Raw genomic sequence first — 56691 nt, 5'->3', positions numbered from 1 at the left:
AACGCTGCAGATCGTGATCACAAGATACTCATGGCTTACCGGGAATCCTCTCCGCCGATGCTATGAAACCCTTCTATTTCAAGGCGCCAAAAACATTGGCGCCTTTTTTACGCATTGAAGAACAGTAATTTTGAATTTAAAACGAGAAGAGTCATTCTTGCGGAGACCCTATGGGTGCTAAAAAAATAATACTGAAATTAAGACATACGAATTATGGAAGGTCTTCTCCCGCAAGACGATACTGTTACAGAACGTAAAAGCACAGAGTAAGTTGCCATGAGAAAATACGGGTTTGTTCTTTTTGCGATAGGAATGGCTCTGCTGGCAAACGCCACCATGGCGACCGATCTCATGTCGAGTTCGGAACTCGGTCCTGAGCCGGCGGGAGTCTTGCATCGCCAAAATGCCACTGTATACCAGGCTGGCTACGGTAACGATTCCAGCATTATTCAGAGCGGTATTGATAACAACGCCCAGATCATGCAGCTGGGCTCGGCCAATGCAGCCAATGCAAGGCAAATGGGGGCGGGTCATGAGGCTCGGATAGTGCAGTCCGGCGCTCAACTGGAAGCTTCAATTCTGCAGAAGGGTTACGGACATGATGCTGAAATCGTGCAGGCCGGATACGGCAAGGAGGCCACCATCAATCAGCATGGCGTACACGGCAGCGCCGAGATCCACCAGTTGGGAAGCCAGCGCACCAGCCCCATCACCATTACACAGTTCTCACGGGGGCAGGCAGCCGTTCATATCTACCGTTATTAACGCTGCCGTTCCAGGTTCGTGGTAAAGATGCAGGAAGCATGAGCAATAAAAAGGAAAAAAGCGCTTAAACCGGAAGTGGCAAACGGGAGTGATAGCCAAGCTATCGCTGTCGAACCCCACCCTGGCAGCAGAGGCTTACCCAGGGATCTCAACGAGAGGGAATAAAGATGAAGTTCAAGATGACAATCATGGCAGCGGCTATCGCCTTCTCAGGTACGGCTCTGGCAAACCAGAATGAGTCATATATCGACCAAGAAGGCATCAACAATAATACAAGTGTGACACAACTCACCCAAGGCGCAGGAAGCAACATCTCTGACGTCACACAAACGGGCGCCTACAATGACGCAACCGTACTCCAAAAAGGGTGGGAGGGCTATAACGAATCAGCCATCGATCAGGAGGGTGTGGGAAATCGCGCCAATGCCCTGCAGCACGGGACAACGAACAGCGCTAACCTGGCTCAATCCGGAGCGTACAATTCTTCTGAAAGCCAGCAGTACGGTAGCCGGAACGCTCTTCAGGTTGACCAGGAAGGGGTTAAGAACAATGCCACCTCTTACCAAAATGGCTGGAGAAACTTTGCCGAGGTCAACCAGAGCGGCAGCTTCAACGACTCTGACGTCGTTCAGTGGGAAGACAAGAATTTCGCGCTGGTGAACCAGGAGGGCACCAAGCTTTCCTCCGACATTACTCAATCCGGCGACTACAATTACGCCGATGTTGACCAGAGCGGAAGCTTCAACGACTCTTCCATTGATCAGGACGGCACACTGAACAAGGCGATGGTGCGCCAGAGTGGGCTGAAAAACGACTCCGACATCGAACAGAATGGGAAATATAATACGGCGACGGTGGAACAAAGCCGCTATAACAACGATGCCGTCATCACCCAAAACGGCCGTTACAATACATCCGACGTGATGCAGAGCGGCTTTAACGATGTGGCATATTCCTCCCAGACGGGTCTGGGCCATGATTCGTCCATCAGTCAGTCGGCGTTGCCGGGTTTCTTCGGTGGGCTGGCTAGCTTGGCCAGCAACAGTGCCACACATGTACAGATGGGCGTCAACAACTCCGCCGTTACCACCCAAGTGGGCGGGGGCAACACGGCTTACGTTCACCAGAACTAAGCCTGCAGAAAAAGGGCCTGCCACCTTTGGCAGGCCCTTTCTTTCAGATTAGAGGAAAAGGGCAAAGAGGCGCGTTCTTACCTGATTTGCAAGCTTAGCTGGCTATTCTCGCCACGCGAACTCGAGCGACTGACGTTTCCGCCTTTGCGAACCTCTACCGTCAGGCTTCCCTCCGTCAGCTGTCGCACGCTGGCTTCCAGCGCCTCGCCTCGATACCGATGCTCGCTAGGAACAATTTCCGCCAACTCATGCTTCTCTATCACATCCTCTCGATGGATTTTCAGCGTCGCCACGAAACGTGTGCCCGGCTCACCATCAAATACAATGTCAATGACATTTGAGGCGCTGTCGTCCATAGGTTTTACGACTCCCCGCGATGTGGAGCGGTCGCCCGCTGCGAGGTCGCTCATTCCGATACAGGCAACCAGCAAGGTGATGAGCAATTGTCTCATTGCAGCCTCAGCTATAACTCAGCCTTATCCGTTTCTCTACCAGCATCGCCAAGGTATCACCGACATGCTCGGCGGTGGTATCGAGGTGCAGCAGATGCTGACGCTCCTCGTCGCTGAAATCCTCATACGAGGCCAATTGCCGGTTGAGTACCTCAAGGCTCGTTGCCGGGTCGCCCCCCTGGCGGCTGGCGCGCTTGGCGATGCGTGCCCTGAGAGTTTCGTCATCGGCTTCGAAGCTGACGAAAAGTACTGGCAAGCCGCGTGCCTCACCTTGCTGTCGCAACAATTGGCGTTGGGCACGTGTCAGGCAGGTGGCATCGATGCAGGTAGGGATGCCGCCATTCAGCAGAAGTCCGGCCAGGCTGGCCAGGCGCTGGTAGGTACGCTCGGTGGTTTCCGGGCTGAAGATATCCACAGCAGGTATCGTCTCTACTGCTTGTGGAGAAAGTCCGAAAAGTCGCCGCCGCTCGGCATCCGAACACAGCCTCACGGCACCCAGCCGCTCGACGATTTCAGCCATGAAGCGGCTCTTGCCGCTGCCCGATACACCGACACCGATGATAAGCGGAGGAAAACGGAAGTTGGAAACCCACTCGGCCAGTTCGAGGTAACGCCGACACTCCGTCATGATCTCGGCCAGGTGAAACGCCGTGCCGCGACCCGATTCCCAGCGCTGCAGTGCTCGGCGGGCCCCCGCGAGCGAGCGACAAACCGCAAACACGGAAACGAGACGTGAGAGGGAGTAGTCCCCCGATAGCCGTAAATAGCGATCGAACGCATAGTGGGCCAGCCGGGTTTCATCGCGGACATAAAGCCCCACCAGCAGCGAGACCAGATCGAAGCCCGAGTCGAGGCAGCGCTTGGCCAACGGATCCGATGCCTCCAGATCGAGGGCATTGGACATGATCAGGCGCTGCCGATCGAACAGCGACATGGCCTGGCGACCGACGACCCAGCTTGGGCGAGGTTCGCCACGCTCGTGGAACCACGGCTCGAGTCGTACCAGCTCTTGTTCCAACCACTCTTTCAGCCCGTGCAGGCGTCGCCGGTCCTCCTCGCCTGTCAGACGAGCGTCGAGCTGCTTCACCTCATCCTCAACCAATGAACGGGTTGCTGCCAGGCAACAGGACGAACCTACGTAGGGAAGGTCATCGACAATCGTACGATGGGAAGCCACCAGCGAATCGATCAATTCATCCAGACCGAGAGCAGTGGATGGAGACGTCTGGCAGTTCGCTGAGGTGGCATCCATATTCATTCCTTGTGGCAGTGGCGCCTCGTCAAGACTGGTGCACCTGAGCGAAAGCCTTCTCGGCGGCATCCAGCGTCAATTGAATGTCTTCCGGCGTATGAGCGCTGGACATGAAGCCCGCCTCATAGGCCGAGGGCGCCAGATAGACACCTTCATCCAGCATCGCCGCAAAAAAGCGACGGAATGCATCGGCATCGCAGGCAGTGGCCTGGGCAAAGTTGTCGACCCGGGACTGCCCGGTGAAGAACAATCCGAACATGCCACCAACGCGCTGGGTGATCATGTCGATGCCTGCAGCATCGGCGCGCTCCTGCAATCCGTGACATAGCGTTTCCACACGCTGAGCCAGGGCATCGTGGAAACCGGGTTCGCGCAGCTTGGTCAGCAGGGCGATGCCTGCCGCCATGGCCAGCGGGTTACCCGCGAGCGTGCCCGCCTGGTAGACCGGCCCCAGCGGCGAGATCATTTCCATGATCTCGCGCTTGCCGCCGAAGGCGCCCACCGGCATGCCACCACCGACGATCTTGCCCAGGCAGGTCAGATCGGGCTCGATGCCGAAGTGAGCCTGGGCACCGCCCAAAGCGACGCGAAAACCGGTCATCACTTCATCAAAGATCAGCACACTACCGTACTCGGTGCAAACCCGGCGCAGGGTCTCGTGGAAGCCGGGCAGCGGCGGAATGCAGTTCATGTTGCCGGCAACCGGCTCGACTATGATGCAGGCAACCTCGTTGCCTATCTCCTCGAAGCAGGCCTCCACCGCATCGATATCGTTGTAGGCCAGCGTAATGGTGTGCTCGGCCAGGGAGGCCGGAACGCCAGGTGAGCTGGGCTCGCCATGGGTCAGTGCACCGGAACCGGCCTTGACCAGCAGCGAGTCGGAGTGGCCGTGATAGTTGCCCTCGAACTTGACGATCTTGTCGCGTCCGGTGAAGCCCCGCGCCAGCCGAATCGCGGACATGGTGGCCTCGGTACCCGAGTTGACCATGCGCACCATATCGATCGACGGAATCATCTCGCAGATAAGGTCGGCCATTGTGGTTTCGATGGCGGTCGGCGTGCCGAAGGAGAGCCCATTGTCGAGTCGCTCGCGCACCGCACCGAGCACATCCGGATCGGCGTGACCGGTGATCATCGGCCCCCAGGAGCCGACATAGTCGACGTAGCGCTTACCTTCCACGTCGAACAGGTAGGCCCCTTGGGCTCGCTCGATGAACACCGGGGGCCGATGAAGCCCCTTGAAGGCACGCACGGGAGAATTGACACCGCCGGGAATGTGGCGGCAGGCCTGTTCGAAGAGCGTTGCGGAAGTAGTCATGTCAGCCTCATTGCTGTCTCGAAAATGGTTTGACCCCGTCATGGGAAAAGCCGGGGTTGCCTCACCCGGCCTGTGGATAACTTCTTGGATAACATTGGAGTCACTGTTAAGGATGCGCTGATTTTCGCTCATGCCATTGGGTTGGGTCACGTCCTGCAATGGATGGCACTGGATATCCTGAAAAACCGTACGTCGCGGTAGCGCCTGGCCATTGCCCGGCTGCCAGGCATTGGCCAAGGCCCGCCAGGTAAATTGCTGGGCCTGCTCGCAGGCAGAGCGCAGTGATTCATCAGCGGCAAGCCGCGCCGCCAGAGCGGCAGCCAGAGTGCAGCCCGAACCGTGAAAACTGCCCGCCAGCCGCGGCCAGCGCCAGGCGAAGCGTTCGCTTCCGTCGTAAAGAACCAGTTCGACCTGATCATCAGGTACGCCGGTTTCTGGATCGTCGCTACCGGTCACCAACACGGCGCGACAGCCGAGCGACAGCAACCGCTGGACTCGCGTCTGGTCATCCTGGGCCTGCGGCCCGGCAAGGCGCACCAGCTCGAGACGATTGGGAGTCAGAATATCCACAAGAGGAAGCAGGCGGGAACAAAAGGCATCGACCAAAGTCGCTGTGGATAACTCTTTTCCTCCTCCGGCCTTGAGCACCGGATCAGCCACCACCGGCACCTGCGGGTGCGCCTTGACGATATCCACCACGGCCTCGAGCGCCTCGTGACTGGCCAATAGCCCGATCTTGATCGCCGCCGGGCGAAACGTGGCAAGCTGACCCGCCATGTCGCGGATCAGATCCGCGGGTACCGGCTCCACACGCTGCACATCGTGGCTGTCCTGCACCGTCAGGGACGTCGGTACCGTCATGGCCCAGCCGCCACAGGCGGCGATCGCTTCACTGTCAGCGATGAGTCCCGCCCCGCCAGTCGGATCGTGGCCGGCCAGCACCAGCACGACCGGGGATTGTCGATTCATATGGCTCGGCATGGTCAGAACGGCTTGAGTACGACCAGGATCACGATGGCGAGCAGCGCAATAACCGGCAATTCATTGAACCAGCGGAAGAAGACATGGGTACGCCGACAGCGGCCCGCAGCGAACTGCTTGAGATAGACTAGACAGGCATGGTGGTAAATCACCAACAGCAACACCAGTGCCAACTTGGCATGCAACCAGCCCATGCCGAGCCATTGGGGCATGAGGTATAGCAGCCAACCGCCCAGAACGATCACGGCAATCATCGACGGCGTCATGATGCCGCGGTAGAGCTTGCGCTCCATCACGCGGAAATAGTCGATGGCCTGCTGCTCGCCCTTGTCGCGTGCCATGGCGTGGTAGACGTACAGGCGCGGCAGGTAGAACAGTGCCGCGAACCAGGTAACGACGGCCACGATATGCAGAGCCTTGATCCAGAGATACATTCAGTCTCCTCGGAGAACACCGCCGACATGGGGTTTTCGTCAATACATCACTTCAGCGAATAGTAACGCTCGATGGAACCGCGGGTTATGATACCGGAAATTCGCTTGTGCTTCGGGCGCCGGCCCTGTTCCACGTAAAGCGCATCGACCGCCTGGTCGTTGAGCCGCTCGAAGGCTTCCGACAGGGTCGCCTGCTGGTGGATCGGGACCATCTCCAGGCGCAGCCCAGGTACCTCGAGAAGGTCGATCAGCGCCTCCTCGGTGGTGATCTCCTCCAGCTCCTGCTCATCGATCAGCGCCCGGGCCAGGTCGGCCGCCTTCAGAGCCAGGGTCGGTTTGTCGCCGGATGAGCGAAGGATCAGGATCCAGACCGGCTTGGCAGCAAGCAACGTACGAGCCTGGTCACGGGTCACCATGCGTGGCGTCGTCACGAAGCTACGCTCCATCACCGCCGGCACCGAAATCCGCGAAAGCGCCTGCATCAGAGGCTGCTGCAGCGGGTGCAGGCCATGGCGGGTCACGCTGATGAAAAAACCGTCACAGCGGCACAGCTGGCGGGTCGTCAGCCCCGAGACCACTACTGCCAGCATGCCCGGCAGGATGATGTTGGGGTTGTGAGTCAACTCCAGCAGCGCCATCAGCGCGGCCAACGGCGCCTGCAGGACCGCTCCCATCATCGCCGCCATGCCGAGCATGGCGTAGAAGCCTGGCTCCACGCCCAGTTGGGGAAATAACCACGCCCCCACCAGGTCGGCCAACGCTCCGGCTGCGGCGCCGACCACCAGCACCGGGCCGATGATACCGATGGGAATACCGCTGGCCACGGTGATTGCCGTCAGCAGCAGCTTGGCTATCACCAGCGCCAGCAGTACGTCGACGGTCAGATTTCCCGCCAGCGAAGCATCCAGGCTGTCGTAGCCGATGCCCTGCACGTCGGGATACCACCACGCCACCGCCGCCGTGACCAGCGCCACCAACGCCAGGCGCAGCACCACCGGCAGGCCACTGATGCGTTCGCTTCTCGCTACATGAATGAACAGGCCGCCCAGCAGCCCGATGAACAGCGCCGTGATCACGAGCCAGGGCAGATTCATCAGCGAACCCAGGCTGACGCTGGGTACCTGAATGGCCGGTTCCGAACCGTATACCAGGATGGCCATCAAGGCGCCCATGGTAGAGGCCAGGATAACCGGCATGAAGCCGGCGATAGTGTATTCCATCATCACCACTTCCATGGCGAAGATGACGCCGGCTATCGGGGTATTGAACGATGCCGAAATGCCTGCTGCCGTACCACAGGCCACCAGTACTCGCAGGCTGTTGTGCGGCAGGCGCAGCTGCTGGCCCAGGCCGCTGGCGGCGGCCGCACCGAGATGGATTGCCGGCCCCTCGCGTCCGGCGGACAGACCACCCACTACCGTTACCACACCGACCCACCACTGGTTGATCCAGTTGCGCAAGGGGAAGCGGCCCTGGTGGTAGGTAAGACGCTCTATCACATGAGCGACGCCCAGCTTGCGTGCCGCCGACGGCTGGCGCCACAGGAAGATGCCGATCAATACCACGGCGATCAGCGGCAGGCTCGAGCGCACCATCGGCGACAGCCCTTCGAAGGCTTCGTGGTTGCCTTCCGGCATGAACAGCAAGCCCCCCAGCCCGAGCAATAGCCGGAAGCCGACCATCACGGCCCCCGTCACGAGCCCCGAGACGACCCCCAGTACACACAGCTGGGGCAGCGCATCGACACTGGCCAGCTTGCGGCGAAAGCCTTCCAGGCTGAAGTTGGGAAGCGAGAGGCGCGGCACGGCAAGTTTCCTGTGCAAACGGTTCCTGGGAAGCATCGTCAAGGCGGTTGAGTCGCCGCCCCCTCTCTTGTGTATCATATCCGGACAGGACGGTCCTGCTGCGACCGCTCCCAGCCAGGCTAACTTCGAAGGAGTCGCGTTGTGATCAAGGTCGGAATCGTCGGCGGTACCGGTTATACCGGCGTCGAGTTGCTCAGGCTATTGGCCCAGCATCCGGAGGTCGAGGTCGAAGCCATCACTTCGCGCTCCGAGGCTGGCATGCGAGTCTGCGACATGTACCCCAACCTGCGCGGTCATTACGACGATCTGGCTTTCAGCGAGCCCGACCCGCAGCGTCTGGGCGCCTGCGATGCGGTGTTCTTCGCCACACCACACGGCGTTGCACACGCCCTGGCCGGCGAACTGCTCGCCCAGGGTACCCGGGTGATCGACCTCTCGGCCGACTTCCGCCTGCGCGACGCCGAGGTGTGGTCGGAGTGGTACGGGCAGCCACACGGTGCACCGGAGCTGCTCGACGAAGCCGTCTATGGCCTGCCCGAGATGCATCGCGAGCGCATTCGTCAGGCGCGTCTGATCGCCGTGCCCGGCTGCTATCCCACGGCGGTACAGCTAGGGCTGCTGCCGCTGCTCGAGGCCGGGCTGATCGACGCCGACCATATCATCGCCGACTGCAAGTCTGGCGTGACCGGCGCCGGACGCGGTGCCAAGGTACCTTCGCTGCTGGCCGAAGCCAGCGAATCGATGAAGGCCTACGGTGCCTCTGGCCATCGCCATCTGCCGGAGATCCGTCAAGGCCTCGGCGATGCCGCCGACAGGCCGGTGGGTCTGACCTTCGTGCCCCACCTGACGCCGATGATTCGCGGTATCCATGCCACTCTCTACGGGCGCCTCACCACCGAGCCGGGCGATCTGCAGGCACTGTTCGAACAGCGCTTCGCCGATGAATCCTTCGTCGACGTGATGCCCAGCGGCAGCCACCCCGAAACGCGCAGCGTCAAGGGCGCCAATGTCTGCCGCCTGGCGGTACATCGTCCCGCTGGCAGCGACACCGTCGTGGTGTTGTCGGTGATCGATAACCTGGTCAAGGGTGCCTCGGGCCAGGCGGTACAGAACCTCAACCTGATGTTCGGCTTCACCGAAGACGCCGGACTCGCTGCTCCCGCCCTGATGCCCTGATGGCGCAGTCCCGTCCCCGGTAATAGTTGACCTTTTTACTGGGGATTGGGGATAATTCGCCGTTAGCCATTCAATTCAGCTCAGGGAGGCCCCCCATGAGCGGCGCAGAATCCTTCGTGCCCACTCCCATGATGCTCTCGGACGCTGCCAGGAAGCGGCTTCAAGGGCTCCTCAAGGAAGAGGGCAAACCCGACCTCAAGCTTCGCGTCTACGTGACGGGAGGCGGCTGCTCGGGCTTCCAGTACGGCTTCGACTTTGCCGAATCGGTCGATGACGACGACACCCTGATCGAATTCGGTGAGGTAGCCCTGGTCGTCGATGAGCTTTCCTACCAGTACCTCGTGGGTTCCACCGTCGACTACGAGGAGGGGCTCGCCGGTGCCCGTTTTCTGGTCCAGAACCCCAACGCCACGACCACCTGCGGCTGTGGTGCCTCCTTCATGGTCTAACCCCTTGACTTGACGCTTCCCTGTGGACTCGCCATGGTTGAAAGGCGTAACGCCACAACAATTCACCATGGGGAAACGTATGAAACGACAAGTGAAGACGGCCACCCTGGTTTCGGGCATGGCCTTGGCACTCGGCCTTGCCGGCTCAGCCTCTGCCAGCGAAACGCTCGACGTGGTCACCGACCCAAGCTTCGTCCCTTTCGAGATGATGGATCAGGAAAGCGGCGAAATGGTCGGTTTCGACATGGACATCATCGCCGCGGTCGCCGAGCGAGCCGGATTCGATTACGAACTCAACACCATGGATTTCAATGGCATCATCCCCGCCGTTCAGACCGGTAACGTGGATATTGCCATCGCCGGTATCACTATCACGGAGGAGCGCGCCGAGATCGTCGACTTCTCGGACCCCTACTACGATAGCGGCCTGAAGATCCTGGTGCGTGCCGGCGAGGATGGCGTCGAGGAGATCGAGGATCTCGCAGGCAAGACCATCGCCACCAAGGTCGGCTCCACCAGTTACGACTTCCTGCAGGAGAACCTCGGCGACAGCGCCGAGATTACCCCCTACCCCGGCAGCAGCGACATGTACATGGCACTGCTCGGCGGTAGCGCCGACGCCGTGTTCTACGATGCCCCCAACGTCGCTTACTTCGCCCAGACCCGCGGCGAAGGCCGGGCCAAGGTGGTTGGACCGCTATACGAGGGGCAGCAGTACGGCATCGTATTCGTCAAGGGTAGCGAATGGGTCGAACCCGCCAATGAGGCACTGGCCGAGATGCGCGATGACGGCACTTACGACGAAATCCACGAGAAGTGGTTCGGCAGCGCGAACGACGAGTGATTGCCCAGCGATCCTGACGCGGGGTCGGGTCGTTGGACTCGACCCCGCTGCGTTGTCATCTGTCCGCGCCTCTAGATCCCGAGACGCGTCTTGACCGGAGAACCCAAGTGGACGTCACCTTCCAATTCGACTGGGAGGCGGCCTTCGCCTCCATTCCCTTTCTGCTGAAGGGGATCCCCTATACGCTGCTGATCTCTTTCGGCGGCCTGGCCATCGGCTTTTTCATCGGCATCCTGTTCGGCCTGCTGCGCATCAGCCCCATCGCCTGGCTACGTGTGCCGGCAATCGCCTACATCGAGATCTTCCGTGGTACCCCGGTGCTGGTCCAGGTGCTGTTCATCTTCTATGGCCTGCCCCAACTGCTTGGCGGTCCGATCAATGCCCTGGTGGCCGGTATCGCCGCCATCGCGGTGAACTCGGGAGCCTATATCTCGGAGATCGTGCGCGGCGGCGTTCAGTCGATCGAACGCGGCCAGCGCGAGGCCAGCCTGTCACTGGGACTCTCGCGAACACAGTCGTTCCGCTACATCATCTGGCCCCAGGCGCTTCGCCGCATGATTCCGCCGCTCGGCAACCAGGGGATCATCAGCATCAAGGACACTTCGCTGTTCTCGGTCATCGGGGTCGGCGAGCTGGTGCGCCAGGGCCAGGTCTATATCGCCACTACCTTCAACGCCCTGGAAGTCTATCTCATGGTCGCCCTCCTCTATCTGGCGATAACCCTGAGCCTGTCATTGGCACTGCGCCTGCTCGAGCGCAGGGGCCTGGTTGGACAATGAAGGAGCGCGACATGAACCGAGACAATACTCCCTCCGATGCCGCCCTCATCGTGCAAATGGAGAAGGTCAACAAGCACTTCGGTGAGTTGCACGTGCTCAAGGACATCGACCTTACGATCCGGCCTGGTGAGGTGGTGGTGGTCATCGGTGCCAGCGGCTCCGGAAAATCGACCCTGATTCGCTGCATCAACGGCCTTGAGGAGTTCCAAGCCGGCCATATCGAGGTCGACGGCAACGAATTGCTGCCCTATGGCAAGAGCAGCCGTGCGCTGCAGACGATCCGCACCGAGGTCGGCATGGTATTCCAGCAGTTCAATCTTTTTCCCCATCTCAGCGTACGCGACAACGTCACACTGGCGCCGATGAAAGTGCGCGGCTGGAACCTCGCAGATGCCACCGAGACAGCCAATCGCCTACTCGAACGTGTGGGGATCGCCGACCAGGCCGACAAGTACCCTTCCCAGCTCTCCGGAGGCCAGCAACAGCGCGTCGCCCTGGCGCGGGCACTTGCCATGGAGCCGCGGCTGATGCTGTTCGACGAACCCACTTCGGCACTCGATCCCGAAATGATCGGTGAAGTGCTCGACGCCATGCGCGAGCTCGCTCGCGAGGGCATGACCATGATCATCGTTACCCACGAGATGGGGTTCGCCCGTGAAGTCGCCGACCGTGTCGTGTTCATACATCGTGGGGAGATCGTCGAACAGGCCGCTCCCGACGTGCTGTTCGACTCCCCCCAACACGAGCGTACCCAGAGCTTTCTCTCTCGCGTGCTCAAGCACTAGCAGCTTCCCCGATACGCTCTTGCGAAGCCCTGACGCCATCGTCAGGGCTTTTTTTTGCCTGTGGATAAATTTTTTTTGAAAACGCCTCTTTCTTGCTTCCAGGGTGCATGGTTGGTGCCTACGTCATGTTCGCGGCCGGTTGTTCACAATCGCGGTAACAAGTCCGGTAGGCGGCGGTGGAAAAGAGGTGCAGCGTTCGCGCTGTGGAAAAGCATGCTTTTCATCCACAGGCTCGTCACCGGCCGCCCTCAGCTCGTCACCCTTTTCTCAGCGCAGAAGTCAACAATGCAAGCTTTTGATGCCAAAAGACTAACCAGGGTTATCCACGGTTTTTGTCCACACTAGTAGTAACAACCACAACAGAACTTCTCTCTTTTAATCATTCTGTTTTGTTTATCCAGAAGAGGGAAAGAGGCTTCCTTGCGAGTGGGTGTGGAAAACCCCTGACGCTTACCCACAGGAGGTTTATACTGCCAGGCTGATTTTCGTCCCTAGGCAATATCTGCGCACAAGCGCAACGAGGTGCACCTTGGAGTATCCCGACCGCTTTGACGTCATCGTCATCGGCGGCGGCCATGCGGGAACCGAAGCCGCTCTGGCCTCCGCTCGCATGGGCTGTCAGACCCTGCTACTGACCCATAACATCGAGACTCTCGGGCAGATGTCGTGCAATCCCGCCATTGGTGGGATCGGCAAGAGCCATCTGGTCAAGGAAATCGATGCCCTGGGCGGCGCCATGGGCCTGGCTACCGATCTCGGTGGTATTCAGTTCCGTGTGCTCAACGCACGCAAGGGCCCTGCGGTTCGTGCCACCCGGGCCCAGGCCGACCGCGTACGCTACAAAGCAGCCGTTCGCGGCTTGCTCGAGAACCAGGCCAATCTGACGATCTTCCAGCAGGCCGCCGGCGACCTGCTGGTGGACGACGACACCGTACGAGGCGTGGTCACCGAGACCGGGATTCGCTTCCTGGCCGAGGCGGTGGTGCTGTGCACGGGCACCTTCCTCGGTGGCGTAATCCATATCGGGCTCGATCAGAGCCGCGGGGGGCGCGCCGGGGACCCGCCTTCCAACGCCCTGGCCGAGCGTCTGCGTGCGCTGCCGTTCCGTGTCGATCGGCTCAAGACCGGTACGCCGCCAAGGCTGGACGCCAAAAGCGTGGATTTCTCGCAGCTCGAGGAGCAACCCGGCGATACCCCGACTCCGGTGATGTCCTACCTGGGACGGCGTGACATGCATCCGCGTCAGGTAAGCTGTCATATCGCCCATACCAACGAGCGTACCCACGAGATCATCTTCGCCAACCTCGATCGTTCACCGATGTACTCCGGTGTGATCGAAGGCGTTGGGCCGCGCTACTGCCCGTCGATCGAGGACAAGGTGCACCGCTTTGCCGACAAGGCGAGCCACCAGATATTCATCGAGCCCGAGGGGCTGGATACCCATGAGCTCTACCCCAACGGGATTTCCACCTCGCTGCCCTTCGACGTGCAATTGCAGGTGGTGCGCTCGATCAAGGGGCTGGAAAACGCCCACATCACCCGGCCCGGTTATGCCATCGAGTACGATTTCTTCGATCCCCGCGATCTCAAGCACTCACTGGAAACGAAATTTATCCACAACCTGTTCTTCGCCGGACAGATCAATGGCACCACCGGCTACGAAGAAGCCGGCGCCCAGGGGCTGTTGGCGGGGCTCAACGCCGCACGTCGTGCCAAGGAGCTCGAGGCGTGGTGGCCGCGGCGTGACGAGGCCTACCTCGGTGTGCTGGTCGACGACCTGATCACCCTGGGTACCAAGGAGCCGTACCGCATGTTCACCTCGCGCGCCGAATACCGGCTGTTGCTGCGCGAGGACAATGCCGATCTGCGCTTGACCGAAGCCGGTCGCGAACTGGACCTGGTCGACGACACGCGCTGGGCCGCGTTCAGCCAAAAGCGCGAGGCGATCGAGCGCGAGAGCGCGCGGCTCAAGGCCAGTTGGGTCCAGCCCGGCACTGCACCTGCCGAGGCCATCGCGGCCAGGACCGGCAAGCCGCTATCCCGCGAGTACAGCCTGCTCGATCTGCTCAAGCGCCCCGAGCTCGGCTATGTCGACGTAGCCCATCTCGCAGGCGAGCCGGTCGACGACGAGGCAGTGGCCGAGCAGGTGCAGATCCAGGCCAAGTACCAGGGCTACATCGATCGCCAGCAGGACGAGATCGACAAGCTCAAGCGCCATGAGGCCACCCCGCTACCGACCGATCTCGACTACGCCCGGGTCGAGGGGCTTTCCCATGAGATTCGCCAGAAGCTCGCCGAGGCTCGCCCCGAGACCCTGGCCCAGGCGTCGCGAATATCCGGCGTGACCCCGGCAGCGGTGTCGATTCTGCTGATTCACCTCAAGAAGCGCCGCCTGATCGACGACTCGCGAGTGGCCAACGGATGAGCGATCCCATCACGTCACAGGTGGAATCGCGTCTCGACGAAGGGTTTGCCTCACTGGGCATCGATATCGAAGGCGCACAACGCGAGCGGCTATTGCGTCTGGTCGGGCTGTTGCACAAGTGGAATCGCGCCTATAACCTCACGGCGGTACGCTCACCGGAAGAAATGGTGGTCAGGCACCTGCTCGATAGCGCGGTGGTACTGCCCTTCATCGACGAGGCGCCGCTGCTCGACGTGGGGGCCGGGCCGGGCCTGCCGGGGTTGGTGCTGGCGATCTTGAAGCCGAGCCTGGCGGTTACGCTGCTCGACAGTAACGGTAAGAAAGTGCGCTTCCAGCGTCAGGCGGTGATGGAGCTCGGGCTCGATAACGTCACTCCCGTGCAGGCCCGGGTCGAGGCCTTCGAACCGCCGGCGGGCGGCTACGTTCAGGTGATTTCACGGGCCTTCGCCAGCCTGACCGACTTCGTGCAGCTGACCGATCATCTGCTGGCGCAAGGCGGCCACTGGCTGGCAATGAAGGGGCCGGCCGCCGCCGAGGAGATGGCCAAACTGGATGCCGGGCTGACCATACGCGAGCGTCATGCGCTTGCCGTGCCGTTCACCAGGGGGGAGCGTCAGCTATTGATCGTCGAGCGAACCGATTCCAACCCAGGCCGCTTGTGAGCGTGCCTTCGACGCAAGGAAGTCGCCCGTGACCCAAATCATCGCCTTGACCAACCAGAAAGGCGGCGTGGGCAAGACCACCACCGCCGTCAACCTGGCCGCCAGCCTCGCCGCCCTGGATCGCCGCGTGCTGCTGGTCGATCTCGACCCCCAGGGCCATGCCACCATGGGCAGCGGCATCGACAAGCATGCGCTCGAGGGCAGCGTGCTCGACCTGTTGCTGGGCGAGAAGAGCGCTCCCGAGGTGATGCTCGACTGCCCCGCTGCCGGCTACTCGCTGCTGCCCGGCAATGGCGACCTCACCGCCGCCGAAGTGGAGTTACTGGACCGGGCCGAGGGTCGCGAGCGCAGCTTGACCGAGGCCCTGGGCAGCGTTGCCGGCGAATACGACGTGGTGCTGATCGACTGCCCGCCCTCGCTCAACATGCTCACCGTCAATGCCCTGACCGCCGCCAACGGCGTGCTGATCCCGCTGCAGTGCGAGTTCTACGCCTTGGAGGGCCTCTCGGCGCTGCTCGACACCGTTGAGCAGATCAAGGACAGCGTGAATCCGAACCTGGCGATCTATGGCATTCTGCGCACCATGTTCGATAGCCGCAACAGCCTGACTCGGGACATATCCAAGCAGCTGCGCGACTACTTTGGCGAGGCGCTGCTCAAGACCACGATCCCGCGCAACGTGCGGGTCGCCGAAGCGCCGAGCCATGGCCTTCCGGTGACCAAATATGCGCGCTTCTCGCGCGGCAGCCAGGCCCACCGGGTACTGGCCAAGGAACTGATTCGTCGTCTGTCGCTATAGTGCGGCGGGCGGAACTGCCAGTCGTGACCGATTTTCGTGATGAGGGAATGCTGATGACGCGTAAACGCGCCCTGGGCCGAGGCCTGGATGCCCTGATCGGTGCCGGCGCCCGTCGCCGCGAGAATCTCGAACTGCCCGAGGTGAATGCCCAGCTCGGCGAGACGAGCGAGCCGGCCGAAGTCGCTCCTGCCGCCGAGGAACGACTCGAGCGCCTGCCGTTGGGCCAGCTCTGCCGCGGCAAGTACCAGCCGCGCCGCGACATCCAGCCCGAGGCGCTGGAGGAGCTCGCCGATTCGATTCGTGCCCAGGGTGTGATGCAGCCCATCGTGGTACGGCCCATCGGCGAGTCACGCTACGAGATCATCGCCGGCGAGCGTCGCTGGCGTGCCGCCCAACTGGCCGAGCTCGACACCATCCCGGCGGTGATTCGCGAGGTTAGCGACGAAGTCGCCCTGGCGCTGGCGCTGATCGAGAACATTCAGCGCGAAAACCTCAACCCGGTGGAAGAGGCGATGGCGCTCAAGCGCCTGCTCGAAGAGTTCGCACTCACCCAGCAGCAGGTGGCGGATGCCGTGGGCAAGTCGCGCGCCCAGGTGGCCAACCTGTTGCGCCTTCTGGCGCTGGACCCCGAGGTGCAGACCTTGCTCGAGCGTGGCGATCTCGACATGGGCCATGCCCGTGCACTGCTGGCCCTCTCCGGTGCCAAGCAGCGCCGTGCGGCACATGAAGTGGTCAACAAGGATCTCACCGTGCGCGATACCGAGGCGCTGGTGAAGCGCCTGGCTCAAGGCGAGGTGAAGAAGACCGAGACTACCGCCGAGAGTCCCGACGTGGTGCGCCTGGAGACCAAGCTCGGCGAACTGCTCGGCGCCCCGGTGAAGATTCAGCACAGTCGTGGCGGCAAGGGCAGGCTGACGATACGCTACTCCAGCCTGGACGAGCTAGACGGTATTCTCGAGCACATTCGCTGACGTTGCGAACGGTGTTGACAATTGTTGCTTCTTTGGTCGCAAACCCGCACCATTCGTGGGCGAAAAGCACCGGGTCCGGTTGAACAGACCAAGGGGCTTCCCTATAATCCGCCGTTGTTTGCCTGAGCGACACGCCAGGTTCAGATGGCCCTCATGCCCTGATCCGGCGGGGCAGGACTGTCGACAGATGCACAGACACCCGAGTCGCCAACGCGAGCGTATCAATACCACCCATTTGTTCGGGTGGCAGGGCGCGGCGGTGACGTCTGTGACGGCTATCGGGGCATTGATAGCAGGAACCGAAGGCGCACTGTCTGCGCTGAAGGGTGGGCTGGTGGGTCTGATTCCCTCCCTCTACTTCGCCTGGCGTATCGGTTCGGTACGCGGAGGCAGGCAAGCGGGTCGCTTCGTCTCGAATCTGTATCGGGCCGAGGCAGGAAAGTTCGGTTTGACGGTGACACTGCTGGCCGTGGTATTCGCGGCAGTGCCCCCCTCAAACCCGATTTTCTTCTTCGTCGCATACGTGGCGGTTCTGTTCACGCATTGGCTTGCGCCCTGGTTCAAGCGTGAAAGGCCGGCTCCTGAATCGAGGTAATGACAGCATGGCAGCAGGTAACGAAGTTACGGCAGCGTCCTATATCCAGCATCACCTTCAGAACCTGACCTTTGGGCGCCATCCCGAGAACGGCTGGTCGATCGCGCACTCCGCGGAAGAGGCTCGCGAGATGGGCTTCTGGGCCATCCATCTGGATACCATGGGATGGTCGATCGCCATGGGCCTGCTGTTCATCTGGCTGTTCCGCAAGGCCGGCAAGATCGCCACTACCGGCGTGCCCGGCGGGTTGCAGAACGCCGTCGAGATGGTCATCGAGTTCATCGAGAGCCTGGTGCGCTCCGCCTTTCACGGCAGGAACCCCATCATCGCTCCGCTGGCGCTGACGCTGTTCGTGTGGATTCTGCTCATGAACACGCTGAAGATCATCCCGGTCGACTATTTCCCCGAGCTCTTCATTCGTCTCGGCGTCGACTACATGAAGATCGTGCCGACGACCGACGTAAACGCCACTCTGGGCATGGCGCTGGGTGTGTTTCTGCTGATTCTCTACTACAGCTTCAAGGTCAAGGGCGTCGGTGGCTTCGCTCGCGAACTCTCCCTGACACCGTTCAACCACTGGCTGCTGATTCCATTCAACCTGGTTCTCGAAATCGTGAGCCTGGTCGTCAAGCCCTTCAGCCTGGCAATGCGACTGTTCGGCAACATGTTCGCCGGGGAAGTCATCTTCATTCTGATCGCCCTGCTGCCGTTCTGGGCCATCTGGCTGCTCGACGTGCCGTGGGCCATCTTCCATATCCTGGTGATCACTCTCCAGGCCTTCATCTTCACCATGCTCACCGTGGTTTATCTCAGCGCCGCGCACGAGCATCACTGAAACGAGCAATTTGCAGTTCTTCAACCCTCAACCCCTTGAAAGTCAACTTGAAAACTAGGAGCACACAATGGATTACATTTACCTCGCCGCTTCCCTCATGATCGGTCTGGGCGCTCTGGGTACCGGTATCGGCTTCGCCATCCTCGGCGGCAAGCTGCTCGAGTCCACCGCTCGCCAGCCCGAGCTCGGCGACCAGCTGCAGACCAAGACCTTCCTGATGGCCGGTCTGCTCGACGCCGTGCCGATGATCGGCGTGGGTATCGCGATGTACCTGATCTTCGTCGTCGCCGGTTAACGCCGCTGCCGAGCGCTGAAGCGCTCGGTTTGCTCGTTTCCGGTCGCCACGAACCCGTCAGAGGTACATACCCGTGAATATCAACATGACGCTTATCGGACAAACGATCGCCTTCGCGATTTTTGTCTGGTTCTGTATCAAGTATGTGTGGCCGCCGATCAGCACCGCGCTTCATGAGCGCCAGAAGCGGATCGCCGAAGGTCTCGATGCGGCCAGCCGGGCGTCACGTGACCTCGAGCTCGCTCAAGAGCAAGCGTCCCAGACGCTGCGCGAGAGCAAGGAGCAGGCTTCGCAGATTCTCGAGCAGGCCAACAAGCGTTCGGCGCAGATGGTCGAGGAAGCTCGCGTGCAGGCTCGTGCCGAAGGCGAGCGTATGATCGCCAGTGCGCGTGCCGAGATCGATCAGGAAATCCAGCGTGCCAAGGACGAGCTGCGGGCCCAGGTCTCCAGTCTCGCCGTGGTCGGTGCCGAGCGCGTCCTGGAGGCCTCCGTCGACGAGAAGGCGCATCGCAAGCTGCTCGACAAGCTTGCTGCCGAACTTTGAGGAGGTGATCCATGGCGGAACTGTCTACCGTCGCGCGACCCTACGCTAGAGCGGCATTCGAACACGCACGCGATCACCAGGCGCTGGACGGCTGGTCCGAATGGCTCGACAAGCTGGGCCAGGCCGTAGCCGTACGCGACGTGCAGAAGCTTTTGTCCAGCCCGCGTTTCTCGCCCGAGCGCAAGGTGGCCATGCTCATCGAGCTGACCGAGGTCAAGCTCGATGACTCGGCCAAGGCTTTTCTCGACATACTGGGCGAGAAGGGTCGGCTGACGGCGCTTCCCGCGATCGCGGAGCGGTTCGCGTACCTGCGCGCCGAGCATGATAAACGCATCGAGGTCACCGTCGTCTCGGCCTACGAGCTCGATGACAAGCAGCAGAACAAGCTCGCCGGCGCGCTCAAGAAGCGGCTGAATCGCGAAATCTCCATTATCACTCAGGTGGATCCAAAGCTTATCGGAGGCGTCGTCCTGCGCGCCGGCGATACCGTCATCGACGGATCGGTGCGCGGTCGATTGAACCGCCTCTCCGAAGCTCTCACCGCCTGAGTCTGAGGGACATGGCATGCAGCAACTGAATCCTTCCGAGATCAGCGACATCATCAAACAGCGTATCGAAAAGCTGGATGTCGCATCCGAAGCCCGCAACCAGGGCACCATCGTCAGCGTCTCCGACGGCATCGTGCGTATTCACGGCCTCGAAGATGCGATGTTCGGTGAGATGATCGAATTCCCCGGCAGCATCTACGGCATGGTGCTCAACCTCGAACGCGACTCCGTGGGCGCCGTGGTGCTGGGCGACTACCTGCAGCTGGAAGAGGGCATGACCGCCAGCTGTACCGGCCGCATCCTCGAGGTGCCGGTGGGCCCCGAGCTGATCGGCCGCGTGGTCGACCCGCTGGGTAACCCCATCGACGGCAAGGGCGATATCGACGCCAAGTTGACCGACGCGGTGGAAAAGGTCGCTCCGGGCGTCATCACCCGCCAGTCGGTGGACCAGCCGATCCAGACCGGTCTCAAGTCGATCGACGCCATGGTGCCGATCGGCCGCGGTCAGCGTGAGCTGATCATCGGCGACCGCCAGATCGGTAAGTCCGCCATCGCTGTCGACGCGATCATCAACCAGAAGGGCAAGGGCGTCACCTGTATCTACGTGGCCATCGGTCAGAAGCAGTCGACCATTGCCAACGTGGTGCGCAAGCTCGAAGAGCACGGCGCCATGGAGCACACCATCGTGGTTGCCGCCGGCGCCGCCGACCCGGCCCCGATGCAGTTCCTGGCACCCTACGCCGGCTGCACCATGGGCGAGTACTTCCGCGACCGCGGCCAGGACGCCCTGATCGTGTATGACGATCTGACCAAGCAGGCTTGGGCCTATCGCCAGGTGTCGCTGCTGCTGCGCCGTCCGCCGGGCCGTGAAGCCTACCCGGGTGACGTCTTCTATCTCCACTCGCGTCTGCTCGAGCGTGCCGCTCGCGTCAACGTCGAGTACGTCGAGAAGTTCACCAACGGTGAAGTGACCGGCAAGACCGGCTCACTGACCGCACTGCCGATCATCGAGACCCAGGGCGGCGACGTTTCGGCGTTCGTTCCGACCAACGTGATCTCGATCACTGACGGCCAGATCTTCCTCGAGACCGACCTGTTCAATGCGGGTGTCCGTCCGGCCATCAACGCCGGTCTGTCGGTATCTCGCGTGGGTGGTGCGGCCCAGACCAAGATCATCAAGAAGCTCGGCGGCGGTGTGCGTCTGGCACTCGCCCAGTACCGCGAGCTGGCGGCCTTCTCCCAGTTCGCTTCCGATCTGGACGAAGCCACCCGCAAGCAGCTGGAGCACGGTCAGCGCGTCACCGAGCTGATGAAGCAGAAGCAGTATTCACCGCTGTCGGTAGCCGAGATGGGCGTGACGCTGTATGCCGCCAACGAAGGCTTCCTGGATGATATCGACGTCAGCAAGGTGCTGGACTTCGAGCGTGCCCTGCACGACTACATGAGGTCCGAGCACGCCGAACTGCTCGACAAGATCAACCAGACCGGCGACTACAACGAAGAGATCCAGCAAGGGCTGAAGCAGGGTCTCGAGCAGTTCAAAGCCACTCAGAGCTGGTAAATCCGCCGGCCCGCCTGTCAGGGCGGGCCAGGGACATCTTCTGAGGGCCACGAACGAGGTAGATCGCTATGGCAGCTGCAAAAGAGATACGCACCCAGATCGGGAGCATCAAGAATACGCAGAAGATCACCAGCGCCATGGAAATGGTCGCTGCGTCGAAGATGCGTAAAGCACAAGATCTGATGAGGGCCAGCCAGCCTTATGCCCGGCAGATCCGCAACGTGGCCAGCCACCTTGCCGACGCCAACCCCGAGTACAAGCACGACTACATGGTCGAGCGCGAAGAGGTGAAGCGGGTCGGTTACATCGTGGTGTCCACCGACCGCGGCCTGTGCGGCGGTCTGAACGTCAACCTGTTCAAGGCCGTGGTCAAGAGCGCCGTGGCGTGGCGCAGCGAGGGTGCCGAGCTCGACTTCTGCGCCCTGGGCAGCAAGGCTGGCGGCTTCTTCCGCAACTATGGCGGCAATCTGGTCGCGGCCAAGAGCGGGTTGGGCGAATCGCCCGAGATGGAAGACCTGATCGGTAGCGTCAAGGTGATGCTGGATGCCTATGACGAGGGCCGAGTGGATCGCCTTTACGTGGTGTACAACGAGTTCGTCAACACCATGACGCAAAGGCCGGTGGTTCGCCAGTTGCTGCCGCTCGCTCCCGACATGGGAACGGATGCGGACGAAGAGGACAACAAGCGTCCCGGTAGCTGGGACTACCTGTATGAGCCGGATGCCAAGGCGCTGTTGGATAGCCTGTTGATTCGTTTCATCGAATCCCAGGTATATCAGGCGGTGGTCGAGAACGGGGCCTGCGAACAGGCGGCCCGGATGATCGCCATGAAAAACGCCACCGACAACGCCGGCGGACTGATCGACGATCTGGAGATGGTGTACAACAAGGCCCGCCAGGCCGCCATCACCCAGGAGATTTCCGAGATCGTCGGCGGCGCCGCTGCCGTATAGCGCCTCGGGAGCGCCGCGAGCGCTCCCGGCACACAGGTTTCATTTGCAGGTTTTTGAGAGGAACCAAGATGAGCGGACGTATCGTACAAATCATCGGCGCGGTGATTGACGTAGAGTTTCCGCGGGACGATGTTCCCAAGGTCTACGACGCGCTGAAGGTCTCGAATGCCGAGACCGTGCTGGAAACCCAGCAGCAGTTGGGCGACGGCGTGGTGCGCACCATTGCCATGGGCTCCACCGAGGGGCTCAAGCGTGGCATGGAAGTCGCCAACACCGGTGCCGCCATCTCCGTGCCGGTTGGCAAGGAGACCCTGGGTCGCATCATGAACGTGCTCGGCGAGCCGATCGACGAGGCCGGTGACATCGGTGAGCAAGAGCGCATGCCGATCCACCGCAAGCCCCCGACCTATGCCGAGCAGGCAGCGTCCAACGAGCTGCTCGAGACCGGCATCAAGGTCATCGATCTGGTCTGCCCGTTTGCCAAGGGCGGCAAGGTCGGCCTGTTCGGCGGCGCCGGCGTGGGCAAGACGGTCAACATGATGGAGCTGATCCGCAACATCGCCACCGAGCACAGCGGTTACTCCGTGTTCGCCGGCGTGGGCGAGCGGACCCGTGAGGGTAACGACTTCTACCATGAGATGACCGAGTCCAACGTCATCGACAAGGTATCGCTGGTCTACGGCCAGATGAACGAGCCGCCGGGCAACCGCCTGCGCGTGGCTCTGACCGGCCTGACCATCGCCGAGAAGTTCCGCGATGAAGGTCGCGACGTGCTGCTGTTCGTCGACAACATCTACCGTTACACCCTGGCAGGTACCGAGGTTTCCGCACTGCTGGGCCGTATGCCCTCCGCGGTGGGTTACCAGCCGACCCTGGCCGAGGAGATGGGCGTCCTGCAGGAGCGCATCACCTCCACCAAGACCGGCTCGATCACCTCGGTGCAGGCCGTCTACGTGCCCGCGGATGACCTGACCGACCCGTCGCCGGCCACCACCTTCTCGCACCTGGACGCCACCGTGGTACTGGCGCGTTCGATCGCCGAGCTGGGTATCTATCCGGCCATCGATCCGCTGGACTCCACCTCGCGCCAGCTCGACCCGCTGGTCGTCGGCGAGGAGCACTACAACACCGCTCGCGGTGTGCAGAACGTGCTGCAGCGCTACAAGGAGCTCAAGGACATCATCGCGATCCTGGGCATGGACGAGCTGTCCGACGAGGACAAGCTGGCCGTGTCACGGGCGCGTAAGATCCAGCGCTTCCTGTCGCAGCCGTTCTTCGTCGCCGAAGTCTTCACCGGTGCTCCCGGCAAGTACGTGTCGCTGAAGGACACCATTCGTGGTTTCCAGGGCATCCTCGATGGCGAGTACGACAACCTGCCCGAGCAGGCCTTCTACATGGTGGGCAGCATCGACGAAGCCGTCGAGAAAGCCAACCAGATGAAGTAATCCCGTCCACTGGGGGACTTCGCTATGGCGAAAAGCTTCACATGCAATATCGTCAGCGCCGAGGCCTCGATCTTCTCCGGTGAGGTTGAGCAGATCGTGGCTTCGGGCATCATGGGCGACCTGGGCATACTGCCCGGGCACGCTCCGCTGCTGACCGAGCTGCAGCCGGGCCCCGTTCGCGTGATTCACGATGGCGGGCAGGAAGAGAACTACTACGTGTCAGGCGGCTTCCTCGAAGTGCAGCCGGACGTGGTGACCGTGCTGGCCGATTCGGCCGCACGGGCAAGTGACCTCGACGAGGCCGCAGCCGAGGAGGCTCGTCAGCATGCGCTGCGCGCCTTCAACGAGAAGTCGGCGGAGATGGACTACACCCGCGCCGCCGCCGAACTTGCGGAAGCCGTGGCCCAGTTGCGCACGATTCAGCAACTGCGCAAGAAGGGTGGCAAGGGCTGATTTCAGCCTGTCTGCCATGAAGCGCCCCCCGAACACTGTTCGGGGGGCGTTTTCGTCTCTGTTATCATGAGCGAACTGGTATCGGCGGTGACCGAGCCCATACTCATGCCACCATGCGGTGATGATCTTTCCACCTGCGTGGCCCCAGGAGAACGCCATGTCGTTGAGCGAACAGCTGCAGGAACACAAGGAAACCCTGATCCTTGCCCTCGAGCAGGAGGATAGCGAACGCCTCGATCAATGGCTTCCCGAACTGCGTGCCGCGGATCTTTCCGAGATCCTCGAGGAGATGGCCGAGGATGACGACGACCTTCCTTCCGTCCTGAAACTGCTCGACTGTCTGCCGCTGGAGCGCCGCGCCAACGTTCTGGGATACCTGGCGGGAGAGGTCCAGGTCGAAGTTGCCGAGGCCATGTCCGACGAGCTGCTGCTTTCGGTACTGGAAGAGATGGGTTCGGATGAGCGTGCCGACCTGTTCAATCTGCTTGGCGAGGATCGCCAGGAAGTGCTGCTCAGGCGGATGGCGCGACAGGAGCGCGAGGACCTCAAGCGCCTAGCGAGCTATGAAGAGGGCACCGCCGGTTCGATCATGACCTCGGACTACGTGGCCATTCCGAGTGGCATGACCGTGTCCCAGGCGATGATGCGGGTGCGCCAGACCGCGCCGGATGCCGAGACGGTCTATCAGCTTTATATCATCGATCCGGAGGGTAAGCTGGCCGGTACCCTGTCGCTGCGTCAGCTAATGGTGGCCCGCCCAGGCGCTCAGGTCGACGAACTGATGATCAAGGACGTGATCAGCGTATCGGTGGACGAAGCGCAGGAGGAGGTCGCTCGCCTGGTGGCCCGTTATGACATGCTGGCCGTACCGGTCATCGATCCCGACGAGCGCCTGGTCGGCATCGTCACCCATGACGATGCCATGGACGTTGCCGAGGAAGAGGCTACCGAGGATTTCCACAAGGGCATGTCCATCGGCCAGCTCGAGGATGGCGTCAGCCGGGTACCGCTATGGAGCCTCTACCGCAAGCGCGTGACTTGGCTGGTGCTGCTGGTGTTCGCCAATCTCTTCTCCGGTGCCGGTATCGCCTACTTCGAGGACACCATCGCCGCCCAAGTGGCACTGGTGTTCTTCCTGCCGCTGCTGATCGGCAGCGGCGGCAACGCCGGTGCCCAGGCCGCGACCCTGATGGTGCGCGGCATGGCCACTGGCGACGTCGGGGTCAAGGACTGGGGCAAGCTGCTCGGCCGCGAGCTGCTGGTCGCCGGATCCCTGGGATTGACCATGGCGCTGGCGGTGGCGCCCATCGGGGTGATGCGCGGTGGCGAGGCCGTGGCCATGATCGTCTCCACCAGCATGGTCACCATCGTGCTGTTCGGCAGCCTGCTCGGCATGTGCCTGCCGTTCGTGCTCAACCGGGTGGGCTGGGACCCGGCTACCGCTTCGGCGCCTCTGGTGACCACCGTCATCGACGCTTGCGGAGTGCTGATCTACTTCTCCATCGCCACGGCGGTATTGACGGGGCTCTAGCGGATGCGGGCACGAACCGCGCCTCGACGCTCCAGACGCTCGACGACGCCGGCCTCGACTCGAACAGAATTGTAACGAGACACGGCGGACAAGCGGCAAGGTGACGTGTATTCTCTTTCGCGTCCTGCCGTGCGTTTGCTGCCGGCTCCTTGTCATCAGGAGGAAGAGTGCCATATGGATTGGCTTCAGGTCGTCGTGCTGTCATTGATCCAGGGGCTGACCGAGTTCCTGCCGGTTTCGAGTTCGGCTCATCTCATTCTGGTACCCGCATTAACCGACTGGAATGACCAAGGGTTGGTCTTCGACGTGGCGGTGCATCTGGGCAGCCTGTTGGCGGTGGTCTTCTACTTCAGACACGATCTGCAGCGCATGGCGACGAGTTGGATCAAGTCGCTGCGTGGCAACACGCTGCGCGAGGGCAGCGAAGATCCTGACGCCCGGCTGGCCTGGTGGGTGTTACTGGCCACTATCCCGGTGTGCGTAGTTGGCCTCGTCCTGCATGACGTGATCGAAGTTGGTATGCGCTCGCCTATCCTGATCGCAGTGGGTCTGATTGGCTTCGGCTTGCTGCTTGGCTATGCCGACTGGCACAAGCGCGCGGGTCGGAGCGAGTATCAACTGTCCCTGCGCGATGCCATGCTTATCGGTTTGGCTCAGGCAATGGCACTGTTCCCCGGCACGTCGCGCTCCGGCATCACCATTACCGCGGCGTTGCTGCTGGGCCTGAGCCGCGAGGGCGCAGCGCGTTTCTCGTTTTTGCTGTCGATTCCTGTGATTGTCCTGGCATCAGGACTGGAGATCGTCAGCCTGATACAGGCACCCCATGATATCGACTGGCTTTCCTTGGCGGTTGGAGTGCTCCTGTCGGGTCTGAGCGCCTATCTCTGCATCCATTATTTCATCGCTTTCATCAAGCGAATTGGCATGCAACCCTTCGTCGTCTATCGCATCGTGTTGGGGCTTTGGCTACTGTGGCTCTTCTGGTAGCCAAGCACACTCTATCGAGGAGTCCTGTTACCATGATCCCTGTCCTGCGCCCCGTGGTGGTGGCCTTTGCGCTGTGCCTGGGCTTGCTTCTCACCGGCTGCTCCGAGAGTGAGCGTCCGCTGGATTCGCCGGTTCGTATGGAGGGAAGCATCTTCGGCTCCTTCTACCAAGTGACCATCGCCGACAGCCTGACTCAGGGCCAGGCGCGTGAACTGGAGGAGGGGCTGCTCGAGGTGCTAGAGCAGGTGGATGCCGCGATGTCGATTTATCGCGACGACTCGGAGCTGATGGCCTTCAACCAGGCGCCCCTCGATGAATGGCAGCCGCTCTCCAACGAGCTGATCGAAGTATTGGCGATCAGTCAGTCGGTAGCCGAGGCGAGCAACGGTGCCTTCGACGTGACTCTCGGCGGGCTGGTCAACTTGTGGAGTTTCGGTTCAGAAGCTCGTCCGCGGGAGGTACCCGACGACGAAACCCTGCAGGCGCGTCTGGCCGAGGTCGGTCCCGACAGCATCGAGATCGACGAGAATGCCATGCAGGCGCGGCGCCGGCGAGACGTGTTCATCAATCTCGGTGGCGTGGCCAAGGGCCACGCCACCGATCGAGTCGCCGCCTACCTCGACACCGAGGGCATCGAGCACTATCTGGTCAACCTGGGCGGTGACCTGATCGCTCGCGGCTATCGCGACAGCGACGACGAGCCTTGGCGCATCGGCATCGAGGCGCCGCTCGACGATCGTCAGGAAGCCACCCATATCGTGCCGCTACACGATATGTCGGTGGCCACTTCCGGCGATTACCGCAATTATTTTGAAGAGGATGGGAAGCGCTTCTCGCATACCATCGATCCACGCACCGGCCGACCCATCGAGCACCGTGTGGCGTCGGTAACGGTGGTTCACCCCTCCAATGCCTGGGCCGACGCCTGGGCTACCGCCATCACGGTATTGGGCGTAGAGGAAGGGCTGGCGCTGGCACGCGAGCAGGGTCTCAGAGTATTACTGCTGGTGCGCGAGGGGGAAGGCTGGAGTAGCCTGGCGAGTCCTGCCTTCGCCGACTACTTCGGTCAGGAACTGAGCGATGAGATGGGCCTGGAAGTACGTTGAGCCGTTGAGAACGGTGCCGAGGGCCCTGCATCAAGAGAAGACGGGTGAGCCGCCTGCCCCCGATGAACTGGAGCCAATCGAATGGACAAGGAGTCTTCGATGACCCTGGATGTGGTGATTCTAGCTGCCGGACAGGGTACGCGGATGCGTTCGACCTTGCCCAAGGTGTTGCATCGCCTGGCCGGTAAACCGATGGTGCGTCATGTGCTCGACACGGCGCAGAAGCTGGAGGCGGATCGCCTCCACGTGGTGGTCGGTCACGGTGCCGACCGGGTGCGTGAAGCGCTGGGCGACTATCCGGTGCGCTATGCACTGCAGGCCGAACAGAAGGGTACCGGCCATGCGGTGGCTCAGGCGCTGGATGGCCTGGGAGAGGGCAGGGTACTGGTGCTGTATGGCGACGTGCCGCTGATCCGGCGCCAGACACTGGCCGCCCTGCTGGAAGTGGTGAACGAGTCGCGCATGGGGCTGCTCACCGTGACCATGGACGATCCGAGCGGCTATGGTCGCATCGTACGCGATACCCACGGCGAGGCGGTGGCCATCGTCGAACAGAAGGATGCCAGCGACAAAGAGCTGGCAATCCGCGAGTGCAATACCGGCATCATGGCCATGACCGCATCCCAGCTTAAGCGCTGGCTGCCGCGTCTCTCCGCCGACAATGCCCAAGGCGAATACTACCTGACCGACGTCATCGCCATGGCCGCTTCCGAGGGGGTCGCTATCGCCACCGCCCAGCCTGCCGATCCGCTGGAAGTGGAAGGGGTCAATAACCGCTTGCAGATGGCTCGCCTCGAGCGCGCGCACCAGTTGCACATCGCCGAGCAGCTCATGGTCCAGGGCGTGGCGCTGCTCGATCCGGCACGCATCGACGTGCGCGGCCGCCTGAGCTGCGGGCACGACGTCGAGATCGACGTCGGCTGCGTTTTCGAGGGCGAGGTCGAATTGGGCGAGGGCGTGCGTATCGGGCCACACTGTGTCATACGTGATAGCCATATCGGTGCCGAAACCGTCATCGAGCCTCACAGCGTGATCGAAGGGGCCGTGGCGGCCGGCCGCAACCGCATCGGGCCTTTCGCCCGGCTGCGCCCCGGCACGCGCCTGGCAGTGGGCGCCAAAGTGGGCAACTTCGTCGAGACCAAGAACGCCGAGGTGGGCGAGGGCAGCAAGATCAATCACTTGAGCTATGTGGGCGATGCGCGGCTGGGGCGTGACGTCAACGTCGGTGCCGGTACCATCACCTGCAACTACGACGGGGCCAACAAGCATCGCACCGATATCGGCGACGACACCTTCATCGGCTCCAATACCGCCCTGGTGGCACCGGTCTCTGTCGGCCGTGGCGCCACGATCGGCGCAGGCTCGACCATCAGCAAGGACGTGCCCGACAACACCCTGGCCGTTTCCCGTGGGCGCCAGGTCGCCAAGGCCGACTGGGTGCGGCCGACCAAGAAGACCTGAGACTGAGGCAAGCGAGAGGAATCGTCATGTGTGGAATCGTTGGTGCCGTTGCCGAGCGCAACGTGGAAGGCATCCTGCTCGAAGGGCTCAGACGGCTGGAGTATCGCGGCTACGATTCGGCCGGCATGGCCGTGCTCACCGGTTCCGGCGAGCTGCATCGCCGCCGGGCGCTGGGCAAGGTGGCCGCCCTCGAGTCCTTGCTTGCGGAGGCCGCGTTGCCTGGCCGCTGCGGTATCGCTCACACGCGTTGGGCCACCCACGGCAAGCCCAGCGAGGAGAATGCCCACCCGCATCAGTCGGGCGACCGGCTGGCGTTGGTGCACAATGGCATCATCGAGAACCACGAGCCGCTGCGGCGTGAATTGCAGGCAGGCGGCTATTCCTTCTCCTCGCAGACCGATACCGAGGTGGTGGCTCACCTGCTGGAGCATGAATACCAGCACGGTGACGGCCTGCTGGCCGCCGTGCAGCGGGGCCTGGCACGCCTGGAGGGCGCTTACGCGCTGGCGGTGTTACACGCCGACGAGCCCGATGTCATCGTCGGCGCGCGCAAGGGTAGCCCGCTGGTGGTGGGAGTGGGCATCAACGAGGCCTTCCTCGGCTCTGACCCACTGGCACTACTGCAGGTCACCGACCGCTTCATCTACCTTCAGGAAGGCGATGTGGTGCGGCTTTCCGCTGGGGGGCGCATCGAGATCTTCGACGCCCAAGGTCAGACCGTGCAGCGTCAGGTTCAATCCTTCGAGCATGGTGATGGTGTCGCCAGCAAGGGTGAGTATCGCCACTTCATGCAGAAGGAGATCTTCGAGCAGCCAGCGGTGATCGCAGTGGCACTCGAGGGGCGCTTGGGTGAGCGCACGGTGCCGGCCGAGTGCTTCGGCCCCGATGCCGAGGCGCTGTTTGCCCGGGTCAAGCAGGTACATATCGTGGCTTGCGGCACCAGTTACCACGCCGGCCTGGTGGCACGCTACTGGCTCGAGCGTTATGCCGGAATACCCGTGCAGGTGGAGGTGGCCTCGGAGTATCGCTATCGTACCGTGGTCGTGCCCGAAGATACCCTGTTCGTCACTCTGTCGCAGTCCGGCGAGACCGCCGATACCCTGGCGGCGCTGCGCTTCTCCCGTGAACAGGGTTATCTCGGCAGCCTGGCGATCTGCAACGTGCCGGGTAGCTCATTGGTGCGGGAGTCGGACTTGACCCTGATGACCCAGGCCGGTCCCGAGATCGGCGTCGCTTCCACCAAGGCCTTCACCACCCAGCTTACCGCGCTGATGCTGCTGACTTTGGCCATGGGACGAGTCAAGGGTCTTGCTGCCGAGACCCAGGCCGAAGTGGTCGCAGCTCTGCGAGCCCTGCCGCAACTGGTGAGCCGCGTGCTGAAGCTGGATGGCGCCATCGAGGCGTTGTCGACGGCCTTCGCCGAGAAGCACCATGCCTTGTTCCTGGGGCGCGGTGCGCATTTCCCCATCGCCCTGGAGGGTGCCCTCAAGCTCAAGGAGATTTCCTACATCCACGCCGAGGCCTACCCCGCCGGAGAACTCAAGCACGGGCCGCTGGCTCTGGTCGACAGCGAGATGCCGGTCATTTCCGTGGCACCCAACGACGAGCTGCTCGACAAGCTCAAGTCGAACCTGCAGGAAGTGAAGGCACGGGGCGGTGAACTCTTCGTCTTCGCCGACGAGCAAGTCGAGATCATGGAAGAGGAGGGCGTCAGGGTGCTGCTGCTGCCCCATGTGCATGAGGCCCTGGCCCCGATCCTGTATACCGTGCCGCTGCAGTTGCTGAGCTACCATGTAGCGGTACTCAAGGGCACCGATGTCGACCAGCCGCGCAACCTGGCCAAGTCGGTGACGGTGGAGTAGCAACGCCGCCCTGCGGCGCGACTCGACGGCGAAGCGGGGAGGAGGCCGTGCCGGGATTGTTCCTGGGCTTGCCCATGTGGGCCAATCCCGAGTGGTGTGGCTCCCTTTACCCGCCCTATGCTGGCCAGGAGGGTTGGCTGGCCGACTACGCCCAGGTCTTTTCCGCAGTGGAGGGCAACACCACTTTCTACAGCGGTGCTCCCAAGGCGGAGACGGTGGCAGGCTGGTCGCGTCTGGCACCCCCCTCCTTCCGTTTCTGCTTCAAGTTGCCGGCGACACTCACCCATGGGAAGCGTCTACACGACGTCGAGGCCGAGTTCGATGCCTTTCTCGAGGCGCTCGCGCCGCTGCACGATCGCCTGGGCCCGCTGCTCGTTCAGTTGCCGCGGGATTTCGGCTTCGCCGAACTGCCCCGGCTAGAGGCGCTGTTGACGCGCTGGCCGGCTGGTATTCCCTGCGCCGTAGAGGTTCGTCACCCCGAGTTTTTCCACAAGGGGATGGCCGAAGTTGCCTTGAACCGTCTGTTGATAACTCATGGCGCCAACCGCGCCATGCTCGACGTCCGTGCGCTGTTCTCGACAATGGCGGAAGGCAGCCCGGCTCTGGCCCACGCCCAGAATGAAAAGCCAAGATGCCCATTACACGTGCTTTCCACGGGAAACCAGCCGTTGATTCGCTTCATCGGACATCTGGAAGAATCAATCAACAGAGATCACTTCCAGCCTTGGGTCGCACAGATCAAGCTGTGGATAAAACAGGGGAAAACCCCTTTCTTGTTTGTGCATACCGCTGACAACCGTCAGGCCCCGCAACTGGCCAGGCGGCTCTTCCAGGCGCTTGCCTGCGATATCGACCTGCCACCGCTGGGTGATTTTGCCGGGGAACGTCAAACGAGCCTGTTCTGACAGCCATCGTTACTGGCGTTCGAGCGTATGATCGGATAGATTTGCCGGCATTCGAGTCAAAAACACTGCTATCTCCTGTGTTTTTGCGCTTGAGAAAGATCAATGACCAGACACACAACAATAGGTGGACCATGTCTAAACTCGTACATGCGCAATGGTCATCGAAGATGACCTTCGTGCTCGCTGCCGCTGGCTCGGCGGTAGGGCTGGGCAATATCTGGAAGTTTCCCTATATGGTGGGCGAGAGCGGAGGGGCAGCTTTCGTCCTGGTCTATCTGCTCTGCATCGCCGTCATTGGTCTGCCGATCTTGGTGGCAGAATGGCTGATCGGTCGGCGTGGTCAGGAGAATCCGATCAATGCGATGTCCGAACTCGCGCGCCGAGGCGGACACTTGCCGGCCTGGGTATTGGTCGGTGTCAGCGGGGTTCTCGGCGCCTTCCTGATCCTCTCCTTCTACAGCGTGATCGGTGGCTGGTCACTCTCCTACACGCTGGGTTCGATCACCGGTACATTCAGCGGCCAGAACGCCGAGGAAGTCGGTGGCGTCTTCAACGGCATGCTGGCCAGCCCCGGTGTACTTCTGCTATGGCACACCCTCTTTATGGTGCTGGTCATCGGTATCGTGGCCCGCGGCGTGACCAAGGGGCTGGAAGGGGCTGTTCGCACCATGATGCCGGCGCTGGTGATCCTGATGCTGGTCCTGGTGGGCTACGGCATGACGACCGGTCACTTCGGTGAGGCGCTCTCCTTCATGTTCCGGCCCAATTGGGGCGCCATCAACGGCGAGGTGGTGCTGGCTGCCATGGGGCAGGCCTTCTTCACCCTCTCGCTGGGCATGGGCATCATGATGGCCTACGGCTCCTACCTGGGCGAGGAGGTCAACCTGCTGGGCACTGCCCGCACCGTGATCATCCTCGATACCGGCATCGCCTTGCTGGCGGGTCTGGCGATCTTCCCCATCGTGTTCGCCAACGGACTGGACCTCGCTTCAGGCCCGGGGCTGATCTTCGTCACGCTGCCGCTGGCCTTCGGCAACATGGCCGGCGGTACCCTGCTCGGTCTGGCGTTCTTCTTGCTGCTGACCTTCGCGGCGCTGACCTCGGCCATCTCGCTGCTGGAACCGGTGGTGGAATTCGTCGAAGAACGTACGCCGCTCTCGCGCGTCGTGGCGACCCTGATCAGCGGGGTGGCGGTATGGACACTGGGTATCCTCGCCCTGCTCTCGTTCAATATGCTGGGGGATGTTCTGATTCTGGGGCTCAACATCTTCGACCTGCTGGATACCTTCACCAGCAAGATTCTGCTGCCCCTGACAGGCCTCGGCGCGATCCTGTTCGTTGCTTGGTGCCTGGATCGCAAGAGCGTGGCTGCCGAACTCAATCTCTCCAGCTCCAGCGAGTCGCTGTGGCTCGTGGTGGCGCGCTACGTGGCACCGCTGGGTGTGGTCGCGGTGTTTATTCACTCCTTGCTGGGGTGACGCTGCTGGGGTGACAACACCCCTAAGCCCCGCCGGACGGGGCTTGAGTTGTCTGTCTTCACGGCCGCCTCTTGGCGGCCGTTTCAGTGTTTCTCTTCGTCGGCCAGATCGGCGATGTCGCGTTCGAGCTGCTTGAACTCCTGGTGCAACTCGATGCCGCGCCGGGCTCGCAGGTTACGCTGAGCGGCGCTGCGGGAGCGCTTCTCGTGCTCGGCGACATTGATGCTCATGAAGATGTCCAGAATTTCATTCTTGACGGAAGTGACCCGCTCGATCTTACTCATGATCGACTCTCCCTTCTTCTTCTGTGCCTTTTCTTCTCTGGTGCGGCAAGATCACATCACAGCATCTTTACTATACCCCACTTGACAGTTTCATGACGAAGTGGGCCATTTCACGATTTCACGGAAATTCCCCCAAGCGATTCGGATCAGGCATACTGAGCTTCTGCGTTCGTCTACCAAGGAGTTCAGCGTGAGCCGCGCCCTGTTCGATGAAATGAGACGCCGCATGGAGCATTTTCGCCGCTCCGAGCAGAAAGTGGCGCGCTTCGTGCTTCGCAACCCCGATGAAGTGATCCATATGCGCATCGTTGACCTGGCCACCGAGGCCAAGGTGAGCGAACCGACCGTGGTGCGTTTCTGCCGGGCGTTGGGCTGCAACGGCTTCCAGGACTTCAAGCTCAAGCTGGCACAAATGCTGGCCTCGGGCAGCCAGTTCGCCCAGTTCACGATGAACGACGACGACTCGGTCGCCGAGTTCTCGCAGAGCATCTTCGACTCCACCGTGGGCACCCTGCTGTCGGTGCGCGACCGGCTCGACAACGATGCCATGAGCCGGGCGATACAGGCGCTGGCCATGGCCAACCGGGTCGAGTTCTACGGCTTCGGCGCTTCCGGCGCGGTGGCCTTCGATGCCCAGCACAAGTTCTTCCGCCTGCAGATCTCCACCGCCGCCTATGCCGACCCGCACATGCAGAACATGTCGGCGGTGACGCTCAAGGAGGGCGATGTAGTAGTGGCAATCTCCCAGACCGGCCGCACTCGGGCGCTGGTGGCCAGCGTGCGCCTGGCCCGCGAGGCGGGGGCGACGGTGATCGGCCTGTGCCCCAGCGGCTCGCCGCTGGCCGAGGAGGTGACCCTGCCGCTGTACATCGACGTACACGAGGACACCGAGATCTATACGCCGATGAGCTCGCGTATCGCCCACCTGGTGTTGGTCGACGTGCTCGCCGTGGGCGTGGCAAAGACCCGCGGGCCGAGGCTCGCCGAGCAGCTCAAGGCGGTGAAGAAGAGCCTGACGCCGTTGAGGTTTCCGGAACAGGAAGGCAAGCCTTGAGGAAAGGCTGATTTATTGCTGCGCTCGATATGCTGGCCGCCGGCGGTGCCGATGCGTCGGACCGTCGCTCTCCTCATGTAGCAGGCTACACTCCGGGAGCTGCGCTCCGGCGGCGACCAGCCTCTCATCGCTCGCGAAATAAATCAGCTCTTTCCTGTGGGATTTGATTGGAATGGCCTTAGCTGACGGTTCAATGGAGTAAGTCGCAATATGCTAAGCTGGGCGATCAATTTTCCAGCGGCAGACCCCTTCCATGGATGACGTCACGGCGATTCTCGATCAGTTGAATCCGGCTCAGCGCGAGGCGGTGAGCGCGCCCCAGGGCAACATGCTGGTGCTGGCCGGGGCCGGCTCGGGCAAGACCCGCGTTTTGGTGCATCGCATCGCCTGGCTGATGCAGGCCGAGGGGCTGTCGCCCTATGCCGTTCTGGCCGTGACCTTCACCAATAAGGCCGCGCGCGAGATGCGTACCCGCCTCGAGGCACTGCTGGGGTTGTCGCTGCGCAACGTCTGGGTCGGCACTTTCCACTCCATCTCTCACCGCTTGCTGCGTACCCACTGGCAGGATGCGCGACTGCCGCAGCACTTCCAGATCATCGACTCCGACGACCAGCTGCGCCTGGTCAAGCGCCTGCTCAAGGAGCATCGAGTCGACGACGAGCGCTTCCCGCCGCGCCAGGTGCAGTACTTCATCTCCGGCTGCAAGGAGGAGGGGCTGCGCCCGCATCAGGTCGACGTGCATGGCGACGCCTACCTGGCCCAGATGGTCGAGCTCTACGAGCGCTACCAGTTGACGTGTGAGCGCGGTGGCCTGGTCGATTTCGGCGAACTGCTGCTGCGAAGCCTCGAACTGCTGCGCGACACCCCGGCGCTGCTGGCTCACTACCAGGAGCGCTTCGCCCACGTGCTGGTCGACGAGTTCCAGGATACCAACACCCTGCAGTACGCCTGGCTCAAGCTGCTCACCGGGATGAAGACGCCGATGACCGTGGTCGGCGACGACGATCAATCCATCTATGGCTGGCGCGGGGCGCGGATCGAGAACATCCGTCGCTTCGAGCGGGAGTTCTCCGAGACGAAAACGGTACGACTGGAGCAGAACTACCGCTCCACCAGCGCCATTCTCGATGCCGCCAACGCGTTGATCAGCCACAACGCCGAGCGCATGGGCAAGGAGCTCTGGACGGCCGGGGCGCGCGGCGAGCCGATCTCGGTGTATGCCGGCTTCAACGATCTCGACGAGGCGCGTTTCATCGTCGACACCATCAAGGAGAAAGTCGACGAGGGCTACCGGCGCCGAGACGTGGCCATCCTCTACCGCTCCAACGCCCAGTCGCGGGTGCTCGAGGAGACACTGATCCGCCAGGGCATGCCCTATCGCATCTACGGCGGCCAGCGTTTCTACGAGCGTCTCGAGATCAAGAATGCGCTGGCCTACCTGCGGTTGTTGCTCAACCGAGACGACGATGCTTCGCTGGAGCGCATCGTCAACGTGCCGTCACGCGGCATCGGTACCCGAACTGTGGAACAGCTGCGCGAGCGTGCCCGGCTGGCCGACGTGTCACTGTGGCAGGCGCTGCACGACGGCCTAGCCGACGGTTCGCTGAAGGGGCGTGCCGGCGCGGCATTGCAGGCCTTCGCCGATCTCGTCGAACGGCTCGACAACGACACCGCGGGTATGGCACTGCACGAAATCATCGCTCATGTGAACGAGATATCGGGGCTCGTCGAGCATCACCAGAACGAGAAAGGTGAAAAAGGCCAAGCCCGGGTCGAGAACCTGGAGGAACTGATCAACGCCGCCCGCGCCTTCACCCAGGGCGAGTCCTTCGACCCGCCCGAGGCCGGCGAGGGGGGCGTGGCGCTGGAGGCTTTCCTGGCCGAGGCGGCGCTCAACGCCGGCGATCACGAAGCCGACGAGTTCGAGGACAGCGTGCAGCTGATGACGCTGCATTCGGCGAAAGGGCTGGAATTCCCGGTGGTATTCATCGCCGGGGTCGAGGAGGGGTTGTTCCCGCACAAGATGTCGCTGGAGGAGCCCGGTCGCCTCGAGGAGGAGCGCCGCCTGTGCTACGTCGGCCTGACGCGGGCCATGCGCAAGCTCTACCTGACCCACTCGGAGATACGTCGCCTGCACGGCAAGGAAACCTTTCAGCGGCCATCGCGTTTCTTGCGTGAAATACCTGCCGAGTACCTGGAAGAGGTGCGCCTGCGTGGCCAGATTTCGCGACCGGTGACGGCCACCCGTCCGGCGGTGGGACTGTCTCGGCAAACATCGGTCGACCCTGGCGGTGACTTGCCCAGCCTGAGTCTGGGCCAACGGGTGCAGCACCCTGTTTTCGGTGAAGGCGTCATCCTCAATGCCGAAGGCGAGGGTGCGCGAGCCCGGGTACAGGTCAGCTTCGAGGGCGAAGGCGATAAATGGTTGGTGCTTGGCTTCGCCAAGCTAACTCCGTTATGAAAAGGGGTACGTTGACGTCTACGTCAAAAGGCGCTCTTGCTGCCCAAATGGTCATTAAGCATACTCACAGGCGGACACATCGCGCTTGATTAGACGCGACTCAGAATAACCACTGGAGTCATGCTCGCCATGCAACGCCGCAAATTCCTCAAGACTGCCGGTCTCGGCGCCGCCGGTGTGGTCGCCGCGCCATTCGTTTCCACCGCCAAGGCGCAGGAAACCATCACCTGGGACATGGTCACCTCCTGGCCGACCAACTTTCCGGCTCTGGGTACCGGGGCCAGCGATTTCGCCAAGCGTATCGAGCAGCTCTCCAACGGCCGTATGCGCATTCGCGTCCACGGTGCTGGTGAGCTGGTACCGCCATTGGAAGTCTTCGACGCCGTCGCCGCCGGCACCGCCCAGATGGGTCACTCCGCGGCCTACTACTGGCGAGGCAAGGTTGCCGCTTCGCAATTCTTCACCGCCGTGCCGTTCGGCATGAACACCACCGAAACCAACGCCTGGCTTTATTACGGCGGCGGTCAGGAGCTTTGGGACGAGATCTACGGCAAGCACAACCTCAAGCCGTTCGCGGTGGGCAACACCGGCACCCAGATGGCCGGCTGGTTCAAGAAGGAGATCAACTCGCTGGAGGACATGCAGGGGCTCAAGCTGCGTCTGCCGGGGCTGGCCGGCGAAGCGATGAACGGTATCGGCGTAACCACCGTCAACATGCCCGGCGGCGAGATCTTCACCTCCATGCAGACCGGCGTGCTCGACGCTGCCGATTGGGTCGGGCCCTACAACGACATGGCCTTCGGCCTGCACCAGGTAGCGGACTACTACTACACCTCGGCGTGGAACGAGCCTTCCGCCGTGCTCGAGGGCACCGTCAACCTCGACGCCTGGAACGAGCTTCCCGACGACCTCAAGGCGGTAGTGACCGAGGCGGCGCGCTCCTCTAACCTGGCCATGGTCAGCGAGTTCGCCTATCGCAATGCCCAAGCCCTGGAAACGTTGGTCAACGAGCACGGCGTGCAACTGCGCAGCTTCCCCGAGGACGTCATGCAGGCGCTCTACGAATCTTCGCAGCAGGTAATCCAGGCGCAGGTGGAGAGCGACCCGGACTCGGCCAAGGTCTACGAATCCTACCAAGCCTTCCAGGAGATGGTGCGCACCTTCACCGACGTGGGCGAGTTCGCCTATCTCAAGACCCGCGAGAATGTCACCGGCTGATTGACTCGCAGCGACACGACGAGGGCGCCATCAAGGCGCCCTCTTGCGTTGTATGCCGCGGTTCAACCCGGCTGGTTAACGGCGCGGATACGGCCCTTGTCGTCGAGCGCCACCATCACGAAGCGGGCTTCGGTCACCTTGTGCAACTCGCTGTGCTCGCGCTCATGGGGCTGGCGGATCCAAACCTCCACGTCGATCTTGATCGAGCTGTGGCCGATTTCTCGTACGGCAGTGTAGATGTTGACCATCGAGCCGACACGCACCGGGCACAGGAAGTCCATGTTCTCGATGGCTACGGTGGCAGTGCGGCCATGCGCTTCACGGCCCGCCGTCAGCTCGGCGGCCTGATCCATATGGCGTACCAGCCAGCCACCGGGAATATCGCCGTAAAGGTTGGTTTCCTGCCGATTGGCCAGTAACTTGAGGGTCAGTTGCCCCTGCGGCGCGGGAACATCGTCGAGGTCGGTCATGGAATGTCGTAAGCTCGGCTTGTTGTTGTGGGGTGGTGATATTGCATTGCAGCGATCACAGTAGGCCATCTTATACGCCAAGGTCCGTGCTCACCAGCGCTGCGACAAGTCGCCATAGGCGCTTCGCTGTCCTCTCCAGCAACCTACGACATCCATCAAGGAGGCCGTCATGATCCCCATCGGCGAGACGCTCGGCTGGCACAAGCTACGCCACGGATACCTCGCTGTGCTGCTGGCGATGCTGGTGACGATGGCCCAGGCGAGCGAGCCGCCAGTCGGTACCCTGGGCGTGGTGGGCTCCGACACCATGGCCGGGCTGATGTTGCGCTGGGGCGAGCAGCTTGGCGAGCGCCACCCCGGCATTCGCCTGCAACTGCAGGCCAGCGGATCGGCCAGCGCCCCTCCGGCGCTTGCGGCCGGTACCACCCGGCTCGGTCCCATGTCGCGCCCGATGGACGAGGAAGAGCGCCAAGCCTTCGTCCGGAGCCATGGCTACGCACCGGTGGAAGTAGAGGTGGCCCGTGATGCGCTGGCGGTCATCGTCCATCGCCACCATGCGCTGGAATCGCTGAGCTTGACTGAAGTCGATGCGATCTTCTCGCAAACCCGTCGCTGTGGCAGCGAGCGCGATATCAACCGCTGGGAGCAGCTTGCCATCGAGGGGCGGGACGGACGTATCGAGCTGCATGGGCGCAACCCGGCTTCGGGCAGCTATGGACTCTTTCGCCAGCGCGCACTGTGCGGTGGCGAGTATCGCCGGCGGCTCAACGAACACCCCGGTTCGGCCGCCGTGGTGGCGGCAGTGACCGAGAGCCGCGAGGCGATCGGTTATGTCGGCCTCAACCATCTGACGCCAGGGGTCAAGCCCCTGGCCCTGGAGGACGAAGAGGGCACGCTGCGGCTCCCCGAAGCCGAGCAGGTTCGCCGGGGCGAATATCCGCTGAGCCGGGCACTGTATCTCTATGCCAACCTGCCGCCTGGCGAGACCCTTGCTGGGCCGGAGCGGGCGCTGCTGGAGCTCATCCTCTCGCCGCAAGGTCAGCAGACGGTTGCAGAGCTGGGCTTCGTGGCGCTATCGGATACGGCTCTGGCGGCCCAGCGTGAGCGGTTGGGCCTGGACGACACACGGCCGTGATGCTGTCATCCAACTGTCATCAAGCCGTTATACGCTGCCGATCATGATAGCACCCTCTCCCGATTCCTCTTCCACCCGGCCCCTATGGCGTCGGCAGCGTGATCGGCTGGCTACTGCCCTGATCACGGCCGGCGGCATCGGGGTGATAGTCGCGGTCTTGGCCATCGGCGTATTCCTGGCGATGGAGGTCATGCCGGCTCTGCTGGGAGGCGTTCTCGATTCGTCGCGCATTCGCATGGCGCTGACGCCAATGGCCTGGGGCACGTTAAAGGCGGCCTTCTGGGCGATGGCTTTCGCCATTCCCCTGGCGCTGGGTGCCGCTGTCCATTCGTCGCTGTTCATGTCGCAGCGGTTGCGCAGCCGCATCAAGCCCACCCTGGAGATGATGGAGGCGCTCCCCGGGGTAGTGATCGGTTTCATTGCCGGCCTGGTGCTGGCTCCCTGGGTGGAGCGCCACCTGGCGGGCTCGCTGGCACTGTTGCTGGTGTTGCCAATGGGTGTATTGCTGGCCTCTGCAGTGTGGCGGCGCCTGCCTTCGGCAGGACGCCACCGGCTGTCGCTGGCCCGGGCCGGGCTTTGGCTGTTGCCGTGGCTGGCCCTGCTGGCATCGCTCACTCTGCTCATCTCGCCCTGGTTCGAGTCGCTGCTGTTCGGCGGCGATCTGCGCGGCTGGCTGGATGCCGAGCTGGGGATCGACTACGCCACGCGCAATGCCATGATCGTGGGGCTGGCGATGGGTTTTGCCGTGATGCCGAGCGTCTACGCCCTGGCCGAGGATGCGCTATCCGGCGTCCCGGGTAGGCTTGGCGAGGGAGCGCACGCCCTGGGTGCGACGCGCTGGCAGACCCTGTGGCGGGTGGTGCTGCCGGCAGCATCGCCGGGTATCTTCGCCGCGGTGATGATCGGCGCCGGCCGCGCCGTGGGTGAGACGATGATCGTGCTGATGGCGAGTGGCAACACGGCCTTGATGAGCCTCAGCCCCTTCGAGGGTATGCGGACCATGGCGGCGGGCATCGCCGTCGAGCTGCCCGAGGCGGTGCCCGGCAGCGAGGCCTATCTGCTGCTGCTGCTGGCGGCACTGCTGCTGTTCCTGTTCACCTTCCTGGTCAATACCCTGGCCGAGGTGGTGAGAAGCCGATTGAGGCGCCGCTACCGCTGGCTCGGTGGTGCGCCGTGAGGGGGCTCGCGTGAAGCTCGCCAAGCGTCGCCTGCCACGTTCGGAAGGTCCCTGGGCCTGGCTCGCTGCCGGTAGCGTGGCGCTGTCGCTGCTGATGCTGGGGGGGCTGATGCTGCTCATCGGGGCACGCGGGTTGGCTCATTTCTGGCCGTCATCGCTCGAGCAGATAGAAATGGACGATGGCCGGGTAGTGGCCGGCCGCGCCGTGCGCGAGCTGCCGCTGGAGCAGGGGGAGGGGCGCGAACGGCTCTATTTTACCGCCAATCGCGACCTCGATGGCCATGTCTGGCACTGGCTGCCGGTCGATGCCATCGTTGCGAGCGAGCGGTCACGGGACCTGGTGGTACTGGAGCGTCGACGCCACGGGAAATTCATCGGCCGTCTGGTAGCGGTGGGGGACGTCGAGGCGGCACCAGGTCATGAGCCTCAGCGAGCCGCATGGGCCAGGCTCCAGGCCCGTCTGGCGGCGCTGGAGCAGCTGCGCAGCGAGCGCGAGCGGCTGCACCGGGAGGTGCTCAGGCCGCTGATTCGGCGGCTTGATACCGACCCGGACGACACCGACGCCCAGCGGGCGCTGGCCGAAGCCAACGCCCGGGTGCATGACCTGCAGCAGGCGATGCGCGGTGAAGTGGCGTTGCTCGAGAGCGCCGACGGACGTCGCCTGCTGCAGCCACTCGACGAGGTGCTGCGTGCCTGGCAGCCCAACGCCATGCCGCTGGCGCAGAAGCTGGCCGCCTGGGCGGAAGGCGTATGGCGCTTCCTCGCCGAGGGCCCGCGGGACGGCAACTCGGCAGGGGGCGTATGGCCGGCGATATTCGGTACCGTGTTGATGGTGCTGCTGATGTCGCTGCTGGTCACGCCCTTCGGCGTGCTGGCAGCGGTCTATCTCAACGAGGTGGCTCATCAGGGACGCTGGACGAACCTGGTGCGGATTGCGGTACGCAACTTGGCGGGGGTGCCCTCGATCGTTTACGGCGTGTTCGGCCTGGGAGTGTTCGTCTATGGCATTGGGGGCTCGCTAGATGAATGGTTCTTCAGCGATACGCTGCCTTCGCCCACTTTCGGCACCGGAGGGCTGCTGTGGGCGTCGTTGACGCTGGCACTGCTCACGCTGCCGGTGGTCATCGTCGCTACCGAGGAGGGGCTGGCTCGAATCCCTGTCGAGCAGCGCGAAGGTGCCTTGGCGCTGGGTGCCACACGGTTCGAGACATTGGCCAGGGTAGTGCTGCCGATGGCGGTGCCGGCCATGCTCACCGGGGTGATCCTGGCGGTGGCACGGGCCGCCGGCGAGGTAGCGCCGCTGCTGCTGGTCGGCGTGGCCAAGCTGGCACCTCAGGTGCCGGTGGACGGCGAGTTCCCTTTCCTCCATCTTGAGCGCAAATTCATGCATCTGGGCTATCACATCTACGATACGGCGTTTCACGGCAGCGACGTGCAGGCGGCCATGCCGCTGGTGTTTGCCACGGCGCTACTCTTGGTGCTGGTCATTCTGGTGCTTAACCTGACTGCCATCTTTCTGCGTCATTATTTTCGCGCGCGTCACGGTGTGCAGCCGCGTCCATGAAGAGGTAACTCCCACCGATGAACTTGCCGTCCCGCTTCCGGCCCACCTCGGAATCGATCATCGATTTCCCAGCCGAGACCAGCTGTTTTCAGATCGAGGGTCTGGGCCTGGCCTATGGTGGCAAGCCGGCGCTGCGAGGGATCTCGCTGCGGGTACCCCGGCACCGGGTCACGGCATTTATCGGACCGTCGGGCTGTGGCAAGTCGACGCTGCTGCGCACGCTCAACCGGCTGCACGATCTCAACGAGGAGGTAAGCCACGAGGGCAGGATACTGCTCGAAGACCAGGACATTCACGCGCCCGAGGTGGCCGTGGACGAGCTGCGCCGCCGTGTCGGCATGGTGTTCCAGGTGCCCAATCCATTCCCCATGTCGATCTACGAGAACGTGGCTTTCGGCCTGCGCCTGCAGGGTGGGCTGACGCGTCGGCGCATGGATGACATCGTCGAGTGGGCGCTGCATGCCGCGGCACTGTGGGATGAGGTGAAGGATCGCCTGCGCGCCTCGGCCTGGTCACTCTCTGGCGGTCAGCAGCAGCGCCTGGTGATTGCCCGCTCGCTGGCGGTGCGCCCCGAGGTGCTGTTGCTCGACGAGCCGGCCTCGGCGCTGGATCCGATCTCGACGCTGAAGATCGAGGAGCTGATTCGCAGCCTGAAATCGCAGCTGACGCTGATACTCGTGACGCACAACATGCAGCAGGCGGCGCGAGTCTCCGACTACACCGCCTTCCTGCAGGACGGCGAACTGGTGGAGTACGCCCCCACCGACACCCTGTTCACCAACCCCAGCCTGCGTCGTACCGAAAACTACATCACCGGCCGCATGGCCTGATCGAGGCCACCCGAGGAGAGAACGATGGACATTACCAGCGATACCCACAGCCAGCATATCTCCCGCCAGTTCAACCAGGAGCTGGAGGCGCTCAAGACCCAGCTGATGACCATGGGCGGGCTGGTCGAGCAGCAGGTACAGGAGGCGATCCAGGCGCTGCTTGAGGGCGACAGCCGTCTGGCCGAGAAGGTGCGCGACCGCGACCGCGACGTCAACGCCATGCAGCTCAAGATCGATGACGAGTGCACTCGGGTGCTGGCGCGGCGCCAGCCGGCGGCCTCCGACCTGCGCCTGGTCCTGGCGGTGATTCGTGCCACCGCCGACCTGGAGCGAATCGGCGACGAGGCGAGCAAGATCGCACGCAATGCCCTGACCCTGATCGATGCCGGCAATAGCGTGCGCGGCCTGGTCGAGGTGCGTCATATCAGCGAGCACGTGCGGCGCATGCTGCGCGACGCGCTGACCGCCTTCGCCCGCTTCGACACCGAGTTGGCCCTGCAGGTGGTGCACGAGGACGAGTCGGTGGACGACGAGTACGGCAGCGCCATGCGCTCGCTGATGACCTTCATGATGGAGGACAGCCGCGCCATCGGTCCGGTACTCAACGTGATGTGGATCTTGCGCGCGCTTGAGCGGGTCGGCGATCATGCCGACAATCTCGCCGAATACGTCATCTATCTGGTAAAAGGGCTCGATATTCGTCACATGGACCCGGCCCAGATCGACGAAGACGCCCTGACACGCAAGGAATGACTCACACAGAGGACCCAGATGCTGAACGCCTTGACGGCACTCAACCGCGGTACGCGGCTGGTCTACGGCCGCGGCCTGCGCCGCTACGTCTATGTCCCGATCGCCGTCAACTTGGCGGTCTATTCGGCCATGCTCTACTACGTGGTCAGCCATTTCGGTGGCTGGTTGGACAGTTGGATGGCCATGGTGCCGGCCTGGCTCGGTTGGCTGGAGTGGCTGATCTGGCCGCTGTTCGTGGCGAGCCTGGTGCTGATCGTGTTCTTCACCTTCACTCTGGTCACCCACTTCATCGCTGCGCCCTTCTACGGCTTCCTGGCGGCCAAGGTGGAGGTCCAGGCCACCGGCCGGCCACCGCTGGACGATCGCGGCCTGGCACGCACCGCCGTGGACGCGTTGGGGCGTGAGCTGGTCAAGCTCGGCTACATCCTGCCGCGGGCGCTGGCGCTGTTCGTCCTCAGTTGGGTGCCGGTGCTCAACGTCATCGCCCCTTTCCTGTGGGCGCTGTTCTCGGCCTGGATCATGGCGATTACCTACCTCGACTACCCCATGGACAATAACAAGGTGAGCTTCACCGACATGCGCCGCCGGCTCTCCTCGCACGCCTGGCAGACCCTTACTTTTGGCGGCTGGGTGACGTTGATCACCTGGATCCCGCTGGCCAACCTGTTCCTGCTGCCCGGCGCCGTGGCCGGCGCCGTGCTGATGTGGGACCGCCACTATCGCGGCGAGCGTGACGTTGTCCCCACCTGAGGGGAGGATTGGAGACTCAACTGCCTGAAGTTTGCTCAGTCGTTTCTACGTTAGCCACCAGGCGAGAGACGGGAAACACGCAGCGGAACAGGGCGCCGTGGCCGGGGTGGGATTCGATCTCGAGATAGGCATCATGGCGCAGCAGCACGTGCTTGACGATGGCGAGTCCCAGACCGGTACCGCCGCTCTCGCTGCTGCGCCCCTTGTCGATCCGATAGAAGCGCTCGGTGAGCCGGGGGATGTGAACCGGATCGATCCCCTCGCCATCGTCCTCCACTTCCAGGCAGGCGCCCTTGGGGTGCGGCTTCCAGCGCAGCACGACGTGGCTGCCTTCGGGGGTGTAGCGCACCGCATTGGAGGCGAGGTTGGACAGCGCGCTATGAATTTCCGGATCGCTGCCGAGCAGCTGCCGTTCCTCCTCGATCTCGACGCGGACTTGCTGACGCCCCGCCGACAGCGCCTCGGTGTCCTGGCGCACCTCCTCGAGCAGCGTCGGCACGGCCAACGGCAGATGATCCTCGCCGCCCTGGTCGATTTCCAAGCGCGACAGCAGCAGCAAATCGTTGACCAGATTCTGCATGCGGGTGGTCTGTTCCTGCATGCGGGTCAGCCCTTGGGCCAGGCGCGGCGGCAGACGGTCGGCGGCGTCGGCATAGGTCTCGAGATAGCCCGCCAGTACGGTCAGCGGTGTCCTCAGCTCATGCGAGACGTTGGCGACGAAATCGCGGCGCATCTCCTCCAGGCGGTGCAGGCGGGTAATGTCGCGCGCCATCACCAGGCGTTCGTCGTCGCCGTAGAGCGTGATCTGGAACTGCAGCACCACACGTTCGTTGACCGGCGAGGTCAACGTCAGCGGCTCGCGGTAATCGCGGGCATTGAAGTAGGCGACGAAGCGAGGGTCACGCACCAGGTTGGTGATATGCTGGCCACGATCGTGGGCAGCCTTGAGGCCCAGCATGCGCTCAGCGGCGCTGTTCCACCACTCCAGATCGCCATGCGGGTCGAGCATCACCACGCTGTCGCGCATCGCTTCGGAGGACTCCTGGATGCGCTTGAGGGTCGCTTGAAGACGATGCTGGGTATGGCGCTGGCCCTTCTGGTAGCGGTACAGGCGGTCGAACAGCTCGCCCCATAGGCCAGTGGCCGCGGGCGGTTCGCTGTGAGGATTGCGGGTCAGCCAGCGGCGCAGGGCATGCAATTGGCGCAGGTGATGGATCAGGCGCAGGGTCAACCCCGCGGCGAGCCCCAGGCCAGGGGCGGAAAGCAGCCAGCCGACCAGGCTGCCGGCAACGGCAAGCAGGCCGAGACGCCAGAGTTCATGGCTCCAGGGACGCACGTCAGCCCTTGTTGGAGAAGCGGTAGCCGGTGCCGCGCACGGTCTGGACCAGATGCTGGTGGGCATCGCCCAGGGCCTTGCGCAGGCGACGGATGTGCACGTCCACGGTGCGCTCCTCGACGTAAACGTTGCCGCCCCAGACTTGGTCGAGCAGCTGGCTGCGGGTGTAGGCGCGCTCCTGATGGGTCATGAAGAACTGCAGCAGGCGGTACTCGGTGGGTCCCATCTCAAGCGCACGGCCATCGGCGCTGACGCGGTGGCTGACCGGGTCGAGCAGCAGGCCGTCCACTTCCACCGTCTCCTCTACTCCCTTGGGCGTGGTGCGGCGCAGTACCGCCTTGAGACGGGCCACCAGCTCGCGCGGAGAGAAGGGCTTGGTGATGTAGTCGTCGGCGCCGGCCTCGAGGCCCTGAATCTTGTTGTCCTCCTCGCTCTTGGCCGTGAGCATGATGATCGGCAGCTCGCGGGTGGCCTCCTCGCGCTTCAGCCGACGTGCCAGCTCGATGCCGCTGGTACCCGGCATCATCCAGTCGAGCAGCAGCAGGTCGGGTTGGTTGTCGACGATCATGCTGTGGGCGCTCTGCGCGTTGGCGGCCTCCAGCACGCGATAGTCAGCCATCTCCAGCGCCACCGCGATCATTTCGCGGATTGGCGCTTCGTCATCGACGATCAGTACGGTCTTGGCGGTCATCCCGAAGCCTCGCGGTCAGTGACGGGTCGGTGACGATCTCACCACGTCATCATGACAGTTGGATGACACCCTCGCCAGCGGCTTCAGGTGCCGGTAACGGGCCACAGGCTCAGCGCAATGCCGGCGAACACCAGCAGCCCCGACCAGTGATTGTTGAGGAAGGCCTGGAAGCAGCGCTCGCGCTCGCGTTCCCGTATCAAGAACTGCTGATGGACGAAGGTCGCAGCCATGCCCGCCAGCCCTAGCCAGAAGAACACGCCGAGCCCCAGCCGCCACCCGACCCAGCCCAGCAGGCCCAACGTGACCAGCTGCAGCAGGCCGATGGCGGCGCGGTCGGCGTGGCCCAGCAGCACCGCGGTGGACTTGATGCCGATCTTGAGATCGTCGTCGCGGTCGACCATGGCGTATTGGGTATCGTAGGCCACCGTCCAGGTCACGTTAGCAGCGAACAGCAGCCAGGCCTCCAGCGGCACATGGCCGAGCACGGCGCCAAAGGCCATGGGGATCGCCCACGAGAAGGCGGCGCCGAGAAACGCTTGCGGCAGGTGGGTATAGCGCTTCATGAACGGGTAAATGAAGGCCAGAACCACGCCTACCAGCGAGAGCATGACGGTGAACGGATTGGTGAACAACACCAGTACGAAGGCCGCCGCGACCAGGCTGGCGAACAGGAACTTGGCCTCTTGCTCGCCGATGCGCCCGGTGGCAAGCGGGCGGTTCCTGGTACGTTTCACGTGGCCGTCGAAGTGGCGGTCGGCATAGTCGTTGATCACGCAGCCGGCGGCGCGCATCAGGTAGACCCCGGCAACGAAGATCAGCAGCAGATGCCGCTCGGGGAGTCCCGCCGCGGCCATCCACAGTGCCCATAGCGTGGGCCACATCAAGAGCCAGGTGCCGATGGGGCGGTCCAGCCGCATCAGGTGCAGGAAGTCGGGCAGGCGGGCAAGCCCTTTGGGGCGCATCAGAGAGCGATCCATCGGTGTCTCCTCATTCGATGGCGATCATCCTAGCGTGATGGCAGGCCCAATTCATCCGCCATCGCGTCGAGGAAGAACTCCTGCACAAGCACCGCGAAGCGGCCGTGGCGGAACACCGAACGCCGTCCCCAAGGGCCGGTCAAGGTATGGAAGGGGGCCGGGGCGACCGTGACCTCGATGGGGCTGCGCACCAGGCCGGGCTGGCGGAACAGCCAACTGCCCAGTGAACGCTCGCCGAGCCGCTCGAGACGTTGACCCCGCATCTGGGCCAGCGGCGCCACCGAACGGGCCACCACCCAGGGCCGCTCGTCGAGGCACAGCGCCACTTCTCGCAGCCAGGCGAGGCGATCGAGGGGCAGCCCCAGAGCTTGGGCTTCGTCGAGGCGCGGCTGCCCCAGGCGCTGATCGAGCAGGCGCACGCGAAAAGAGCGCTCGGCGCCGGCTTCGATCAGCCGTGCGGTGAGGGAATCCCGTGTGGCTACCCAGGCCCACCACGCCGGGCTCATCGCCGGTCGGCCCGCGGGCAGGGGGCGCCAGGTGGCAGAAAGACGGGAATTGGCGTGGCGCTCCGCGTGGTTCCGGGTCACCGGCACTCTCCGGGTCGAACTAGGGGCGCATAGTGTAACATGCGGTTCTGACACGATTCCCCGTGCTGGGCCGCGCCATTCGGCCGCGGCCCAGCCATCGCGAGGAGCCCCATGACCGCACCTCTTACCATCATCGGTTCCGGCATGGCGGGCATTGGCCTGCTCAAGCAGCTGCGTGCGCTGGATGCCGAGCGCTCCATTACCCTGATCACGGCCGACAGCGGCGACGACTACTCCAAGCCGCTGCTCTCCACCGGCTTTGCCAAGCACCTGCCCCCAGAGCGGCTAGCAGCACGCTCGGCACTGGAAGTGGCCGACCAGTTGGGTGCGGTGGTACGCACCCGAACCCAGGTCGAAGCCGTCGACCCGGCGGGGGGGTGCCTGCATATCGGCGAGGAGCGCCTGGCATGGGGCGAGCTGGTGCTGGCCACCGGCGCTGCGCCCGCCGTGCCCTTCGACATACCCGAAGAACTTGCCGGCCGTGTCTTCACCATCAACGATCTCGATGACTACCGCGCTTTTCATGCCGCCCTGGCAGCACTTGGCCGCCGTGCCCGCGTGGCCATCGTCGGGGCCGGCCTGGTGGGCTGCGAGTTCGCCAACGACCTGATGGCGGGCGGTCACGCGGTTAGCCTGGTGGCGCCGGAGCATGCGCCCTTGCCGCGGCTGTTGCCAGAGCCGCTGGGCCGGGCGCTGGGCGAGGCGTTCAGTGATGCGGGCATGGTGCTGTACCTGGGGCGTGGCGTTGCGCGGTTGGAGGCGGCCGGCAGCGATATCGGCGTGGCGCTCGACGACGGCGAACGACTCGAGGCCGATCTGGTGCTTGTCGCTACCGGGCTGCGCCCGCGCAGCGAGCTGGCCCGGGCGGCCGGGCTGGAGGTGGGGGCGGCGGGCATCCAGGTCGACCGCTACCTGCAAACGTCGGTGCCGGGCATTCATGCCCTGGGCGACGTGGCCTGCGTGGCCGGGGTCAACGCCATGTACGTGCAGCCGCTGCAGGCCAGCGCCAAGGCATTGGCACGGACACTGAGCGGGACACCCACCGAGGTGAGCTACGGTGCCTGGCCGGTGCTGGTGAAAACGCCGCTGTTACCGGTGGTTGCACTACCCCCGCTGTCAGCGCCGGCCCGCTGGCGAATCGAGGGGGAGGGCGCCGACTTGGCTGCCTTCGCCGAAGATAGAGACGAACGTTTGATCGGCTTTGCGTTGACAGGAGCCTGCGTGAAGCGGAAAGTTGAGCTGGCGCGAGCGACGCCGCCGTTGCTAGGCTAGTCACGTCATCGCCTCGGCCGGCTTCGCAGTACGGGCCGCCGTTGATTGCCGCGCTTGAAGCTTCAAGAGCAAGGGACGAACCCACGCAAGGGAACGGGCTCTCCCGGGGGAAGTGACAGACGGCTCTAGTTTTACCATTGATGAATAACAACTCACCGGCAGCGTGCCGGGACATAGCCAATACCAGGAGGGCTGTAGTATGCGTAAGCCAGATCTTGCTGCGGCAATTGCCGAGCGTGCGGAACTTTCGAAAGACAAGGCCAGCCAGGTGCTCAACGTCATTCTCGACGAGATCACCGGCAGCGTGGCCCAAGGGCAGGATGTTTCACTGATCGGGTTTGGTACCTTTACCGTGCGAGAGCGCGCCGCGCGCACCGGCAAGAACCCCCAAACCGGCCAGCCACTGGCCATTCCGGCCAGCAAGACCGTTGCCTTCAAGCCGGGCAAGGGCCTCAAGGACGCCGTCGGCAAGGGCTGATTCGGAGCCTCGAATCCCCTCTCGTGGCGCGGCCTGTCCGTCAGGCCGCGATACCTCTTCTCCTCGCTCGAATCGGACTCGATATGAAGCTGCGACTGATACTGTGGCTACTGGGTTTGATGCTCAAGCGTGCTTTGCGCCGCAAGCCGGACTTCCGCCAGGCGCTCGCCGAGGTGCGCCGCCTCGACTGGGGAATCGCCACCGAGGATCTCTCCATCGCGCGTCACTTCCGCATGTCGCCCCAAGGCATACAGACTGGCGCGGGGCTGCCGGTGGACCTCGACCTGGAGCTGCGTTTCGATGATGAAGCCAGTGCCGTTCGTGTGCTGCGCAAGCCGACCCAGCAGGCCTTTCTCGACGGCATGATCGCCGGCAAGGTGCGCCTGGTCGGTGATTCGAGCGACCTTCAGAAACTGCAGAAACTGCTCAAGCGGCTCTAATTCCCGGTAGTCGCGTTATTTTGGCATGGCGCGTCATTCCGCTTCTGCGCTTGCGTATCCTGACGCCGGCTGCTGCCAGGCTTTAAGAGTTATACGAAAGTCTAGTGTCGGGTAGAATGGTCCGCATGGCCTTCCAACGCTAACGCCCAAGAGCTCCATGCCGATCTCGCTAACGCTCTCTCTACGCCGTCTGTGGACGCTGGACAAGTTCGCCTACAGCCTGCGCGTGTTTCTCGCCTTCAGTGGTGCGCTACTGCTGAGCTGGGTGCTGGCCGACATCAGCCTGGTGATTCCGCTTTTCCTCGGCATCATCGCCAGCGCGCTGTCGGAGACCGACGACAGCTGGCAGGGCCGCCTGCAGGCGCTCGCGGTCACGCTGGTCTGCTTTGTCACAGCGGCGCTCGTCGTGCGCTGGCTGTTTCCCTGGCCATGGCTGTTCGCCCTGGGGCTGGGGGTGGCGACCTTCGTACTGATCATGCTCGGGGCGGTGGGGCAGCGCTATGCCACCATCGCCTCCGGCACGCTGATCCTGTCCCTCTACACCATGATCAACATCGAGCATCACGGTGGCGTACCGCAGTCGGGCGACTGGGATCAGACGCTGTTGATCCTCTCGGGGGCGGCTTGGTACGGCGCGATATCGGTGATCTGGTGTGCGCTATTTTCGCGCCAGCCGGTCAAGCAGAGCATGGCCCAGCTCTATCGCGAGCTGGGCAGGTACCTGATGCTGAAGGCGACGCTGTTCGAGCCGCTGCGCGGCATCGACATCGAGGCGCGCCGTGTGGCGCTGGCGCAGCAGAACGGCAGGGTAGTGACGGCGCTCAACCAGGCCAAGGAGATGATCTTTCGCCGGCTCGAAGGGCAGCGCGGTGAGGGCAAGCTCAACCGCTACCTGCGCATCTACTTCATCGCCCAGGAGATTCACGAGCGCGCCAGCTCCACGCACTACCCCTATGCCCGGCTGACCGAGGCCTTCTTCCATCACGACGTGCTGTTTCGCTGCCAGCGCCTGCTCGACCAGCAGGGGCTGGCGTGCAAACGGCTGGGCAAGGCGCTGTTGCTCGACCGCCCCTTCGAGCACGACCAGAGCGAGCAGGCACTCGCCGACCTGCGTGCCTCCATCGAGCACCTACGGGCCATGCGCAACCCCGCGTGGCGGGAGCTGATACCTTCGCTCAACGCCCTGGCCGACAATCTCGCCACCCTCGAGGAGCGGCTGGCCACGGGACACAACCCCGATGCCAGCGACGATCCGGGCGATGCGGCACTGTTCGACCGCTCGCCCGGTAGCCTGCGCGATGCCTGGGAGCGTATCCGCCTCAATCTGACGCTGGCCTCGCCCACTTTCCGCCACGCGGTAAGGCTACCCATTGCGCTGATGGCGGGCTATGGGCTGCTGCACCTGACCCATCCCGAGCAGGGTTTCTGGATTCTGCTCACCACGCTGTTCGTGTGTCGCCCCAATTTCGCCGCTACCCGGCGCTTCCTGACTCAGCGCATTGCCGGCACCGTGCTGGGACTGTTGGTCGGCTGGGCGTCGATCACGCTGTTTCCCACCGCTCTGCTGCAGACGCTGATCGCAGTGATCGCCGGTGTCACCTTCTTCGCCACCCGCGAGAAGCACTACGTCATCGCCACCGCGGCCATCACCCTGCTGGTGCTGTGCAGCTTCAACCAGGTCGGCGACGGCTTCGATCTGATCTGGCCGCGGCTCTTCGACACCTTGCTCGGCGCGCTGATTGCCGGTGCCGCCGTATTCTTCATCCTGCCCGACTGGCAGGGGCGGCGTTTGCATCGTGAGGCGTCCAACGCGATCGTGGCCAGCCACAGTTACCTGGAGGAGATCCTGCACCAGTATGCCAGCGGCAAGCAGGATGACCTGGCGTATCGCCTGGCGCGGCGCAACGCGCACAACGCCGATGCGGCACTGTCGACGCTGCTGGCCAACGTGCTGCAGGAACCCGAGCCGTATCGCAAGCGTGTCGCCGATGACGGCTTCCGCTTCCTGGTGCTGTCGCATACGCTGCTGAGCTATCTTTCAGCGCTGGGAGCACATCGAAAGCGGCTCGGCGAGGAGGCGCACGATGCCCGGCTGCTTATCGAGGGGCAGCGCATCGCCGACTATCTGGAAGCGTTGGCGGATCATCTGGCCCGACGCATCGCCACCGCCGGGCTCGAGGAGGCGCGCGAGGCGTTGATGGCTATTCTCGAAGATCGCCTCGAGGGTCGGCTCGACGGCAAGCCGCCGGAGGGGGAAGAGGAGGGCTATCGGCCCATGCAGACGCAGTTGCTGCTGATCGCCCAGCAGCTAGGTCCGCTGACCGAAGCTGCCGAGCGTCTGATCTCGGTGCACGACGATCGCGAAACTGCTGTTACGGCAGGTGCCGGCTGAGCCACCGCTACACCTGCCCGTAGCGCCCCGCTTCTTCGCCCAGCCAGCGCCGGATCAGCGGCCGGCTGGCCTCGGGGTGACTGGTCAGCAGCGCCTCGGCCAAGGGTGCGACGCGCTCCAGCAGGTCGGCGTCGCGCTCCAGGTCGGCGATCTTCATCTGCGCCAGACCGGTCTGGCGTGTGCCGAGCACTTCACCGGGGCCGCGCAGTTCGAGGTCCTTCTCGGCGATACGAAAACCATCGGTGGTCTCGCGCATGACCGCCAGGCGCTCGCGGGAGTGGGCCGACAGCGGTCCGTGGTAGAGCAGTACGCAGAAGCTCTCGCTGATGCCGCGGCCGACCCGGCCGCGCAACTGGTGCAGTTGCGAAAGCCCGAGCCGCTCGGGGTTCTCGATGATCATCAGGCTGGCATTGGGAACGTCGACACCCACCTCGATTACCGTGGTGGCCACCAGGAGGTCGAGTTCGCCGGCCTTGAAGGCATCCATCACCGCCGCCTTCTCGCTGGCCTTCATGCGGCCGTGAACCATGCCGATGGCGAGTTCCGGCAGCGCCTCGGTGAGTTCGTCGCGGGTCGCCTCGGCGGCCTGGCACTGCAGCGCGTCGGACTCCTCGATCAGGGTGCAGACCCAATAGGCCTGACGGCCCTCGGCGCAGGCGTGACGAATGCGCGCCACTACCTCGGGGCGCCGCTCGTCGGGCACCACCACCGTCTTCACCGGGGTGCGCCCGGGCGGCAATTCGTCGATGATCGAGACATCGAGATCGGCATAGGCGCTCATCGCCAGGGTGCGCGGGATCGGCGTGGCCGTCATCACCAGTTGGTGCGGCGTCAGCCCGCCGGCCTCGCCCTTCTCGCGCAGCGCCAGGCGCTGGTGCACGCCGAAGCGGTGCTGCTCGTCGACGATGGCGAGCCCCAGGCGCTGGAAGTGGACGTCGCCCTGGAACAGCGCATGGGTACCGACCACCATGCGCGCGCGACCGTCCAGGATGGCGGCCTTGGTATCGAGCCGGGCCTTGCCCTTGAGCTTTCCGGCCAGCCACGCCACCTCGATATCGAGCGGCTCGAACCACGCCCTGAGCGTGCGGTAGTGCTGCTCGGCCAGTATCTCGGTGGGCGCCATCATCGCCGCCTGACAATCTCCGGCGATGGCCGACAGCGCCGCCATGGCGGCGACCACCGTTTTACCCGAGCCCACGTCGCCCTGCACCAGGCGCAGCATGGGCACCTCGCGGGCCAGGTCCGCGCCGATCTCGTCGAGCACGCGGCGCTGGGCGCCGGTCAGCGAGAACGGCAGCTGGGTGAGGAAGCGGGCCTGCAGGCCACGCCCGCTGGGCAGCGCCGGAGCGCCGTCCTGCTGGATCCGCTGGCGTACCTGCTGCAGGCTCAGGCGATGGGCCAGCAGCTCCTCTAGCGCCAGACGCCGAGTCGCCGGGTGCTTGCCGCTGGCCAGGCGCTCGGGGTCGACCTCGGGAGAGGGTCGATGGAGTACCTGCAAGCAGTGGTGCAGCTCAGGCAAGCCGAAGCGTGCACGCAGCTCCTCGCCGATCCAGTCAGGCAATGATGCCTCGGGGGCTTCGTCGAGTCGCACCAGGGCCTGCTCGATCAGCGCTCTGAGCCGCGTCTGGTGCAGCCCCTCGGTGGTGGGATAGATCGGCGTCAGATGATCTTCCACCGGCGGGGCATCGGCACTGAGCAGACGGTACTCGGGGTGGTAGATTTCGAGCCCGGTGGCACCGGCACGGGCCTCGCCGAAGCAGCGCACTCGGACACCCGGGCGGAACTGTTGCTGCTGGGCCGGGGAGAAGTGGAAAAAGCGCAGGCTGAGGATGCCCGAGCCATCGCGCAGCCTGACCAGCAGGCTACGCCTGCGCCCCTTGACCACGTCGCTGGCCGAGACCTCGCCCTCGACCACCGCCTCATGCCCGGCCCGCAGGGTACCGATCGGTGTGATCCGGGTGCGGTCCTGGTAGCGCAGCGGCAAATGAAACAGCAGGTCGGCAACGCTCTCCACGCGCAGTCGTGCCAGCTTTACGGCCAGCGCTTCCCCGACGCCCTTCAGGGAGGTGATCGGCGCGTCGAGGTCGCTCATGCCGATGCGGGAAGCGCCTCGTGAAACTGCCGGACGGCATCGGTGATGGCATCGATCGCCTTGGGCCGTGGGAAGCTGGCGCGCCAGGCAATCGCCACGGTGCGCGACGGTGCCGGCGACTTGAACGGCCGACTGATGAGCAGCCCGCTTTCATAATGTCCGGTGCCGATGGCCGAACGCGGTAGCACGGTGATGCCGAGCTTGGAGGCGACCATGTGGCGGATCGTCTCCAGCGAGCCGCCTTCGGCGGTCAGGGTATTGCTGGGACTGTTGAGTTGATGACTGATGGCGGGGCAGGCCTCGAGGATCTGGTCGCGGAAGCAGTGGCCCTCGCCCAGCAGCAGCAGCCGCTCCTTGAGTAGATCCTCCTTGTCGATGAATTCGCGCTGGGCCCAGGCATGATCGGCCGGTATCAGCACCTCGAACTCCTCCTCGTAGAGAGGCTTGGTGACTACGTCGGTCTCGGTGAACGGCAGCGCGATGATAATGGCATCAAGTTCGCCGCTACGCAGCTTGCGCCGTAGATTGGCGGTAAAGCCCTCCTCGATGTAGAGCGGCATCTGCGGGGCGCTGCGCGTCAGCGCGGGTACCAGGTACGGGAACAGGTAGGGCCCGATGGTGTAGATGGCGCCAATGCGCAGCGGGCTTGCCAATTGATCCTTGCCGGCGTTTGCCAGTTCCTTGATCACGCTGCTCTGCTCAAGTACGCGCTGGGCCTGCTCGACGATCTTCTCGCCCAGCGGGGTCACCTGCACGGTCGACTTGGAGCGTTCGAACAGCGCCACGCCGAGCTCCTCCTCGAGTTTTTTGACCGCCACCGACAGCGTGGGCTGGGAAACGAAGCAGCGCTCGGCCGCCCTGCCGAAGTGGCGCTCCTGCGCCAAGGTTACGATGTACCGAAGTTCTGTTAGAGTCATATCTTGGTGCCCCGTGGGCATCCTCTCGGACGATAGACGACTTTCAATAGGGACTTTTTATCAGGGGGCGAGAGAAAGTTGAAGAAGACAATACTGATTCTTGGCTGTGGCGACATTGGAATGGTGCTCGGTAGGGAACTGCTGGAGGCCGGTTATCATGTTATCGGCGCCCGCCGCAGCGCCGCAGCGCTGGAGGGTACCGGCATCGAGCCGCTGGCGCTCGA

The 56691-nt window shown here is 63.2% G+C and carries 55 protein-coding genes and 1 pseudogene (2 of these 56 only partly in view); 42 read left to right on the top strand and 14 right to left on the bottom strand.

Going from position 1 to position 56691, the window contains the following annotated elements; translation table 11 throughout:
- From HNO52_RS20850 to HNO52_RS20840, 3 genes are all read left to right on the top strand, one after another.
- Positions 1 to 66: the end of a CsgG/HfaB family protein gene (locus tag HNO52_RS20850; RefSeq protein WP_232090427.1), read on the top strand. It extends 747 nt beyond the left edge of the window; 66 of the gene's 813 nt are visible here — the last part of the coding sequence; the start codon falls outside the window, past its left edge; the stop codon is at positions 64 to 66.
- A 210-nt stretch (positions 67 to 276) separates the two neighbouring features.
- Positions 277 to 765, top strand: a complete 489-nt coding sequence (locus HNO52_RS20845) for a hypothetical protein (protein ID WP_197567047.1) — start codon at positions 277 to 279, stop codon at positions 763 to 765.
- A 167-nt stretch (positions 766 to 932) separates the two neighbouring features.
- Positions 933 to 1898 carry a hypothetical protein gene (locus HNO52_RS20840; protein WP_197567046.1) on the top strand — a complete coding sequence of 322 codons (966 nt, stop codon included), beginning with the start codon at positions 933 to 935 and terminating at the stop codon, positions 1896 to 1898.
- A 77-nt stretch (positions 1899 to 1975) separates the two neighbouring features.
- Here the strand turns inward: HNO52_RS20840 and HNO52_RS20835 are convergent, their stop codons facing one another.
- From HNO52_RS20835 to HNO52_RS20810, 6 genes and pseudogenes are all read right to left on the bottom strand, one after another.
- The gene (locus HNO52_RS20835; protein ID WP_197567045.1) at positions 1976 to 2350 is read right to left on the bottom strand and encodes a hypothetical protein; all 375 of its coding nucleotides are present in this window, start codon (positions 2348 to 2350) and stop codon (positions 1976 to 1978) included.
- 7 nt (positions 2351 to 2357) lie between these two features.
- The gene (locus HNO52_RS20830) at positions 2358 to 3602 is read right to left on the bottom strand and encodes a P-loop nucleotide/nucleoside kinase family protein (RefSeq protein WP_197567044.1); all 1245 of its coding nucleotides are present in this window, start codon (positions 3600 to 3602) and stop codon (positions 2358 to 2360) included.
- A gap of 28 nt (positions 3603 to 3630) precedes the next feature.
- Positions 3631 to 4920, bottom strand: coding sequence for a glutamate-1-semialdehyde 2,1-aminomutase (gene hemL / locus HNO52_RS20825; protein ID WP_197569331.1), 1290 nt, complete (start codon positions 4918 to 4920; stop codon positions 3631 to 3633).
- Between the two features lie 189 nt (positions 4921 to 5109).
- A pseudogene (thiD, locus tag HNO52_RS20820) lies at positions 5110 to 5889 on the bottom strand (bifunctional hydroxymethylpyrimidine kinase/phosphomethylpyrimidine kinase); the annotation flags it as partial.
- Positions 5890 to 5903: 14 nt separating this feature from the next.
- Positions 5904 to 6335: a protoporphyrinogen oxidase HemJ gene (hemJ, locus tag HNO52_RS20815; RefSeq protein ID WP_197567043.1), complete on the bottom strand. Its 432-nt coding sequence runs from the start codon at positions 6333 to 6335 to the stop codon at positions 5904 to 5906.
- Between the two features lie 47 nt (positions 6336 to 6382).
- Positions 6383 to 8140: a chloride channel protein gene (locus HNO52_RS20810; RefSeq protein ID WP_442907085.1), complete on the bottom strand. Its 1758-nt coding sequence runs from the start codon at positions 8138 to 8140 to the stop codon at positions 6383 to 6385.
- A 141-nt stretch (positions 8141 to 8281) separates the two neighbouring features.
- On the opposite strand from HNO52_RS20810, the gene argC reads away from it, so the two are divergent.
- The 25 genes from argC to HNO52_RS20685 all read left to right on the top strand — a co-directional run bounded on the left by argC (position 8282) and on the right by HNO52_RS20685 (position 33589).
- A complete protein-coding gene (gene argC / locus HNO52_RS20805; RefSeq protein WP_197567042.1) occupies positions 8282 to 9316 on the top strand; it encodes an N-acetyl-gamma-glutamyl-phosphate reductase in 1035 nt (344 codons plus the stop codon).
- A 95-nt stretch (positions 9317 to 9411) separates the two neighbouring features.
- Complete coding sequence (gene erpA, locus HNO52_RS20800; RefSeq protein WP_197567041.1) at positions 9412 to 9765, top strand: iron-sulfur cluster insertion protein ErpA; 354 nt, start codon at positions 9412 to 9414, stop codon at positions 9763 to 9765.
- A gap of 79 nt (positions 9766 to 9844) precedes the next feature.
- Complete coding sequence (locus tag HNO52_RS20795) at positions 9845 to 10609, top strand: transporter substrate-binding domain-containing protein (protein ID WP_197567040.1); 765 nt, start codon at positions 9845 to 9847, stop codon at positions 10607 to 10609.
- A 107-nt stretch (positions 10610 to 10716) separates the two neighbouring features.
- The gene (locus HNO52_RS20790; RefSeq protein ID WP_197567039.1) at positions 10717 to 11388 is read left to right on the top strand and encodes an amino acid ABC transporter permease; all 672 of its coding nucleotides are present in this window, start codon (positions 10717 to 10719) and stop codon (positions 11386 to 11388) included.
- Between the two features lie 11 nt (positions 11389 to 11399).
- Positions 11400 to 12173, top strand: coding sequence for an amino acid ABC transporter ATP-binding protein (locus tag HNO52_RS20785; protein WP_269476070.1), 774 nt, complete (start codon positions 11400 to 11402; stop codon positions 12171 to 12173).
- A 529-nt stretch (positions 12174 to 12702) separates the two neighbouring features.
- Positions 12703 to 14598 carry a tRNA uridine-5-carboxymethylaminomethyl(34) synthesis enzyme MnmG gene (gene mnmG / locus HNO52_RS20780; RefSeq protein ID WP_197567038.1) on the top strand — a complete coding sequence of 632 codons (1896 nt, stop codon included), beginning with the start codon at positions 12703 to 12705 and terminating at the stop codon, positions 14596 to 14598.
- The gene (gene rsmG, locus HNO52_RS20775) at positions 14595 to 15260 is read left to right on the top strand and encodes a 16S rRNA (guanine(527)-N(7))-methyltransferase RsmG (RefSeq protein ID WP_197567037.1); all 666 of its coding nucleotides are present in this window, start codon (positions 14595 to 14597) and stop codon (positions 15258 to 15260) included. The genes mnmG and rsmG overlap by 4 nt, the downstream gene beginning before the upstream one ends.
- 28 nt (positions 15261 to 15288) lie before the next feature.
- Positions 15289 to 16059 carry a ParA family protein gene (locus HNO52_RS20770; protein ID WP_197567036.1) on the top strand — a complete coding sequence of 257 codons (771 nt, stop codon included), beginning with the start codon at positions 15289 to 15291 and terminating at the stop codon, positions 16057 to 16059.
- A gap of 53 nt (positions 16060 to 16112) precedes the next feature.
- Entirely contained in the window at positions 16113 to 17030 is a 918-nt protein-coding gene (locus tag HNO52_RS20765; protein WP_197567035.1) for a ParB/RepB/Spo0J family partition protein, read from the top strand.
- 187 nt (positions 17031 to 17217) lie between these two features.
- A complete protein-coding gene (locus HNO52_RS20760; RefSeq protein WP_197567034.1) occupies positions 17218 to 17625 on the top strand; it encodes an ATP synthase subunit I in 408 nt (135 codons plus the stop codon).
- 7 nt (positions 17626 to 17632) lie between these two features.
- Positions 17633 to 18460: a F0F1 ATP synthase subunit A gene (gene atpB / locus HNO52_RS20755; RefSeq protein WP_197567033.1), complete on the top strand. Its 828-nt coding sequence runs from the start codon at positions 17633 to 17635 to the stop codon at positions 18458 to 18460.
- 67 nt (positions 18461 to 18527) lie between these two features.
- Positions 18528 to 18755 (top strand): F0F1 ATP synthase subunit C, encoded by a 228-nt coding sequence (gene atpE, locus HNO52_RS20750; RefSeq protein WP_111415139.1) that lies wholly within the window; start codon positions 18528 to 18530, stop codon positions 18753 to 18755.
- A gap of 73 nt (positions 18756 to 18828) precedes the next feature.
- A complete protein-coding gene (locus HNO52_RS20745) occupies positions 18829 to 19299 on the top strand; it encodes a F0F1 ATP synthase subunit B (protein WP_197567032.1) in 471 nt (156 codons plus the stop codon).
- 11 nt (positions 19300 to 19310) lie between these two features.
- Positions 19311 to 19847 carry a F0F1 ATP synthase subunit delta gene (locus HNO52_RS20740; protein ID WP_197567031.1) on the top strand — a complete coding sequence of 179 codons (537 nt, stop codon included), beginning with the start codon at positions 19311 to 19313 and terminating at the stop codon, positions 19845 to 19847.
- Between the two features lie 16 nt (positions 19848 to 19863).
- Positions 19864 to 21408, top strand: coding sequence for a F0F1 ATP synthase subunit alpha (gene atpA, locus HNO52_RS20735; protein ID WP_197567030.1), 1545 nt, complete (start codon positions 19864 to 19866; stop codon positions 21406 to 21408).
- 68 nt (positions 21409 to 21476) lie between these two features.
- Positions 21477 to 22361, top strand: a complete 885-nt coding sequence (gene atpG, locus HNO52_RS20730) for a F0F1 ATP synthase subunit gamma (protein ID WP_197567029.1) — start codon at positions 21477 to 21479, stop codon at positions 22359 to 22361.
- Positions 22362 to 22429: 68 nt separating this feature from the next.
- A complete protein-coding gene (atpD, locus tag HNO52_RS20725; RefSeq protein ID WP_167112945.1) occupies positions 22430 to 23806 on the top strand; it encodes a F0F1 ATP synthase subunit beta in 1377 nt (458 codons plus the stop codon).
- A gap of 24 nt (positions 23807 to 23830) precedes the next feature.
- The gene (locus tag HNO52_RS20720) at positions 23831 to 24259 is read left to right on the top strand and encodes a F0F1 ATP synthase subunit epsilon (protein WP_167112943.1); all 429 of its coding nucleotides are present in this window, start codon (positions 23831 to 23833) and stop codon (positions 24257 to 24259) included.
- A 157-nt stretch (positions 24260 to 24416) separates the two neighbouring features.
- On the top strand, positions 24417 to 25790 hold the full coding sequence (mgtE, locus tag HNO52_RS20715) for a magnesium transporter (RefSeq protein WP_197567028.1): 1374 nt from the start codon (positions 24417 to 24419) through the stop codon (positions 25788 to 25790).
- Positions 25791 to 25964: 174 nt separating this feature from the next.
- Positions 25965 to 26777, top strand: a complete 813-nt coding sequence (locus HNO52_RS20710) for an undecaprenyl-diphosphate phosphatase (protein ID WP_197567027.1) — start codon at positions 25965 to 25967, stop codon at positions 26775 to 26777.
- A 32-nt stretch (positions 26778 to 26809) separates the two neighbouring features.
- Entirely contained in the window at positions 26810 to 27883 is a 1074-nt protein-coding gene (locus tag HNO52_RS20705) for an FAD:protein FMN transferase (protein ID WP_197567026.1), read from the top strand.
- Between the two features lie 99 nt (positions 27884 to 27982).
- Complete coding sequence (glmU, locus tag HNO52_RS20700; RefSeq protein WP_197569328.1) at positions 27983 to 29344, top strand: bifunctional UDP-N-acetylglucosamine diphosphorylase/glucosamine-1-phosphate N-acetyltransferase GlmU; 1362 nt, start codon at positions 27983 to 27985, stop codon at positions 29342 to 29344.
- A 26-nt stretch (positions 29345 to 29370) separates the two neighbouring features.
- Positions 29371 to 31206 carry a glutamine--fructose-6-phosphate transaminase (isomerizing) gene (gene glmS / locus HNO52_RS20695; RefSeq protein WP_197567025.1) on the top strand — a complete coding sequence of 612 codons (1836 nt, stop codon included), beginning with the start codon at positions 29371 to 29373 and terminating at the stop codon, positions 31204 to 31206.
- Positions 31207 to 31280: 74 nt separating this feature from the next.
- Positions 31281 to 32111, top strand: a complete 831-nt coding sequence (locus HNO52_RS20690; protein ID WP_197569327.1) for a DUF72 domain-containing protein — start codon at positions 31281 to 31283, stop codon at positions 32109 to 32111.
- A 131-nt stretch (positions 32112 to 32242) separates the two neighbouring features.
- On the top strand, positions 32243 to 33589 hold the full coding sequence (locus HNO52_RS20685) for a sodium-dependent transporter (protein WP_197567024.1): 1347 nt from the start codon (positions 32243 to 32245) through the stop codon (positions 33587 to 33589).
- Between the two features lie 83 nt (positions 33590 to 33672).
- Here HNO52_RS20685 and HNO52_RS20680 read toward each other — a convergent pair whose 3' ends face one another.
- Positions 33673 to 33873, bottom strand: coding sequence for a PA3496 family putative envelope integrity protein (locus HNO52_RS20680; protein ID WP_197567023.1), 201 nt, complete (start codon positions 33871 to 33873; stop codon positions 33673 to 33675).
- Positions 33874 to 34063: 190 nt separating this feature from the next.
- Between HNO52_RS20680 and hexR the strand changes: the two genes are divergently transcribed.
- From hexR to HNO52_RS20665, 3 genes are all read left to right on the top strand, one after another.
- Positions 34064 to 34927, top strand: a complete 864-nt coding sequence (hexR, locus tag HNO52_RS20675; RefSeq protein WP_167112924.1) for a transcriptional regulator HexR — start codon at positions 34064 to 34066, stop codon at positions 34925 to 34927.
- A gap of 253 nt (positions 34928 to 35180) precedes the next feature.
- On the top strand, positions 35181 to 37388 hold the full coding sequence (gene uvrD, locus HNO52_RS20670) for a DNA helicase II (protein ID WP_197567022.1): 2208 nt from the start codon (positions 35181 to 35183) through the stop codon (positions 37386 to 37388).
- Between the two features lie 129 nt (positions 37389 to 37517).
- Entirely contained in the window at positions 37518 to 38606 is a 1089-nt protein-coding gene (locus HNO52_RS20665) for a TRAP transporter substrate-binding protein (RefSeq protein ID WP_197567021.1), read from the top strand.
- Between the two features lie 62 nt (positions 38607 to 38668).
- Here HNO52_RS20665 and HNO52_RS20660 read toward each other — a convergent pair whose 3' ends face one another.
- On the bottom strand, positions 38669 to 39076 hold the full coding sequence (locus HNO52_RS20660) for an acyl-CoA thioesterase (RefSeq protein ID WP_197567020.1): 408 nt from the start codon (positions 39074 to 39076) through the stop codon (positions 38669 to 38671).
- 169 nt (positions 39077 to 39245) lie between these two features.
- On the opposite strand from HNO52_RS20660, the gene HNO52_RS20655 reads away from it, so the two are divergent.
- From HNO52_RS20655 to cysZ, 6 genes are all read left to right on the top strand, one after another.
- Positions 39246 to 40211 carry a PstS family phosphate ABC transporter substrate-binding protein gene (locus HNO52_RS20655; RefSeq protein WP_197567019.1) on the top strand — a complete coding sequence of 322 codons (966 nt, stop codon included), beginning with the start codon at positions 39246 to 39248 and terminating at the stop codon, positions 40209 to 40211.
- Positions 40212 to 40254: 43 nt separating this feature from the next.
- Positions 40255 to 41388, top strand: a complete 1134-nt coding sequence (locus HNO52_RS20650) for an ABC transporter permease subunit (protein ID WP_197567018.1) — start codon at positions 40255 to 40257, stop codon at positions 41386 to 41388.
- A gap of 94 nt (positions 41389 to 41482) precedes the next feature.
- Entirely contained in the window at positions 41483 to 42952 is a 1470-nt protein-coding gene (gene pstA / locus HNO52_RS20645) for a phosphate ABC transporter permease PstA (protein ID WP_232090851.1), read from the top strand.
- A gap of 17 nt (positions 42953 to 42969) precedes the next feature.
- A complete protein-coding gene (gene pstB, locus HNO52_RS20640; RefSeq protein WP_197567016.1) occupies positions 42970 to 43782 on the top strand; it encodes a phosphate ABC transporter ATP-binding protein PstB in 813 nt (270 codons plus the stop codon).
- Between the two features lie 24 nt (positions 43783 to 43806).
- Positions 43807 to 44535: a phosphate signaling complex protein PhoU gene (gene phoU / locus HNO52_RS20635; RefSeq protein ID WP_197567015.1), complete on the top strand. Its 729-nt coding sequence runs from the start codon at positions 43807 to 43809 to the stop codon at positions 44533 to 44535.
- A gap of 18 nt (positions 44536 to 44553) precedes the next feature.
- Complete coding sequence (gene cysZ, locus HNO52_RS20630) at positions 44554 to 45285, top strand: sulfate transporter CysZ (protein WP_197567014.1); 732 nt, start codon at positions 44554 to 44556, stop codon at positions 45283 to 45285.
- 16 nt (positions 45286 to 45301) lie between these two features.
- On the opposite strand, the gene phoR is transcribed toward cysZ, so the two are convergent.
- The 4 genes from phoR to HNO52_RS20610 form a co-directional block, all read right to left on the bottom strand.
- Positions 45302 to 46621: a phosphate regulon sensor histidine kinase PhoR gene (gene phoR, locus HNO52_RS20625; protein WP_197567013.1), complete on the bottom strand. Its 1320-nt coding sequence runs from the start codon at positions 46619 to 46621 to the stop codon at positions 45302 to 45304.
- 1 nt (position 46622) lies between these two features.
- Positions 46623 to 47312 (bottom strand): phosphate regulon transcriptional regulator PhoB, encoded by a 690-nt coding sequence (gene phoB, locus HNO52_RS20620; RefSeq protein WP_167112906.1) that lies wholly within the window; start codon positions 47310 to 47312, stop codon positions 46623 to 46625.
- Positions 47313 to 47395: 83 nt separating this feature from the next.
- A complete protein-coding gene (gene ubiA / locus HNO52_RS20615; protein ID WP_197567012.1) occupies positions 47396 to 48289 on the bottom strand; it encodes a 4-hydroxybenzoate octaprenyltransferase in 894 nt (297 codons plus the stop codon).
- 29 nt (positions 48290 to 48318) lie between these two features.
- On the bottom strand, positions 48319 to 48876 hold the full coding sequence (locus HNO52_RS20610) for a chorismate--pyruvate lyase family protein (RefSeq protein WP_232090426.1): 558 nt from the start codon (positions 48874 to 48876) through the stop codon (positions 48319 to 48321).
- A 111-nt stretch (positions 48877 to 48987) separates the two neighbouring features.
- On the opposite strand from HNO52_RS20610, the gene HNO52_RS20605 reads away from it, so the two are divergent.
- The 4 genes from HNO52_RS20605 to yccS all read left to right on the top strand — a co-directional run bounded on the left by HNO52_RS20605 (position 48988) and on the right by yccS (position 53458).
- The gene (locus tag HNO52_RS20605; RefSeq protein WP_197567011.1) at positions 48988 to 50148 is read left to right on the top strand and encodes an FAD-dependent oxidoreductase; all 1161 of its coding nucleotides are present in this window, start codon (positions 48988 to 48990) and stop codon (positions 50146 to 50148) included.
- A 199-nt stretch (positions 50149 to 50347) separates the two neighbouring features.
- Positions 50348 to 50626 (top strand): HU family DNA-binding protein, encoded by a 279-nt coding sequence (locus tag HNO52_RS20600; RefSeq protein WP_167112900.1) that lies wholly within the window; start codon positions 50348 to 50350, stop codon positions 50624 to 50626.
- Positions 50627 to 50709: 83 nt separating this feature from the next.
- Entirely contained in the window at positions 50710 to 51066 is a 357-nt protein-coding gene (locus tag HNO52_RS20595; RefSeq protein WP_197567010.1) for a hypothetical protein, read from the top strand.
- Between the two features lie 157 nt (positions 51067 to 51223).
- A complete protein-coding gene (yccS, locus tag HNO52_RS20590; RefSeq protein WP_197567009.1) occupies positions 51224 to 53458 on the top strand; it encodes a YccS family putative transporter in 2235 nt (744 codons plus the stop codon).
- 7 nt (positions 53459 to 53465) lie between these two features.
- On the opposite strand, the gene recG is transcribed toward yccS, so the two are convergent.
- Both recG and HNO52_RS20580 read right to left on the bottom strand, forming a co-directional pair.
- Positions 53466 to 55550: an ATP-dependent DNA helicase RecG gene (gene recG / locus HNO52_RS20585; protein WP_197567008.1), complete on the bottom strand. Its 2085-nt coding sequence runs from the start codon at positions 55548 to 55550 to the stop codon at positions 53466 to 53468.
- Positions 55547 to 56467 (bottom strand): hydrogen peroxide-inducible genes activator, encoded by a 921-nt coding sequence (locus HNO52_RS20580; RefSeq protein ID WP_197567007.1) that lies wholly within the window; start codon positions 56465 to 56467, stop codon positions 55547 to 55549. Before HNO52_RS20580 ends, recG begins: the two co-directional genes overlap by 4 nt.
- A gap of 78 nt (positions 56468 to 56545) precedes the next feature.
- Between HNO52_RS20580 and HNO52_RS20575 the strand changes: the two genes are divergently transcribed.
- Positions 56546 to 56691, top strand: partial view of an NAD-dependent epimerase/dehydratase family protein gene (locus HNO52_RS20575; RefSeq protein WP_197567006.1) — the beginning only. Its footprint extends 727 nt past the window's final position; only the first 146 of its 873 coding nucleotides appear in the window; the start codon lies at positions 56546 to 56548; its stop codon lies off the right edge, out of view.

The sequence above is a fragment of the Halomonas sp. MCCC 1A13316 genome (genome assembly GCF_014931605.1).
In the GTDB taxonomy this organism is placed as follows: domain Bacteria; phylum Pseudomonadota; class Gammaproteobacteria; order Pseudomonadales; family Halomonadaceae; genus Halomonas.
This window is presented reverse-complemented; position numbering and strand designations above follow the sequence as displayed.

What these genes read in the sequence shown, in the direction of transcription:
- HNO52_RS20720 (WP_167112943.1), top strand. Translation starts at nt 23,831, where the DNA reads ATGGCGAAAAGCTTCACATGCAATATCGTCAGCGCCGAGGCCTCGATC.
- HNO52_RS20795 (WP_197567040.1), top strand. Translation starts at nt 9,845, where the DNA reads ATGAAACGACAAGTGAAGACGGCCACCCTGGTTTCGGGCATGGCCTTG.
- HNO52_RS20765 (WP_197567035.1), top strand. Translation starts at nt 16,113, where the DNA reads ATGACGCGTAAACGCGCCCTGGGCCGAGGCCTGGATGCCCTGATCGGT.
- HNO52_RS20835 (WP_197567045.1), bottom strand. Translation starts at nt 2,350, where the DNA reads ATGAGACAATTGCTCATCACCTTGCTGGTTGCCTGTATCGGAATGAGC.
- glmU (WP_197569328.1), top strand. Translation starts at nt 27,983, where the DNA reads ATGACCCTGGATGTGGTGATTCTAGCTGCCGGACAGGGTACGCGGATG.
- atpB (WP_197567033.1), top strand. Translation starts at nt 17,633, where the DNA reads ATGGCAGCAGGTAACGAAGTTACGGCAGCGTCCTATATCCAGCATCAC.
- HNO52_RS20655 (WP_197567019.1), top strand. Translation starts at nt 39,246, where the DNA reads ATGATCCCCATCGGCGAGACGCTCGGCTGGCACAAGCTACGCCACGGA.
- rsmG (WP_197567037.1), top strand. Translation starts at nt 14,595, where the DNA reads ATGAGCGATCCCATCACGTCACAGGTGGAATCGCGTCTCGACGAAGGG.
- HNO52_RS20840 (WP_197567046.1), top strand. Translation starts at nt 933, where the DNA reads ATGAAGTTCAAGATGACAATCATGGCAGCGGCTATCGCCTTCTCAGGT.
- HNO52_RS20690 (WP_197569327.1), top strand. Translation starts at nt 31,281, where the DNA reads ATGTGGGCCAATCCCGAGTGGTGTGGCTCCCTTTACCCGCCCTATGCT.
- atpD (WP_167112945.1), top strand. Translation starts at nt 22,430, where the DNA reads ATGAGCGGACGTATCGTACAAATCATCGGCGCGGTGATTGACGTAGAG.
- cysZ (WP_197567014.1), top strand. Translation starts at nt 44,554, where the DNA reads ATGCTGAACGCCTTGACGGCACTCAACCGCGGTACGCGGCTGGTCTAC.
- HNO52_RS20705 (WP_197567026.1), top strand. Translation starts at nt 26,810, where the DNA reads ATGATCCCTGTCCTGCGCCCCGTGGTGGTGGCCTTTGCGCTGTGCCTG.
- HNO52_RS20580 (WP_197567007.1), bottom strand. Translation starts at nt 56,467, where the DNA reads ATGACTCTAACAGAACTTCGGTACATCGTAACCTTGGCGCAGGAGCGC.
- hemJ (WP_197567043.1), bottom strand. Translation starts at nt 6,335, where the DNA reads ATGTATCTCTGGATCAAGGCTCTGCATATCGTGGCCGTCGTTACCTGG.
- pstA (WP_232090851.1), top strand. Translation starts at nt 41,483, where the DNA reads ATGCTGGGGGGGCTGATGCTGCTCATCGGGGCACGCGGGTTGGCTCAT.
- HNO52_RS20710 (WP_197567027.1), top strand. Translation starts at nt 25,965, where the DNA reads ATGGATTGGCTTCAGGTCGTCGTGCTGTCATTGATCCAGGGGCTGACC.
- glmS (WP_197567025.1), top strand. Translation starts at nt 29,371, where the DNA reads ATGTGTGGAATCGTTGGTGCCGTTGCCGAGCGCAACGTGGAAGGCATC.
- HNO52_RS20845 (WP_197567047.1), top strand. Translation starts at nt 277, where the DNA reads ATGAGAAAATACGGGTTTGTTCTTTTTGCGATAGGAATGGCTCTGCTG.
- phoB (WP_167112906.1), bottom strand. Translation starts at nt 47,312, where the DNA reads ATGACCGCCAAGACCGTACTGATCGTCGATGACGAAGCGCCAATCCGC.
- HNO52_RS20740 (WP_197567031.1), top strand. Translation starts at nt 19,311, where the DNA reads ATGGCGGAACTGTCTACCGTCGCGCGACCCTACGCTAGAGCGGCATTC.
- HNO52_RS20600 (WP_167112900.1), top strand. Translation starts at nt 50,348, where the DNA reads ATGCGTAAGCCAGATCTTGCTGCGGCAATTGCCGAGCGTGCGGAACTT.
- yccS (WP_197567009.1), top strand. Translation starts at nt 51,224, where the DNA reads ATGCCGATCTCGCTAACGCTCTCTCTACGCCGTCTGTGGACGCTGGAC.
- HNO52_RS20605 (WP_197567011.1), top strand. Translation starts at nt 48,988, where the DNA reads ATGACCGCACCTCTTACCATCATCGGTTCCGGCATGGCGGGCATTGGC.
- atpA (WP_197567030.1), top strand. Translation starts at nt 19,864, where the DNA reads ATGCAGCAACTGAATCCTTCCGAGATCAGCGACATCATCAAACAGCGT.
- HNO52_RS20665 (WP_197567021.1), top strand. Translation starts at nt 37,518, where the DNA reads ATGCAACGCCGCAAATTCCTCAAGACTGCCGGTCTCGGCGCCGCCGGT.
- atpG (WP_197567029.1), top strand. Translation starts at nt 21,477, where the DNA reads ATGGCAGCTGCAAAAGAGATACGCACCCAGATCGGGAGCATCAAGAAT.
- HNO52_RS20760 (WP_197567034.1), top strand. Translation starts at nt 17,218, where the DNA reads ATGCACAGACACCCGAGTCGCCAACGCGAGCGTATCAATACCACCCAT.
- mgtE (WP_197567028.1), top strand. Translation starts at nt 24,417, where the DNA reads ATGTCGTTGAGCGAACAGCTGCAGGAACACAAGGAAACCCTGATCCTT.
- HNO52_RS20680 (WP_197567023.1), bottom strand. Translation starts at nt 33,873, where the DNA reads ATGAGTAAGATCGAGCGGGTCACTTCCGTCAAGAATGAAATTCTGGAC.
- HNO52_RS20830 (WP_197567044.1), bottom strand. Translation starts at nt 3,602, where the DNA reads ATGGATGCCACCTCAGCGAACTGCCAGACGTCTCCATCCACTGCTCTC.
- hemL (WP_197569331.1), bottom strand. Translation starts at nt 4,920, where the DNA reads ATGACTACTTCCGCAACGCTCTTCGAACAGGCCTGCCGCCACATTCCC.
- HNO52_RS20595 (WP_197567010.1), top strand. Translation starts at nt 50,710, where the DNA reads ATGAAGCTGCGACTGATACTGTGGCTACTGGGTTTGATGCTCAAGCGT.
- erpA (WP_197567041.1), top strand. Translation starts at nt 9,412, where the DNA reads ATGAGCGGCGCAGAATCCTTCGTGCCCACTCCCATGATGCTCTCGGAC.
- HNO52_RS20685 (WP_197567024.1), top strand. Translation starts at nt 32,243, where the DNA reads ATGTCTAAACTCGTACATGCGCAATGGTCATCGAAGATGACCTTCGTG.
- HNO52_RS20650 (WP_197567018.1), top strand. Translation starts at nt 40,255, where the DNA reads ATGATAGCACCCTCTCCCGATTCCTCTTCCACCCGGCCCCTATGGCGT.
- pstB (WP_197567016.1), top strand. Translation starts at nt 42,970, where the DNA reads ATGAACTTGCCGTCCCGCTTCCGGCCCACCTCGGAATCGATCATCGAT.
- atpE (WP_111415139.1), top strand. Translation starts at nt 18,528, where the DNA reads ATGGATTACATTTACCTCGCCGCTTCCCTCATGATCGGTCTGGGCGCT.
- uvrD (WP_197567022.1), top strand. Translation starts at nt 35,181, where the DNA reads ATGGATGACGTCACGGCGATTCTCGATCAGTTGAATCCGGCTCAGCGC.
- phoU (WP_197567015.1), top strand. Translation starts at nt 43,807, where the DNA reads ATGGACATTACCAGCGATACCCACAGCCAGCATATCTCCCGCCAGTTC.
- HNO52_RS20785 (WP_269476070.1), top strand. Translation starts at nt 11,400, where the DNA reads ATGAACCGAGACAATACTCCCTCCGATGCCGCCCTCATCGTGCAAATG.
- ubiA (WP_197567012.1), bottom strand. Translation starts at nt 48,289, where the DNA reads ATGGATCGCTCTCTGATGCGCCCCAAAGGGCTTGCCCGCCTGCCCGAC.
- HNO52_RS20660 (WP_197567020.1), bottom strand. Translation starts at nt 39,076, where the DNA reads ATGACCGACCTCGACGATGTTCCCGCGCCGCAGGGGCAACTGACCCTC.
- recG (WP_197567008.1), bottom strand. Translation starts at nt 55,550, where the DNA reads ATGAGCGACCTCGACGCGCCGATCACCTCCCTGAAGGGCGTCGGGGAA.